This is a genomic window from Pseudomonas sp. URMO17WK12:I7 (assembly GCF_003269045.1).
GTDB lineage: Bacteria > Pseudomonadota > Gammaproteobacteria > Pseudomonadales > Pseudomonadaceae > Aquipseudomonas > Aquipseudomonas putida_J.
In genome coordinates this window covers 7,925-65,077 of record NZ_QLTL01000010.1, presented here as the reverse complement: position 1 = coordinate 65,077, position 57,153 = coordinate 7,925, and the positions used below count along the sequence as shown (strand labels likewise).

Annotated in this window: 49 protein-coding genes, 1 other RNA gene and 2 pseudogenes (1 of these 52 running past the window's edge); 15 read left to right on the top strand and 37 right to left on the bottom strand. The window is 62.3% G+C overall.

Going from position 1 to position 57,153, the window contains the following annotated elements; genetic code table 11:
* From H040_RS15135 to H040_RS15120, 4 genes are all read right to left on the bottom strand, one after another.
* On the bottom strand, positions 1 to 951 hold the 5' portion of the coding sequence (locus tag H040_RS15135) for a polyamine ABC transporter substrate-binding protein (protein ID WP_027920895.1). Its footprint begins 144 nt before the window's first position; only the first 951 of its 1,095 coding nucleotides appear in the window; it begins with the start codon at positions 949 to 951; the stop codon falls past the left edge of the window.
* Positions 952 to 1,125: 174 nt separating this feature from the next.
* A complete protein-coding gene (locus tag H040_RS15130) occupies positions 1,126 to 2,223 on the bottom strand; it encodes a polyamine ABC transporter substrate-binding protein (RefSeq protein ID WP_027920894.1) in 1,098 nt (365 codons plus the stop codon).
* A gap of 170 nt (positions 2,224 to 2,393) precedes the next feature.
* Entirely contained in the window at positions 2,394 to 3,755 is a 1,362-nt protein-coding gene (locus tag H040_RS15125; protein WP_027920893.1) for an aspartate aminotransferase family protein, read from the bottom strand.
* Between the two features lie 50 nt (positions 3,756 to 3,805).
* Complete coding sequence (locus H040_RS15120; RefSeq protein ID WP_027920892.1) at positions 3,806 to 5,164, bottom strand: glutamine synthetase family protein; 1,359 nt, start codon at positions 5,162 to 5,164, stop codon at positions 3,806 to 3,808.
* A 574-nt stretch (positions 5,165 to 5,738) separates the two neighbouring features.
* Here H040_RS15120 and H040_RS15110 point away from each other — a divergent pair.
* Positions 5,739 to 7,115 (top strand): glutamine synthetase family protein, encoded by a 1,377-nt coding sequence (locus tag H040_RS15110; RefSeq protein ID WP_027920891.1) that lies wholly within the window; start codon positions 5,739 to 5,741, stop codon positions 7,113 to 7,115.
* A gap of 57 nt (positions 7,116 to 7,172) precedes the next feature.
* Here H040_RS15110 and argA read toward each other — a convergent pair whose 3' ends face one another.
* Positions 7,173 to 8,471 carry an amino-acid N-acetyltransferase gene (gene argA, locus H040_RS15105; RefSeq protein ID WP_027920890.1) on the bottom strand — a complete coding sequence of 433 codons (1,299 nt, stop codon included), beginning with the start codon at positions 8,469 to 8,471 and terminating at the stop codon, positions 7,173 to 7,175.
* A gap of 125 nt (positions 8,472 to 8,596) precedes the next feature.
* Positions 8,597 to 9,739, bottom strand: a complete 1,143-nt coding sequence (gene argE / locus H040_RS15100) for an acetylornithine deacetylase (RefSeq protein WP_027920889.1) — start codon at positions 9,737 to 9,739, stop codon at positions 8,597 to 8,599.
* A 114-nt stretch (positions 9,740 to 9,853) separates the two neighbouring features.
* On the opposite strand from argE, the gene H040_RS15095 reads away from it, so the two are divergent.
* A complete protein-coding gene (locus tag H040_RS15095; RefSeq protein WP_027920888.1) occupies positions 9,854 to 11,230 on the top strand; it encodes a CYTH domain-containing protein in 1,377 nt (458 codons plus the stop codon).
* Between the two features lie 575 nt (positions 11,231 to 11,805).
* On the opposite strand, the gene H040_RS15090 is transcribed toward H040_RS15095, so the two are convergent.
* Positions 11,806 to 12,276 (bottom strand): Lrp/AsnC family transcriptional regulator, encoded by a 471-nt coding sequence (locus H040_RS15090; protein ID WP_027920887.1) that lies wholly within the window; start codon positions 12,274 to 12,276, stop codon positions 11,806 to 11,808.
* 127 nt (positions 12,277 to 12,403) lie between these two features.
* On the opposite strand from H040_RS15090, the gene H040_RS15085 reads away from it, so the two are divergent.
* The 3 genes from H040_RS15085 (at position 12,404) to H040_RS15075 (ending at position 14,900) form a co-directional block, all read left to right on the top strand.
* Positions 12,404 to 12,721 (top strand): hypothetical protein, encoded by a 318-nt coding sequence (locus H040_RS15085; RefSeq protein ID WP_027920886.1) that lies wholly within the window; start codon positions 12,404 to 12,406, stop codon positions 12,719 to 12,721.
* Positions 12,722 to 12,819: 98 nt separating this feature from the next.
* Positions 12,820 to 14,496: a GspE/PulE family protein gene (locus tag H040_RS15080; protein WP_027920885.1), complete on the top strand. Its 1,677-nt coding sequence runs from the start codon at positions 12,820 to 12,822 to the stop codon at positions 14,494 to 14,496.
* Between the two features lie 89 nt (positions 14,497 to 14,585).
* Entirely contained in the window at positions 14,586 to 14,900 is a 315-nt protein-coding gene (locus H040_RS15075) for a DUF2388 domain-containing protein (RefSeq protein WP_027920884.1), read from the top strand.
* A 115-nt stretch (positions 14,901 to 15,015) separates the two neighbouring features.
* On the opposite strand, the gene gcvP is transcribed toward H040_RS15075, so the two are convergent.
* The 10 genes from gcvP to H040_RS15025 form a co-directional block, all read right to left on the bottom strand.
* Positions 15,016 to 17,889, bottom strand: coding sequence for an aminomethyl-transferring glycine dehydrogenase (gcvP, locus tag H040_RS15070; RefSeq protein WP_027920883.1), 2,874 nt, complete (start codon positions 17,887 to 17,889; stop codon positions 15,016 to 15,018).
* A gap of 197 nt (positions 17,890 to 18,086) precedes the next feature.
* Positions 18,087 to 18,470: a glycine cleavage system protein GcvH gene (gcvH, locus tag H040_RS15065; RefSeq protein ID WP_027920882.1), complete on the bottom strand. Its 384-nt coding sequence runs from the start codon at positions 18,468 to 18,470 to the stop codon at positions 18,087 to 18,089.
* 48 nt (positions 18,471 to 18,518) lie between these two features.
* On the bottom strand, positions 18,519 to 19,601 hold the full coding sequence (gcvT, locus tag H040_RS15060) for a glycine cleavage system aminomethyltransferase GcvT (RefSeq protein ID WP_027920881.1): 1,083 nt from the start codon (positions 19,599 to 19,601) through the stop codon (positions 18,519 to 18,521).
* 123 nt (positions 19,602 to 19,724) lie between these two features.
* The gene (locus H040_RS15055; protein WP_027920880.1) at positions 19,725 to 21,347 is read right to left on the bottom strand and encodes an ABC transporter permease; all 1,623 of its coding nucleotides are present in this window, start codon (positions 21,345 to 21,347) and stop codon (positions 19,725 to 19,727) included.
* A gap of 161 nt (positions 21,348 to 21,508) precedes the next feature.
* Positions 21,509 to 22,510 carry an extracellular solute-binding protein gene (locus H040_RS15050; RefSeq protein ID WP_027920879.1) on the bottom strand — a complete coding sequence of 334 codons (1,002 nt, stop codon included), beginning with the start codon at positions 22,508 to 22,510 and terminating at the stop codon, positions 21,509 to 21,511.
* Positions 22,511 to 22,724: 214 nt separating this feature from the next.
* The gene (locus tag H040_RS15045; RefSeq protein ID WP_177326726.1) at positions 22,725 to 23,942 is read right to left on the bottom strand and encodes a 2-octaprenyl-3-methyl-6-methoxy-1,4-benzoquinol hydroxylase; all 1,218 of its coding nucleotides are present in this window, start codon (positions 23,940 to 23,942) and stop codon (positions 22,725 to 22,727) included.
* Positions 23,943 to 23,951: 9 nt separating this feature from the next.
* Positions 23,952 to 24,434, bottom strand: a complete 483-nt coding sequence (locus tag H040_RS15040) for a DUF4442 domain-containing protein (protein WP_027920877.1) — start codon at positions 24,432 to 24,434, stop codon at positions 23,952 to 23,954.
* Positions 24,431 to 25,630 (bottom strand): 2-octaprenyl-6-methoxyphenyl hydroxylase, encoded by a 1,200-nt coding sequence (gene ubiH, locus H040_RS15035; RefSeq protein WP_027920876.1) that lies wholly within the window; start codon positions 25,628 to 25,630, stop codon positions 24,431 to 24,433. Before ubiH ends, H040_RS15040 begins: the two co-directional genes overlap by 4 nt.
* Positions 25,627 to 26,961: a Xaa-Pro aminopeptidase gene (gene pepP, locus H040_RS15030; protein ID WP_027920875.1), complete on the bottom strand. Its 1,335-nt coding sequence runs from the start codon at positions 26,959 to 26,961 to the stop codon at positions 25,627 to 25,629. Before pepP ends, ubiH begins: the two co-directional genes overlap by 4 nt.
* Positions 26,962 to 26,983: 22 nt before the next feature.
* Positions 26,984 to 27,538 (bottom strand): YecA/YgfB family protein, encoded by a 555-nt coding sequence (locus tag H040_RS15025; protein ID WP_027920874.1) that lies wholly within the window; start codon positions 27,536 to 27,538, stop codon positions 26,984 to 26,986.
* A gap of 182 nt (positions 27,539 to 27,720) precedes the next feature.
* Here H040_RS15025 and H040_RS15020 point away from each other — a divergent pair, with 182 nt between their 5' ends.
* From H040_RS15020 to H040_RS15005, 4 genes are all read left to right on the top strand, one after another.
* Positions 27,721 to 27,903 carry a TIGR02449 family protein gene (locus H040_RS15020; RefSeq protein WP_029886233.1) on the top strand — a complete coding sequence of 61 codons (183 nt, stop codon included), beginning with the start codon at positions 27,721 to 27,723 and terminating at the stop codon, positions 27,901 to 27,903.
* Positions 27,900 to 28,220 (top strand): cell division protein ZapA, encoded by a 321-nt coding sequence (locus tag H040_RS15015; RefSeq protein WP_027920873.1) that lies wholly within the window; start codon positions 27,900 to 27,902, stop codon positions 28,218 to 28,220. Before H040_RS15020 ends, H040_RS15015 begins: the two co-directional genes overlap by 4 nt.
* 17 nt (positions 28,221 to 28,237) lie before the next feature.
* A non-coding RNA gene (gene ssrS / locus H040_RS15010) (6S RNA) lies at positions 28,238 to 28,417 on the top strand.
* Between the two features lie 56 nt (positions 28,418 to 28,473).
* Complete coding sequence (locus H040_RS15005; RefSeq protein ID WP_027920872.1) at positions 28,474 to 29,082, top strand: 5-formyltetrahydrofolate cyclo-ligase; 609 nt, start codon at positions 28,474 to 28,476, stop codon at positions 29,080 to 29,082.
* A gap of 19 nt (positions 29,083 to 29,101) precedes the next feature.
* On the opposite strand, the gene H040_RS27485 is transcribed toward H040_RS15005, so the two are convergent.
* A complete protein-coding gene (locus H040_RS27485; RefSeq protein ID WP_165837333.1) occupies positions 29,102 to 29,251 on the bottom strand; it encodes a hypothetical protein in 150 nt (49 codons plus the stop codon).
* Between the two features lie 178 nt (positions 29,252 to 29,429).
* Here H040_RS27485 and H040_RS15000 point away from each other — a divergent pair, with 178 nt between their 5' ends.
* Positions 29,430 to 29,882, top strand: a complete 453-nt coding sequence (locus tag H040_RS15000; RefSeq protein ID WP_027920871.1) for an EVE domain-containing protein — start codon at positions 29,430 to 29,432, stop codon at positions 29,880 to 29,882.
* Positions 29,883 to 30,034: 152 nt separating this feature from the next.
* Here the strand turns inward: H040_RS15000 and H040_RS14995 are convergent, their stop codons facing one another.
* On the bottom strand, positions 30,035 to 30,439 hold the full coding sequence (locus tag H040_RS14995) for a flagellar basal body-associated protein FliL (protein ID WP_027920870.1): 405 nt from the start codon (positions 30,437 to 30,439) through the stop codon (positions 30,035 to 30,037).
* 169 nt (positions 30,440 to 30,608) lie between these two features.
* Here H040_RS14995 and H040_RS14990 point away from each other — a divergent pair, with 169 nt between their 5' ends.
* Positions 30,609 to 31,586, top strand: a complete 978-nt coding sequence (locus tag H040_RS14990) for an NADPH:quinone oxidoreductase family protein (RefSeq protein ID WP_027920869.1) — start codon at positions 30,609 to 30,611, stop codon at positions 31,584 to 31,586.
* Between the two features lie 108 nt (positions 31,587 to 31,694).
* On the opposite strand, the gene H040_RS14985 is transcribed toward H040_RS14990, so the two are convergent.
* The 5 genes from H040_RS14985 to trxA all read right to left on the bottom strand — a co-directional run bounded on the left by H040_RS14985 (position 31,695) and on the right by trxA (position 36,968).
* On the bottom strand, positions 31,695 to 32,345 hold the full coding sequence (locus tag H040_RS14985; RefSeq protein ID WP_027920868.1) for a gamma-glutamylcyclotransferase: 651 nt from the start codon (positions 32,343 to 32,345) through the stop codon (positions 31,695 to 31,697).
* A gap of 245 nt (positions 32,346 to 32,590) precedes the next feature.
* Positions 32,591 to 33,559 (bottom strand): CDP-6-deoxy-delta-3,4-glucoseen reductase, encoded by a 969-nt coding sequence (locus H040_RS14980; RefSeq protein WP_027920867.1) that lies wholly within the window; start codon positions 33,557 to 33,559, stop codon positions 32,591 to 32,593.
* On the bottom strand, positions 33,559 to 35,025 hold the full coding sequence (ubiD, locus tag H040_RS14975; RefSeq protein ID WP_027920866.1) for a 4-hydroxy-3-polyprenylbenzoate decarboxylase: 1,467 nt from the start codon (positions 35,023 to 35,025) through the stop codon (positions 33,559 to 33,561). Before ubiD ends, H040_RS14980 begins: the two co-directional genes overlap by 1 nt.
* A gap of 122 nt (positions 35,026 to 35,147) precedes the next feature.
* Positions 35,148 to 36,407, bottom strand: a complete 1,260-nt coding sequence (gene rho, locus H040_RS14970; protein ID WP_003253661.1) for a transcription termination factor Rho — start codon at positions 36,405 to 36,407, stop codon at positions 35,148 to 35,150.
* 231 nt (positions 36,408 to 36,638) lie between these two features.
* Positions 36,639 to 36,968, bottom strand: coding sequence for a thioredoxin TrxA (gene trxA / locus H040_RS14965; protein ID WP_027920865.1), 330 nt, complete (start codon positions 36,966 to 36,968; stop codon positions 36,639 to 36,641).
* A gap of 242 nt (positions 36,969 to 37,210) precedes the next feature.
* Here trxA and ppx point away from each other — a divergent pair, with 242 nt between their 5' ends.
* Entirely contained in the window at positions 37,211 to 38,713 is a 1,503-nt protein-coding gene (ppx, locus tag H040_RS14960; protein WP_027920864.1) for an exopolyphosphatase, read from the top strand.
* Here ppx and ppk1 read toward each other — a convergent pair.
* Positions 38,700 to 40,931, bottom strand: a complete 2,232-nt coding sequence (gene ppk1, locus H040_RS14955; RefSeq protein WP_027920863.1) for a polyphosphate kinase 1 — start codon at positions 40,929 to 40,931, stop codon at positions 38,700 to 38,702. The two genes, ppx and ppk1, sit on opposite strands and share 14 nt — an antisense overlap.
* A gap of 213 nt (positions 40,932 to 41,144) precedes the next feature.
* On the opposite strand from ppk1, the gene H040_RS14950 reads away from it, so the two are divergent.
* Positions 41,145 to 41,789 carry a DedA family protein gene (locus tag H040_RS14950; protein ID WP_081784349.1) on the top strand — a complete coding sequence of 215 codons (645 nt, stop codon included), beginning with the start codon at positions 41,145 to 41,147 and terminating at the stop codon, positions 41,787 to 41,789.
* 501 nt (positions 41,790 to 42,290) lie between these two features.
* Here the strand turns inward: H040_RS14950 and H040_RS27790 are convergent.
* Positions 42,291 to 42,917 (bottom strand): annotated as a pseudogene (locus tag H040_RS27790) (sterol desaturase family protein); the annotation flags it as partial.
* A 113-nt stretch (positions 42,918 to 43,030) separates the two neighbouring features.
* Here H040_RS27790 and elbB point away from each other — a divergent pair.
* Positions 43,031 to 43,699 carry an isoprenoid biosynthesis glyoxalase ElbB gene (elbB, locus tag H040_RS14940; protein WP_027920861.1) on the top strand — a complete coding sequence of 223 codons (669 nt, stop codon included), beginning with the start codon at positions 43,031 to 43,033 and terminating at the stop codon, positions 43,697 to 43,699.
* Between the two features lie 126 nt (positions 43,700 to 43,825).
* Here elbB and H040_RS14935 read toward each other — a convergent pair whose 3' ends face one another.
* The 8 genes from H040_RS14935 to H040_RS14890 all read right to left on the bottom strand — a co-directional run bounded on the left by H040_RS14935 (position 43,826) and on the right by H040_RS14890 (position 53,028).
* Positions 43,826 to 44,275: a YaiI/YqxD family protein gene (locus H040_RS14935; protein ID WP_027920860.1), complete on the bottom strand. Its 450-nt coding sequence runs from the start codon at positions 44,273 to 44,275 to the stop codon at positions 43,826 to 43,828.
* 127 nt (positions 44,276 to 44,402) lie between these two features.
* Positions 44,403 to 46,346 carry an FTR1 family protein gene (locus H040_RS14930; RefSeq protein WP_027920859.1) on the bottom strand — a complete coding sequence of 648 codons (1,944 nt, stop codon included), beginning with the start codon at positions 46,344 to 46,346 and terminating at the stop codon, positions 44,403 to 44,405.
* A gap of 637 nt (positions 46,347 to 46,983) precedes the next feature.
* Complete coding sequence (locus tag H040_RS14915) at positions 46,984 to 48,402, bottom strand: efflux transporter outer membrane subunit (protein ID WP_027920858.1); 1,419 nt, start codon at positions 48,400 to 48,402, stop codon at positions 46,984 to 46,986.
* Complete coding sequence (locus tag H040_RS14910; RefSeq protein ID WP_027920857.1) at positions 48,399 to 49,274, bottom strand: efflux RND transporter periplasmic adaptor subunit; 876 nt, start codon at positions 49,272 to 49,274, stop codon at positions 48,399 to 48,401. Before H040_RS14910 ends, H040_RS14915 begins: the two co-directional genes overlap by 4 nt.
* The gene (locus H040_RS14905; protein WP_027920856.1) at positions 49,271 to 49,483 is read right to left on the bottom strand and encodes a DUF1656 domain-containing protein; all 213 of its coding nucleotides are present in this window, start codon (positions 49,481 to 49,483) and stop codon (positions 49,271 to 49,273) included. The genes H040_RS14910 and H040_RS14905 overlap by 4 nt, the downstream gene beginning before the upstream one ends.
* Positions 49,480 to 51,567, bottom strand: coding sequence for an FUSC family protein (locus H040_RS14900; RefSeq protein ID WP_027920855.1), 2,088 nt, complete (start codon positions 51,565 to 51,567; stop codon positions 49,480 to 49,482). Before H040_RS14900 ends, H040_RS14905 begins: the two co-directional genes overlap by 4 nt.
* A complete protein-coding gene (locus tag H040_RS14895; protein WP_027920854.1) occupies positions 51,564 to 52,016 on the bottom strand; it encodes a MarR family winged helix-turn-helix transcriptional regulator in 453 nt (150 codons plus the stop codon). The genes H040_RS14900 and H040_RS14895 overlap by 4 nt, the downstream gene beginning before the upstream one ends.
* A 217-nt stretch (positions 52,017 to 52,233) precedes the next feature.
* Complete coding sequence (locus H040_RS14890; protein ID WP_027920853.1) at positions 52,234 to 53,028, bottom strand: tetratricopeptide repeat protein; 795 nt, start codon at positions 53,026 to 53,028, stop codon at positions 52,234 to 52,236.
* 206 nt (positions 53,029 to 53,234) lie between these two features.
* On the opposite strand from H040_RS14890, the gene H040_RS14885 reads away from it, so the two are divergent.
* A complete protein-coding gene (locus tag H040_RS14885; RefSeq protein ID WP_027920852.1) occupies positions 53,235 to 53,792 on the top strand; it encodes a WYL domain-containing protein in 558 nt (185 codons plus the stop codon).
* A 116-nt stretch (positions 53,793 to 53,908) separates the two neighbouring features.
* Here H040_RS14885 and H040_RS14880 read toward each other — a convergent pair.
* The 3 genes and pseudogenes from H040_RS14880 to H040_RS14860 all read right to left on the bottom strand — a co-directional run.
* Positions 53,909 to 53,998: pseudogene (locus H040_RS14880) on the bottom strand (ABC transporter permease); the annotation flags it as partial.
* A gap of 1,403 nt (positions 53,999 to 55,401) precedes the next feature.
* Positions 55,402 to 56,376 carry a hypothetical protein gene (locus tag H040_RS14865; protein WP_027919401.1) on the bottom strand — a complete coding sequence of 325 codons (975 nt, stop codon included), beginning with the start codon at positions 56,374 to 56,376 and terminating at the stop codon, positions 55,402 to 55,404.
* Positions 56,377 to 56,385: 9 nt separating this feature from the next.
* Complete coding sequence (locus tag H040_RS14860; protein WP_027919400.1) at positions 56,386 to 56,874, bottom strand: Hcp family type VI secretion system effector; 489 nt, start codon at positions 56,872 to 56,874, stop codon at positions 56,386 to 56,388.
* Positions 56,875 to 57,153 lie beyond the last annotated feature (279 nt).

The window sequence follows — 57,153 nt, the reverse complement described above, 5'->3', positions numbered from 1 at the left end:
GTCGCCAGCCTTGGGGTTCGGGTTGGCGTAACCGACGTAATCACTGACCTGGGCGATAACCTCAGGTTTCAGCAAATAGTTGATGAAGGCGTGGGCCTCTTTCACGTTTTTGGCGTCTTTGGGGATCGCCAGTACGTCGAACCAGAGGTTGCCGCCTTCCTTGGGAATGGCGTAAGCCAGGTTCACGCCCTTCTTCGCTTCTTCAGCGCGGGCCTTGGCCTGGAACACATCACCCGAGAAGCCTGCCGCGACGCAGATGTCGCCGTTGGCCAGGTCGGTGATGTACTTGGACGAGTGGAAGTAGGTCACGTACGGGCGTACTGCCAGCAGTTTCTGCTCGGCCTTGGCGTAATCCTTGGGGTCGGTGCTGTTGGGGCTGAGCCCCATGTAGTTGAGCACCGCCGGGAGCATTTCGTCTGCCGAGTCGAGGAAGGCCACACCGCACTTGGAGAGCTTCTTCATGTTCTCGGGTTCGAACAGCACAGCCCAGGAGTCGATGGTGTCCACGCCCAGCGCGGCCTTGACCTTGTCGACGTTGTAACCGATGCCGTTGGTGCCCCACAGGTAAGGCACGGCGTACTGGTTGCCCGGGTCGTTCTTTTCCAGGCGTTTCATCAGCGCCGGGTCGAGATTGGAATAATTGGGCAGCAGATTCTTGTCGAGCTTCTGGAACGCGCCCGCCTTGATCTGCTTGCCAAGGAAATGGTTGGACGGCACCACCACGTCATAGCCGGTGTTGCCGGCCAGCAGTTTGCCTTCCAGGGTTTCGTTGGAATCGAAAACGTCCTGCACGGGTTTGATGCCCGTTTCCTTTTCGAAGTCCGCGAGCGTGTTCGGGCCGATATAGTCCGACCAGTTGTAGAAGTGCACCGTAGGCGCCGCTTGGACGCTGCATGCCAGCGTCAGGCCCGCTCCAGCCATCAAGGCCTTGCGTAATACAGAAATAGACAAGTGGGTGGTCCTCACAATCAGTGCCTTGGTGACGGCGTACTTATTGGCTACAAGCACCGCCGCACACGCAAAACCGGCGCGCAACTTACCTGCGCAGCTTCGATGCCGCAATCATCAATTGCCATTCACTGGCTCTGGGCCGGAAAAACCCGGCCCAGAGGTCACGCATCGGGGTTATTTGCCCGATTTGATCTTGGTCCAGCTACGCGTGATGTCACGCTGGACCTTGGCATCTGGTGCAGCGATCGCGTACAGCTGTTTCTTCACTTCAGCCGGTGGATAAATGCTTGGGTCGCTGGTGATTGCCTTGTCCACGAACTGGGTGGCAGCGGCGTTGCCGTTCGGGAAGCGCACAGCGTTGGTGATTTCGGCCATGACTTCCGGCTGCAGCAGGAAGTTCATGAACTGGTAGGCGGCGTCTTTGTGTTCGGCATCTTTCGGGATGGCGACCATGTCGTAGAAGGTGCCGGCACCTTCTTTCGGAATCACGTAGTCCACTTTGACCTTGTCGCCGGCTTCGTGGGCGCGGGCCTTGGACTGCTCCAGGTCACCCGAATAGCCGACGGCCACGCAGATGTTGCCGTTGGCCATGTCGCCGATGTACTTGGACGAGTGGAAGTAGGTGATCGAAGGACGGATCTTGAGGAACAGATCTTCGGCGGCCTTCAGGTCTTCCTTGCTGGTGCTGTTGGTCGGCTTGCCCAGGTAGTGCAGCGCCGCCGGGATCATCTCGGTCGGGGCATCCAGGAAGCTCACGCCGCAGCTCTTGAGCTTGGCGATGTTCTCAGGCTTGAACACCACGTCCCACGAGTCGATCTTGTCCACGCCCAGCGCGGCCTTGACCTTCTCCGGGTTGTAGCCGATGCCGATCGAGCCCCACATGTATGGGAAGGCGTGCTTGTTGTCCTTGTCGCTGGCGTCGCCGACGGCCTTGAGCAGGTCTTCGTCCAGGTTTTTCCAGTTTGGCAGTTTGGAGCGGTCCAGTTCTTCGTAAACGCCAGCCTTGATCTGCTTGGCCAGGAAGTTGTTGGACGGCACGACGATGTCGTAGCCCGACTTGCCCGCCAGCAGCTTGGCTTCGAGGGTTTCGTTGCTGTCGAAGACGTCGTACTTGACCTTGATGCCGGTCTGCTTCTCGAACTTGGCGATGGTGTCCGGAGCGATGTAGTCCGACCAGTTGTAGACGTTCAGTACCTTGTCTTCAGCCTGTGCAGCAGTGGCCATGGCACCCATCAGGGCGGCGGCCAGCAACGTCTTGCCCATTTTCTTCATGCGTCATGCTCCAGATTTTTTTGATTAGCCATCCGTTCAGCAGCCAGGCCCCGCGCTACACGCGTCGCAGCGACTGAAACAACCGCTAGTCTGGCAAGTTACAAGGCTCTGTTTCAAGGAAAGCAGGGCCTTGTAACCACTTAATGTCACATCGCTAGCCTAGCAAACGCTCAACGGATCGCTTCGAGGGTCAGGTCGAGGCACTTGCGCGCCTTTTCCACGAGCTCGTCGACCTCCTCGCGGCTGATCACCAACGGTGGCGCGATGATCATGGTGTCGCCCACCGCGCGCATGATCAGGCCGTTTTCAAAGCAGAAGTTGCGGCACACCATGCCCACGCCCTTGCCTTCGTAACGGCTGCGGGTGGCTTTGTCCTTGACCAGCTCGATTGCACCGAGCAGGCCCAGGCCGCGTACCTCGCCCACCAGCGGGTGGTCCTGCAGCTCGCGCAGACGTTTTTGCAAGTAGGGTGCCACTTCCGTGCGCGCCTTCTCGACAATCTTCTCGTCGCGCAGGATGCGCAGGTTTTCCAGGCCCACTGCGGCCGCCACCGGGTGGCCTGAATAGGTGAAGCCGTGGTTGAAGTCGCCACCTTCGCTGATCACCTTGGCCACCTTGTCACGCACGATCACACCGCCCATGGGGATGTATCCGGAGGTAAGGCCCTTGGCGATGGTCATCAGGTCGGGCTTGAGGTCGTAGTAGTCGGAGCCGAACCACTCACCGGTGCGGCCGAAGCCACAGATCACTTCGTCGGCGACAAACAGGATGTCGTACTTCGCCAGGATCTCCTTGACCTTCGGCCAGTAGGTCTCTGGCGGAATGATCACGCCGCCGGCGCCCTGGATCGGCTCGGCAATGAAGGCGGCGACGTTGTCTTCGCCGACTTCCAGAATTTTCTTCTCCAGCTGCTCGGCTGCCCACACGCCGAACTCGTCGGGGCTCATGTCGCCGCCCTCACCGAACCAGTACGGCTGCGGGATGTGCACGATGCCCGGGATCGGCAGGCCGCCCTGCTCGTGCATGCCGCTCATGCCGCCCAGGCACGCACCCGCGAAAGTGGAGCCGTGGTAACCGTTGATGCGGCCGATGATGGTCTGCTTGTGCGGCTTGCCCTTCAGCGCCCAGTAGTGGCGAACCATGCGCAGCACGGTGTCATTGCCTTCGGAACCGGAGCCGGTGAAGAACACATGAGTCATGCCCTCGGGCGCCACGTCGGTGATGGCCTTGGCCAGCTCCAGTGCAGGCGGATGGGCAGTCTGGAAGAACAGGTTGTAGTACGGCAGCTCGCGCATCTGCTTCTCGGCAGCCTGCACCAGCTCTTCACGCCCATAACCGACCGCCACGCACCACAGGCCAGCCATGCCGTCGAGGATCTTGTTCCCCTCGCTGTCCCACAAATGCACGCCCTGCGCCTTGGTGATGATGCGCGGCCCCTTCTCCTTCAGCTGCTTGTAGTCACTGAAAGGTGCAAGGTGGTGCTCGCCGCTCAGGGTTTGCCATTCACGGGTTTGCGGGTTTTTGACGCTCATGTGCTTCTCCATGTTCCGCAGGCCGCCGGCGGGCGGCCTCAGGGGGTTGATCACACAGCAAACAGCAGGAACTCACGCTCCCAGGAGCTGATGACACGCTTGAAGTTCTCATGCTCGGCGCGTTTGGTGGCGACGTAGCCGGTGATGAATTTCTTGCCCAGGTACTGCACCAGCGCACGGCTGATTTCCATGCGTTCGAGGGCGTCCTCGATGGTCAGCGGCAGGCGCAGGTTGCGGCGCTCGTAGCCACGGCCCTGAACCGGTGCGCTGGCTTCGATGCCCTCGACCATGCCGATATAGCCGCACAACAGGCTGGCCGCGATGGCCAGGTAAGGGTTGGCATCGGCGCCCGGCAGGCGGTTCTCGACACGGCGGTTCTGCGGGCCGGCATCCGGTACGCGCAGGCCTACGGTGCGGTTCTCCTCACCCCACTCGACGTTCACGGGTGCCGAGGTGTCGGGCAGGAAGCGGCGGAACGAGTTGACGTTGGGGGCGAACAGCGGCAGCGCTTCGGGGATGAACTTCTGCAAGCCACCGATGTGGTGCAGGAACAGTTCGCTCATGCTGCCGTCTTCATTACTGAAGATGTTCTTGCCAGTGGCCACGTCGACCACGCTCTGGTGCAGGTGCATGGCACTGCCCGGCTCGCCGGTCATCGGCTTGGCCATGAAGGTGGCGGCGACGTTGTGCTTGAGCGCGGCCTCGCGCATGGTGCGCTTGAACACCAGAATCTGGTCGGCCAGGTGAAGGGCATCGCCGTGACGGAAGTTGATTTCCATCTGCGCCGTGCCGTCTTCGTGGATCAGCGTGTCAAGGTCCAGGCGCTGCAATTCGCACCAGTCGTAGACGTCTTCGAACAGCGGGTCGAATTCGTTGGCGGCCTCGATCGAGAACGACTGGCGGCCGGTTTCCGGGCGGCCAGAGCGGCCAACCGGCGGCTGCAGCGGGAAGTCCGGGTCTTCGCTGCGCTTGGTCAGGTAGAACTCCATCTCCGGCGCGACGATCGGCTGCCAGCCCTTGTCGGCATACAGCTTGAGGACCTTCTTCAGCACGTTGCGCGGCGACAGTTCGACCGGGTTGCCCTTCTTGTCGTAGGTGTCGTGGATTACCTGGGCGGTCGGCTCGATGGCCCACGGCACCAGGAACACGGCATCCTGGTCGGGGCGGCAGATCATGTCGATGTCGGCCGGGTCGAGCAGGTCATAATAGATGTCATCGTCGACATAGTCGCCGGTCACGGTCTGCAGCAGCACGCTCTCGGGCAGGCGCATGCCTTTTTCGGCGATGAACTTGTTGGTCGGCGAGATCTTGCCGCGGGTGATGCCGGTCAGGTCGCTGATCAGGCATTCGACTTCGGTGATCTTGTGCTCTTTCAACCAATCGGTGAGCTGGTCGAGGTTGTTACTCATAAATACCTCAGGAGGTAAGGTGGTCCGCGCTCTGATTCTGGATGGAGTAGATTGCTAAAGCAAAAACCCACGCGCAGCCGCACTGTGGATACACTGAAACCAAGCGTGTCCGTAGCGGGATCAAAGGGCAGGAATACGAGAAGAGCAACGAAAAAGCGTTACGAGGTATCGCCCAGGTGCGCAAAGCGTCAATTATTGCGGCCATGCAGGCCACAGCTCGACCGATGCGTGCGGGAACGGCAGGGATACCCGACTGCACTGCGCAGGCAGCGCGTTCAGGTCGCGACAAGCGGACCATGTGACCCTCGTATTATTGTGTTCTGGGTTGAGTCCGAGCTTAGCCTTGTTAATTTTTTTACACAACACCTCCGTAAAAAATAAAACACGGCAGGTTGGAGATAGCCCTTTGCGAAGGAAATAGCGGATAATGGCATGCCCCGATATGCAGCAAATCTGCCGTCGATGTGCCGTTTCAGGGCATCATGGGGTTGGCTTGACATCAGTTTGTCTTTTCGATTGACTGGTCCTGCAAGCCCCCCTTGATTGATATTTTTAACAACAAAGGTGTTGCATCATGTCGGTACCCCCGCGTGCCGTTCAGCTTAACGAAGCGAACGCGTTCCTTAAGGAACATCCTGAGGTTCTCTACGTTGACCTTTTGATTGCAGATATGAATGGTGTGGTGCGCGGCAAGCGCATTGAGCGCACCAGCCTCCACAAGGTTTACGAGAAAGGCATCAACCTGCCTGCCTCCCTCTTCGCCCTGGACATCAACGGTTCCACCGTCGAAAGCACCGGGCTGGGCCTGGACATCGGCGATGCTGACCGCATCTGCTATCCAATCCCCGATACGCTCTGCAATGAGCCGTGGCAAAAGCGTCCTACCGCCCAACTGCTGATGACCATGCACGAACTGGAAGGCGAGCCATTCTTCGCTGACCCGCGCGAAGTGCTGCGTCAGGTGGTGAGCAAGTTCACCGACATGGGCCTGACCATCTGCGCCGCGTTCGAGTTGGAGTTCTACCTCATCGACCAGGAGAACGTGAACGGCCGTCCGCAGCCGCCACGCTCGCCAATTTCGGGCAAGCGCCCGCAGTCGACCCAGGTGTACCTGATCGACGACCTCGACGAATATGCCGACTGCCTGCAGGACATCCTGGAAGGCGCGAAAGAGCAAGGCATCCCGGCCGACGCCATCGTCAAGGAAAGCGCCCCGGCGCAGTTCGAAGTCAACCTGCACCACGTTGCCGACCCGCTCAAGGCCTGCGACTACGCGGTACTGCTCAAGCGGTTGATCAAGAACATCGCCTACGACCATGAAATGGACACCACCTTCATGGCCAAGCCCTACCCGGGCCAGGCTGGCAACGGCCTGCATGTACACATCTCCGTGCTGGACAAAGATGGCAACAACATCTTCACCAGCGAGGATCCCGAGCAGAACGCCGCGCTACGTCACGCTGTCGGCGGTGTGCTCGAGACCCTGCCTGCGTCCATGGCGTTCCTCTGCCCGAACGTCAACTCCTACCGCCGCTTCGGCGCGCAGTTCTACGTGCCGAATGCGCCGAGCTGGGGCCTGGACAACCGTACCGTGGCCCTGCGTGTGCCGACTGGCTCTGCAGATGCCGTGCGTATCGAGCACCGCGTAGCTGGCGCCGACGCCAACCCGTACCTGATGATGGCTGCCGTGCTGGCAGGCGTGCACCACGGCCTGACCAACAAGATCGAGCCAGGCACGCCAATTGAAGGCAACTCGTACGAGCAGTTGGAGCAGAGCCTGCCGAACAACCTGCGCGATGCCCTGCGCGAGCTGGACGACAGCGAGATCCTGAACAAGTACATCGATCCGAAGTACATCGACATCTTCGTCGCGTGCAAGGAGAGCGAGCTGGAGGAGTTCGAGCACTCGATCTCCGACCTCGAGTACAACTGGTATCTACACACCGTGTAAACAAAAACGCCGCCCATCAGGGCGGCGTTTTTCATTGATCTCCAGGCGCTTCGGCTCCTACAGGGATTTCTCGAAGATCTTCGAATTGCGCTGGTAGTTGTACAGTGACGCCCGCGCCGCCGGCAGCCGCTCGACACCGCTGGGCGCAAACCCGCGTTCACGGAACCAATGCGCCGTACGGGTGGTAAGCACGAACAAGGTATTCAACCCCATCTGCCGCGCCCGCCCTTCGATCCGCTCAAGCAGCTCATCCCCGCGCCCGCCATGGCGGTATTCCGGGTTCACCGCCAGGCACGCCAGTTCACCCGCCTGCGAATCGGCAATCGGGTACAGCGCCGCGCAGGCAATGATCATCCCTTCACGCTCGACCACGCTGAACTGTTCGATCTCGCGCTCCAGCACCTCGCGTGAGCGACGCACCAGGATGCCCTGCTCTTCCAGCGGGCTGATCAGCTCCAGCAGGCCACCGACATCATCGATGGTCGCCTCACGCACGACCTCGAACTGCTCCTGCGACACCAGCGTACCGCCACCTTCACGGGTGAACAGCTCGGTCAGCAGCGCACCGTCTTCGGCATAACTGACGATATGGCTGCGCGCCACACCGCCTTTGCAGGCCTCGGCGGCGGCATCCAGCAACTCGCCCTGGTAATCGCTGCCCAGGCGCGCCAGGTGCGGGGCGATCTGTTGCGGACGCAGTTCACGCACCAGCTTGCCGTTTTCGTCCAGCAGGCCAGGTTCGGCGCCGAACAGCAGCAGCTTGTCGGCACCCAGCTCGATGGCCGCGCGAGTGGCGACGTCTTCGCAAGCCAGGTTGAAGATTTCACCGGTGGGCGAGTAGCCCAGCGGCGACAGCAGCACGATGGAGCGCTCGTCGAGCAGGCGGCTGATGCCCTTGCGATCGACCCGGCGCACCTCGCCGGTGTGGTGGTAGTCCACCCCTTCGAGCACGCCGATCGGCCGTGCAGTGACCAGGTTGCCGGAGGCCACGCGCAGGCGCGAGCCCTGCATCGGCGAGGCGGCGATATCCATCGACAGGCGCGCCTCGATGGCCAGGCGCAGGGCACCCACGGCATCGATCACGCAGTCCAGGGTGGCGGCATCGGTAATGCGCATGCCCCGGTGGTAGTGCGGGGTCAGGCCGCGATCAGAGAGACGGCTTTCGATCTGCGGGCGCGACCCATGCACCAGCACCAGGCGCACACCCAAGCTGTGCAGCAGTACCAGGTCGTGGACGATGTTGCCGAAGTTCGGGTGTTCAACCCCATCGCCGGGGAGCATGACCACGAAGGTGCAGTCGCGATGGGCATTGATGTACGGGGAGGCATGACGTAGCCAGTTGACGTATTCGGGCATGACAGGGCCTGTGGATAAAGTGGACGGAGAACGGTGAGTCACACGGCGTTCAGGATCATCGTCGGAACAGGCTTGCGGTCACGCGCGGTCTCCTCTAGGCAAGAACGAATCAACAGGGTGGACGTTTAATTCAGGCAGTAGTGCCGGATCAGGTCACGCAATAGACGCACGGTAGGCTCGATTCGTGACATTTCCAGGTATTCGCCGGGCTGGTGAGCGCAGGCGATATCGCCGGGGCCCAGCACGATGGTCTGGCAACCCAGCTGCTGAAGATAAGGCGCTTCGGTACCGAACGCCACCGCTTCGGCGCGATGGCCGGTGAGGCGTTCGGCCACTTGCACCAGTTCGGCGTCGGCGGCCTGCTCGAAGGGCGGCACTTCCGGGAACAGCGGCGCATAGTCGATACGCACCTCATGGCGCTCGGCCACCGGCTTGAGCTTGCCGCGAATGGCGGCGCGCAGCTGTTCGACATCCATGCCAGGCAGCGGGCGCAGGTCGAACTCCAGGGCGCACTGGCCACAGATGCGATTGGGGTTGTCCCCCCCATGAATGCAGCCGAAGTTCATGGTTGGCGTAGGCACGGTAAATTGCGGATTGCGGAAGGTTTCCTGCCACTGCCGGCGCAGGCCCATCAGTTCACCCATCACCTCATGCATGGCCTCCATCGCGCTGTGGCCCAGGCTCGGGTCGGACGAATGGCCGCTGCGCCCGAGGATGTCGATGCGGTCCATGAGGATGCCCTTGTGCATGCGGATCGGCCGCAGGCCCGTGGGCTCGCCGATCACCGCTGCGCGGCCGAGTGGCTGGCCGGCGGCTGCCAGGGCGCGGGCGCCGGACATCGAGCTTTCTTCATCACAGGTGGCGAGGATCAGCAGTGGTTGCTTGAAATCGTGCTCAAGCAGCGGAATCACCGCTTCGATGACCAAGGCGAAAAAGCCTTTCATGTCGCAACTGCCCAGGCCGACCCATCGGCCATCGACCTCGGTCAGCTTGAGCGGGTCGCTGGACCACAGCTGTTCGTCGTAGGGCACCGTGTCGCTATGGCCGGCCAACACCAGGCCACCGGGGCCGGTGCCACGGCTGGCCAGCAGGTTGAACTTGCCCGGGCTGACCTGGCGGATGTCACAACTGAACCCCAGATCGCCCAGCCAGCCGGCCAGCAGGTCGATGACCTGGCGGTTGGACTGGTCCAGTGCAGGCTGGGTGCAACTGACCGAGGGCGCGGCAATCAAGGCGGCAAACTGGTCTTTCAGCGTTGGCAACGGCATGCGCGTACTCCTCGGAAGCGTTGCCCATCATAGGGCCATCCGGCGCAAGGAATAAACCGTTGCCGGCCCAGTCCTGTAGACTGCACGGCAATCACGCCCTCCTTCGAGCCTGCGATGCACAAAGAAACCGAACTCAAGCTCCGCGCCAGTCGCGAGACCCTGGCTGCCCTGCGCGAGCACCCCCTGCTGAAAAAGCGCAACAAGTCCGGCTGGCAGACCCGCGAGCTGCTCAACCAGTACTTCGACACCCCTGCGCGCGACCTCTGCGCGGCCCGTGTCGCCCTGCGCCTGCGCCGCGACGGCGAGGTGATCATCCAGACCCTGAAGTGCCGTGGCCAGAGCGTCGCCGGGCTGTCCGAGCGCAATGAATACGAATGGCACCTGGACAAGGTCAAGCTCGACCTGAAAAAGCTCGACGCCACCTGCTGGCCAGAGCCACTGGCCGAGCTGGACAAGAAAACCATCAAGCCGTTGTTCACCACCGATTTCACCCGCGAGTTCGCCGAAATCGCCTGGGGCCGTGGTAAGAGCAAGGTGGTCATCGAGGCCGCGCTGGACCAAGGCTTCGTGATCGCCGGCAAGCAGAAGGAAGAGATCTGCGAGCTCGAACTGGAGTTGCGCGAAGGCGCCCCTGAAGCGCTGCTGGAGCTGGCTGCCGAGCTGGCCGCCAGCCTGCCGCTGATGCCATGCGACATCAGCAAGGCCGAGCGCGGCTACCGCCTGCTGGAGCCGGACAGCTACGAGCTGGGCCTGCCAACCACCGAGCTGGACGCCGAAATGGCCGTGGACGACGCCTTCGCAGCCCTCGCCTGGCAATTGCTGGGCAGCAGCCAGCGCCTGGCCGAGCAGTATCGCCACAATGGCCACTGGCGCCTGCTGCAGGACTGGGTGCAGTGCCTGGCCGAGTTGCGCGCACTGGTTGCCAGCCTGGGCCAGGCTGCGCCACGCGCGACTACCCGCGAGCTGCGCGCCAGCCTCGATGCGCTACTGGAAGACTGGCGCCCGCTGGTGCAGGCCGGTAATGACGACGAAGACATCCGCCGTGCCGCGCCCGAGCAGTTCATCCAAGAGCTCGAAGACGTACGCTGGGGCCAGTTCTCCCTGGAAACCTCGCGCTGGCTGCTGGCCCGCGCCTGGACCGTGGAGCGCAAGGGCCGTGGCGAGCGCCAAGGCAAGGCGCAGCTGGCCAGCTGGCTGGCGCACCTGCTGGGTGAGGAAGGCCGCTCGCTGAAGCTGACGCTGTACACCCAGCGCCCGGAAGACCTGGCCGAACAGCTGCCGCGTATCGAACAGCTGCTGGCCTGGCTGCACCATGCTCGCCAGGTGCTCGAAGCACCCCAGATGGACCGCCTGTACGGCGACCTGAAAAAGCTGCATGAACTGGCTGAGCTGCCCTTGGGCGAAGAGCCTGGCGAACTGCTGGAAGCGCGTATCGAGCAAGCTCGGGCGGTCGACCAGAGCCGTGGCTGGAAGCACCTGCTCAAGGCTTGAGACCGCCTCTGGAGGCTAACGAGGCTTTGTAGGAGCGGCCTTGTGTCGCGAAAGGGGTGCGAAGCGCCCCCAGGATTTGTGCAGTAGGCTGAATTTGCAGGGTCCGCTTTGCGGCCCTTCGCGACACGAGGCCGCTCCTACTGAAAAGCGCGTATCGAGCAGGCTCGGGCGGTCGATCAGAACCGTTTGCTCAAGGCTTTATACCGCTCCTGAAGGCTAACAAGGCTTTGCAGGAGCGGCCTTGTGTCGCGAAAGGGGTGCGAAGCGCCCCCAGGATTTTTGCAGTAGGCTGATTTTGCCGGGTCCGATTTGTGGCCCTTTCGCGACACGAGGCCGCTCCTACGGAAAAGCGCGTATCGAGCAGGCTCGGGCGGTCGATCAGAACCGTTTGCTCAAGGCTTTATACCGCTCCTGAAGGCTAACAAGGCTTTGCAGGAGCGGCCTTGTGTCGCGAAAGGGGTGCGAAGCGCCCCCAGGATTTTTGCAGTAGGCTGATTTTGCAGGGTCCGATTTGTGGCCCTTTCGCGACACGAGGCCGCTCCTACAGGGGCCGCATCAGCGGGTCTGAAGCGGCCTCACCTCGACAGTGGCAGGCTGGTGGTGGACTTGATCTCCGACAGCGCCACAATCGAGTTCACTTCCTGAATACCCGGCACGTTCGAGAGCTTTTCGAAAAAGAAGCGCTCATAAGCCTCGATATCCGAGGTAACGATGCGCAACAGAAAATCCACCGCCCCCATCAGCACATAACACTCCAGCACTTCCGGAAAGCCGCGGATCGCCTCGGTGAATTCGGTGAAGTTGGAGCGGCCGTGGGCGTTGAGTTTCACCTCAGCAAAAATCTGCGTGTTCAGGCCGACTTTCTTGCGATCCAGCAGGGTCACCTGCCCACGGATCACACCTTCGTCTTTCAGCCGCTGAATCCTGCGCCAGCAGGGTGATTGTGACAGCCCCACACGCTCGGCGATCTGCGCACTGGACAGCGATGCGTCCTCTTGCAGGAGCTCGAGAATGCGTCGGTCATAGGCATCCAGTTCGCCTTGCATTAATAATCCCCAAAAAAGTACTTATTCGAATTAATCAATCTGCAGCACTAGGCATTCGATGGAATCATAGCGAAAAAATACCCGCCTCGACGTGCAAGAATTTCTCCCACATTCGCGGAGACCCAGCATGAACGCACTCGAACGCCCCTTGGCCCGCAGCGATGCCTGGGCCGCCAACACCAGCCACAGCACCGTACGATATCGCCTGCAGGCCGAAGCCGAGCCGGATACCCTTTGCCGGGTGCTCAACCTGTTTGCCCTGCAGTTCCTGACACCGCACAGCGTGCAGGTCAACCAGCAGGAAGACTGGCTCGACATCGAGGTTGGCGTCGGCGGGCTGAGCTGGCATCGGGCGCAAGTGATTGCACAAAAACTGCGCAACCTGGTGTGTGTCGGGGAAGTGAGCCTGGAAAACCTGGCGCGCCTGGAGCTGGCGGTGGTCTGAAGCCCGGCGGCGCAAAATCCCGAAATCCTTTCCCAAACCCGTTCCGCCAGGCACGGCTAGCCTTGACCAAGGTCTCCCCCAAGGCACGGACGCCGCCGATGTTCACACCCAACGAGCAAGCCCTCGACCTCAAAAGCCTGCTGGACGCCTTGCAAGCCGACCAGCACCTGACTGCCAACGATTCATGCCAGGTTCGCGAACAAGCATCCCGCTACAGTGCTCACCACCCGCTTGAGGCCATCGCTGCCGTGGGCCTGGAAGATCGCAGCCAGCCCGGCAAACTGCTGAATCTGGACACCCTCTGCCAATGGCTGGCGCAAAAAGTCGGTCAGCCCTACCTGCGTATCGACCCCATGCAACTCGACCTGGCCCGGGTCAATGGCCTTATCTCCCCTGCCTTCGCGCAGCGCCACGGCATCTTGGTCGTGGCCAACGACGCCGATGCCATCACTGTGGCCAGTGCCGAACCTTATCAACAGTTGTGGCAGGCCGACCTCGCGCGCAGCCTGGGCAAGCCGATCCGCCGGGTGCTGGCCAGCCCGCTGCAGATCCGCCAACTGGGCCAGTCGCTGTTTCGCCTGGCCCACTCGGTACAAGGTGCGCAGCACCAGCAAGCGACCAGCCTGGGCGAGCTCGAACACTTGCTTGAGCTTGGCAAGCGCCAGGTGGAGGCCACCGCCGATGATGCGCACATCGTGCATATCGTCGACTGGCTGCTGCAGTACGCCATCGAGCAGCGCGCCAGTGATATCCATCTGGAGCCACGCCGCGACCAGGGCCACCTGCGCTACCGCATCGACGGGCTGCTACACACGGTCTACGCCTTCCCGGCCAGCGTCACGCTGGCCGTGGTCAGCCGCCTGAAACACCTGGGGCGCATGGACGTAGCGGAAAAGCGCCGCCCACAGGATGGCAGGGTGAAGAGCAGCCTGCCAGGCGGCAGCGAAGTGGAGCTGCGCCTCTCGACGCTGCCGACACCCTTTGGTGAAAAACTGGTGCTGCGCTTGTTCGACCCACGCCAGTTGCAGGAAGACTTCGACCAGCTGGGCCTGGAGGGCGAGCAGTTGAGCCAGTGGCAAACGCTATTGCAGCGTCGCCAGGGCATCCTGCTGGTCACCGGGCCAACTGGCTCCGGCAAGACCAGCACGCTTTACGCCAGCCTCAAGTTGCTGGCCACACCGCAGGTCAACCTGTGCACCATCGAAGACCCGATCGAGCGCCTGGAACCTTCGTTCAACCAGTTACAGGTGCAGCCTGCCCTGGGCCTGGGTTTTGCCGATGGCGTGCGCGCCCTGCTGCGCCAGGACCCGGACATCATCATGATCGGCGAGATCCGCGACCGCGAGACCGCAATGGTGGCCGTTCAGGCTGCCCTCACCGGGCACCTGGTGCTTTCCACCCTGCACACCAATGACACCTGCAGCGCCATTACCCGCCTGCTTGAGCTGGGCGTTGCCGATTACCTGATCCGGGCGACCCTGGGCGGGGTCATGGCCCAACGCCTGGTGCGCGTGCTTTGCAACACATGCCACGGCCGCCCATCCAGCGATCCGTGCCAAGTCTGCCGGGGCACCGGCTATCGTGGCCGGACGGGTTTGTTCGAACTGCTGATCCCGAGTGAAAGCCTGCGTGCACGGATAGGCGCCAGCACCGATCTGGCCGAACTGCAACGGCAGGCTCTAGCTGAAGGGTTACAGGATCTGCGCAGCTGTGGCCAGGCGAAAGTGAACCGCGGGCTGACCCGCCTGGAGGAGGTGCTGCGGGTCTGTTCTTGAGCAAAAAACCCTTGTATTCAAGGAACTTGCGGCCATTTCGCTGGATCAAACCGGCCATCTCCAACCCTCACCCTTCGAGGTGTTTCATCATGCGTCTCAAAACCGCCATCGCAGCTGCTGCCCTGCTTTCGCTGCCTGTTGGCTCCGCCATGGCCGATACCTTCTGGCGTAACGTAATGACCTCTGGCGCCACCACGGCGTCGAGCTACATCACCTCGCACGACCACAAGCGGGTACTCGCGGCGCAGGATGACGCCGGCAGCTTCGTCGCCAGTGAGGGGGCAATTCGCGGGCCGTTCCTGGAGCAGGCGCTGCAACAGGTGCGTGCCGAGAACCCCGGGATGCAAGCCTCGGACATGGAACTGGCGAACGCCATCCTGGCCAAGAACGCGGTAACCAACTAAGGCTTTGGGGGCGCTATGCGCCCCTTTTCGCGACACAAGGCCGCTCCTACAGCAGATCACGAAACCTTGCAGGAGCGAACTTGTGTCGCGATGGGCCGCAAAGCGGCCCGAGATTTCAGCGGTAAGCCTCCACCGGCACGCAAGCACAGAACAGATTCCTGTCCCCATACACATTGTCGACCCGGTTCACCGCTGGCCAGTACTTGTGCAGCCGCACGTGGGCACTGGGCGCAACCGCCTGCTCCAGGCTGTAAGGCCGGGCCCACGGCGCCAGCACATCGGCCAGGGTATGCGGCGCATGCTTGAGCGGGTTGTCCTCCGCCGGCCAGTTACCTTCCTGCACCTGGGCAATTTCCGCCCGAATTGCCAGCATCGCTTCGACGAAGCGGTCCAGCTCGGCCTTCGACTCACTTTCAGTGGGTTCGATCATCAGCGTTCCTGGTACCGGGAACGACATGGTCGGGGCATGGAAGCCATAGTCCATCAGGCGCTTGGCCACGTCCTCCTCGGTAATGCCGGTCTGCGCCTTGAGCGGCCGCAGGTCGAGGATGCACTCATGCGCCACCCGCTGGTTGCGCCCGCGGTACAACACCGGGAACGCGCCGCCGAGCTGGCTGGCCAGGTAGTTGGCCGAAAGGATCGCCACTTCGCTCGCATCAGCCAGCTGAGGGCCCATCATCGCGATGTACATCCAGCTGATCGGCAGGATGCTCGCACTGCCCCAAGGCGCGGCGCTGACGGCGCTGTTGTTCGGGTCCAGGCCCGGCACGGGCACTACCGGGTGGCTGGCGACGAACGGCTTCAGATGAGCACGGATGCCGATCGGCCCCATGCCCGGGCCGCCACCGCCGTGAGGGATACAAAAGGTCTTGTGCAGGTTCATGTGTGAAACGTCGGCGCCAATGTCCGCTGGCCGCGCCAGGCCGACCTGGGCGTTGAGGTTGGCACCGTCCATGTACACCTGGCCACCGTGCTGGTGGACCACCTCGCAGATCTCGCGGATACCTTCTTCGTACACGCCATGGGTCGAGGGGTAGGTGACCATCAGGCACGACAGCGTGTCGCCGGCGGCATGGGCCTTGGCCTTGAGGTCTTCGAGGTCGACGTTGCCAGCATCGTCACAATCGACGATCACCACCTCCATGCCAGCCATCTGCGCGGAGGCCGGGTTGGTGCCGTGAGCCGACGACGGAATCAGGCACAGCGTGCGCTGGGGCTGATGACGGCTGCGGTGATAGCGGGTGATGGCCATGAGCCCGGCATATTCACCCTGGGCACCGGAGTTGGGCTGCATGCAGATGGCGTCGAAGCCGGTAATGGCGCACAACCAGCTTTCCAGCTCGTCGATCATCGCCTTGTAACCGGTGACCTGTGCCGCCGGTGCAAAGGGATGAAGCTGGGCGAAAGCGGGCCAGGTGATGGGGATCATCTCGCTGGTGGCATTGAGCTTCATGGTGCAGGAGCCCAGCGGAATCATCGACTGGTTCAGCGCCAGGTCCTTGTTCTCCAGCTGCTTGAGGTAGCGCAGCATCTCGGTTTCGCTGTGGTGTAGGTTGAATACCGGGTGGCTGAGGAACGGCGTGCGTCGCACCAGCGCAGCGGGGATGCCCTCCGGTAACGCGTGCTGGTCGAGGGTAGCGATATCCAGGCCGTGATCGACACCCAGGAAAATATCCAGCAGGCGCAGCACGGTGGCTTCGCTACAGGTCTCGTCCAGGCTCACGCCCAGATGGCCGCGGCCCAGGATACGCAGGTTGATGCGGGCGGCTTCGGCACTTTCAATGATCGCTGCCTGGGCGCCGCCGACATCCAGGGTCAAGGTGTCGAAAAAGTGCTGGTTGAGGCGCTTGATGCCTTTGGCCTCAAGGCCTGCCGCCAGCACGAAGGTCAGCCGGTGCACGCGCTGGGCAATACGCTGCAGGCCTTCGGGGCCGTGATACACCGCATAGAACCCGGCCATGTTGGCCAACAGCACCTGGGCTGTGCAGATGTTGGAGTTGGCTTTTTCGCGGCGGATATGTTGCTCACGCGTCTGCAGGGCCATGCGTAGCGCAGTATTGCCACGGGCATCGCGGGACACACCGATGATGCGCCCGGGCATCGCCCGCTTGTAATCGTCACGGCACGCAAAATAGGCCGCATGCGGGCCACCATAGCCCATAGGTACGCCGAAGCGCTGAGTCGAACCCAGCACCACGTCGGCTCCCAGCTCGCCGGGCGGGGTCAGCACCACCAGGCTGAGCAGGTCGGCAGCCACACAGGCCAGGGCCTGCTGGCTGTGCAACTGGTCGATGAACGGGCGCAGGTCGCGCACCTCGCCGTGGGTATCCGGATATTGCAGCAAGGCACCGAAGACCTGGTGCTGGGCGAGGTTATCCACAGCGTCGACGATCAACTGGAAACCGAACCCTTCCGCACGGGTTTTCAGCACCGACAAGGTCTGTGGATGGCAATGCTCGTCGGCAAAGAAGGCGTTGCTCTTGTTGCGCGCCACACGCTTGGCCAGGGCCATGGCTTCGGCAGCCGCCGTGGCTTCGTCGAGCAATGACGCGTTGGCCAGCGCCAGGCCGGTGAGGTCGATGACCATCTGCTGGAAGTTCAGCAGCGCCTCCAGACGACCTTGGGCGATTTCGGGCTGATAGGGCGTGTAGGCGGTGTACCAGCCGGGGTTTTCCAGCACGTTGCGCAAGATGACGGTGGGCGTGACGGTGCCGTGGTAGCCCATGCCGATGAGGCTGGTCCACACCTGGTTCTGCTCGGCGAAGCCTGCAAGCTTGGCCAACGCAGCCTGTTCATCCAGGGCCGGCGGCAGGTCGAGGGCACGGTTGAAGCGGATGCCTGGCGGCACAGTTTGCTCGATCAGTTCGCTGCGGCTGTTGAGGCCGAGGGCAGTGAGCATTGCCTGCTGCTCCGAGGCATCGGGCCCCAGGTGGCGGCGCAGGAAAGGGTTGAGCTCTTGCAGTTGATGCAGGGATGGCGACTGGGACATGTCGACGCTCTCTTCCTAGACCAGGTCTCATGGAGACTTATAAGTCTAGGAAGGGATCGCCGGTACTGCGGGAAAACTTGTTTCTGCAGGTTCGGCCTCTTCGCGGCTAAAGCCGCTCCTACAAGGCATTGCACAGGCCTCGAGCGCGGCGCTGTGCCTGTAGGAGCGGCTTTAGCCGCGAAGCAGGCGACGCGGTCTTACTCGCCGATAGCGGCTGCGTAACCTGCAGCATCCAGCAGCTTGTCCAGCTCGGCCGGGTTGCTTGGCTTGAGCTTGAAGATCCACGACGCGTAAGGCTCTTCGTTGAGCAGCTCCGGGCTGTCGGCCAGCTCTTCGTTGACGGCGATCACTTCACCGGAAACAGGAGCGTAGATGTCGGAAGCAGCCTTGACCGACTCGACCACGCCCGCAGTGTCGCCAGCGCCGAACACCTTGCCGACTTCGGCCAGCTCGACGAACACCACGTCACCCAGCGCTTGCTGGGCGTGGTCGCTGATACCTACGGTGACGCTGCCATCAGCTTCCAGGCGTGCCCATTCGTGGCTTTCGGCGAAACGCAGATCGGCGGGGATATTGCTCATGTGTTGAATTCCTCGTTTGGGTCAGCGGTTCGGCCCGCCGTTGATTGTTCAGATCAGAATCTTGCCGTGGCGCACGAAGGTCGGTCTGACCACCCGCACCGGGTACCATTTGCCGCGGATCTCGACCTCGGCGCGGTCACCGGTAGCCATGGGCACGCGTGCCAGGGCAATGGATTTGCTCAGCGTAGGTGAGAAACTACCACTGGTGATCTCCCCTTCGCCAATCCCGGCTACACGAACCACTTGGTGGGCACGCAGCACGCCGCGCTCTTCCAGCACCAAGCCAACCAGTTTTTCCTGCACACCTCGGTCGATTTCCGCCAACAGGCCAGCACGGCCGACGAAGTTGCGTTCAGCTGGCTCCCAGGCGACACACCAACCCAGGTTGGAGGTCAGCGGGGTGTGGCTCTCATCGATGTCCTGGCCATACAGGTTCATGCCGGCTTCCAGGCGCAGGGTATCGCGCGCGCCCAGGCCGCTCGGCGCGATGCCGGCGCCAACCAGGTCGTTGAAGAACGCTACGGCCTCATCACCCGGCAGAATGATTTCCAGCCCGTCTTCACCGGTGTAGCCGGTACGGGCGATGAACCAGTCACCTTCGGCAAGACCTTCGAACGGGTGCAGTTCGCGGATCAGCGCGGCGCGAGCAGGGCTCAGCAGTGCGGCGACTTTGTCGCGGGCATAAGGGCCTTGAATGGCGAGGATGGCCAGGTCGGGGCGAACCTCGAACGAGACGCTGAAACCTGCACTTTGCAGCTGCAGCCAATTGATGACCTTCGCCCGCGTGGCCGCGTTGGTGACCAGGCGGTAGCCGCCCTGGGTGCGGTAGACGATCAGGTCGTCGATGACCCCGCCGTCCTCATTGAGCAAGGGGCTGTACAGCGCCTTGCCGGTGCCGTCGAGACGGGCCACGTCGTTGGCCAGCAGACGTTGCAGCCAAGGTGTGGCTTGTTCGCCAGCAATGTCGATGACCGTCATGTGGGAAACATCGAAGACACCGCAGTCGCTGCGCACCTGATGGTGCTCCTCGACCTGCGAGCCATAATGCAGCGGCATGTCCCAGCCACCGAAATCGACCGTCTTGGCGCCAAGTGCCAGGTGCAAGTCGTACAAAAGCGTGCGCTGTCCCATGGGTTTCTCCTTCCGGGCGTGGCGAAGCGGCGGCGGTCGATGACGTTTAATCGTCAGCTCTTCTTGTAGGCCCCGCCGCGCGAATGCCGCGCATTGTAGCCGCAAGGGCGCAAGCTGGCATCCTCAGTGACTGTGACCAGGGCGACGAGCGGAACGGCGGATCAGCCCGATGACCGGCAACAGCCCTACCAGCACCAAGGTCAGCGCCGGCAGCGAGGCGCGCGCCCATTCGCCTTCGCTGGTCATCTCGAACACCCTTACCGCCAGGGTGTCCCAGCCGAACGGGCGCATCAGCAAGGTGGCGGGCATTTCCTTGAGCACATCGACGAACACCAGCAACGCGGCACTCAGGGCTCCTGGCACCAGCAACGGCAGATACACCTTGAAAAACAAACCCAGGCCACCGACGCCAAGGCTGCGCGAAGCCTCCGGCAATGAGGGGCGAATGCGCTCCAGGCTGCTTTCCAATGGGCTGTAAGCGACGGCGATGAAGCGCACCAGGTAGGCCAGCAGCAAGGCGGCAAGGCTGCCCAACAGCAGTGGCTTGCCTGCGCCGCCCAACCAGGCCGACAGCGGAATGACCAGCTGATTATCCAGGTAGCTGAAAGCCAGCATGATCGACACCGCCAGCACCGAGCCGGGCAATGCGTAGCCCAGGTTGGCCAGGCCGACGCCCGCACGGATACCGGCTGTCGGCGCCTGACGGCGGGCGAAGGCCAGCATCAGCGCCACGCAAACAGTGATCAACGCGGCCATGCCGCCCAGGTACAACGTATGCAGCACCAGGCCGACATACCGCTCGTCCAGATCATGCCGGCCGCGCTGCCAGAACCACGCCAGCAACTGCAGCAGTGGAATGACGAATGCGCAGGCGAACACCAGCAGGCACCAGCCACTGGCCAGCAGCGCCTTGAACCCACGCAAGTGGTAAAGCGCCTGGCCGCGCGGGCGCTCATTGCCACTGCGGGTCGCACCACGGGCGCGGCGCTCGCCGTACAGCACCAGCATCACCGCCAGCAGCAGCAGGCTGGCAAGTTGGGCCGCGCTGGAAAGGCTGAAAAAGCCGTACCAGGTCTTGTAGATGGCCGTGGTGAAGGTATCGAAGTTGAACACGGCCACCGCGCCGAAATCGGCCAGGGTCTCCATCAGCGCCAGAGCAATACCTGCACCAATCGCTGGCCGCGCCATCGGCAAGGCTACCCGCCAGAAGGCTTGCAGGGGTGACAGGCCAAGTACGCGGGCAGCCTCCATCAAGCCCTTGCCCTGGGCCAGGAACGCCGTGCGCGCCAGCAGGTAGACATAGGGGTAGAACACCAGCACCAGCACGATAATCACCCCACCCGTGGAGCGTACTCGTGGCAGGCGCATGGGCCCGAACACCTCGCGCAGGGCGCTTTGCACCGGGCCGGCAAAGTCGAGCAAGCCGACGAACACGAAGGCCAGCACGTAGGCGGGGATCGCGAACGGCAGCATCAACGCCCAATCGAGCCAGCGCCGGCCAGGGAACTCACACAGGCTGGTGAGCCAGGCCAGGCTGACGCCGAGCAGGGTGACGCCGGTACCGACGCCGACCACCAGGGTTGCGGTATTGCCCAGCAGGCGGCCCATCTGGGTGTCGAGCAGGTGCGACCAGATCTGCAGGTCGACCGACTGCCAGGACAGCAGCAGCACACTCAAGGGCAGGAGGACCAGGGTGGCGGTCAAAGTGACCGGGAGGTACCAGCGGCTTTGTGGGGTGTGCGGCAAGGTTGAATTCTCGGTTGCAATAGCGACCGCTGCGCGGTCGTTCGCGGGTAAACCCGCTCCTACAGGGTTTAGCGCCATCCTGAAGTGCGATGGTGTTCCTGTGGGAGCGGGTTTACCCGCGAAAGGGCCCTGACATACCCCGGAAGAGTAAAGCCTGGTGCTTAATTCCAGCCAGCCCGATCCATCAGGCGAATGGCATCGGCCTGGCGCTTGCCAGCCACTTCCACCGGAAGGCTGTCGGCCTTGAAGCTGCCCCAGGCCGCCACTTCTTCCGACGGCTTGACCTTCGGGTTGGCCGGGAACTCCTGGTTGATGTCGGCGAACAGCTTCTGCGCCTCTTCGCCAGTCATCCACTCGACCAGCTTTTTGGCAGCTTCCGGGTGCGGGGCATGCTTGGTCAGGCCGATACCCGACAGATTAACGTGCACGCCCCGGTCACCCTGGTTGGGCCAGAAGATCTTCACCGGCAGTTTCGGGTTCTGGGCGTGCATGCGGCCGTAGTAATAGGTGTTGACCACACCCACATCGCACTGGCCGGCTTCGATGGCCTGGATCACGGCGTTGTCGTCGGAGAACACGTCGGTGGACAGGTTGCTGACCCAGCCTTTGACGATCTGCTCGGCCTTGGCTTCACCGTGGTTCTCGATCAGCGTGGCCGTCAGCGACTGGTTGTATACCTTCTTCGCCGTGCGCAGGCACAGGCGGCCTTCCCAGTGTTTGTCAGCGAGGGCTTCATAAGTGGTCAGCTCGGCCGGTTTGACCCGCTCGGTGGAGTAGACGATGGTCCGTGCGCGCAGGCTCAGGCCGGTCCAGTCATGGGACGAAGCGCGGTACTGCGGTGGGATGTTCTGGTCGATGATGTCCGACTTGATCGGCTGCAAAATGCCCATCTGCTCGGCCTGCCAGAGGTTGCCGGCATCGACGGTGAGCAGCAGGTCGGCCACACCGTTCTCGCCCTCGGCCTTGATGCGCTGCATCAGCGGCGCTTCCTTGTCGGTGATGAACTTGACCTTGACCCCGGTCTTGGCGGTATAGGCGTCGAACACCGGCTTGATCAGCTCGTCGATGCGCGAGGAGTACACCACCACTTCGTCCGCCGCTTGGGCGGTGCCGCCCAACAGGGTCAGGGCCAGGGCGGCCAATAGGGGCTTGCGTGGCAACATGGAAAGCACTCCTCGGATCGTATGAGAGGCGCAAATGGTAGTGAATCCCATTTTCCAGCTCATCTACCGAGCAGTTACCGGATGTTGCAAGGGCCGCTTTGCGACCCGCTCGCGACACAAGGCCGCTCCTACAGGAGACCGCAGCTCCGTGTAGGAGCGGCCTTACCGGGGTGCCGGACCGGTCGGAAAGGGCTGCAGAGCAGCCCCAGCCCTCTCAAGCCTTCGCCAGTTCCGGCAGGTCTCCGGTCAACCCCAAGGCCTGGCGCACGAACATCGCCTTGGCTTCCGGCATCTGTTCCACCAGCTTCAAGCCGCTGTTTCGCAGCCAGCGCAACGGCAACGGATTGGCCTGGAACAACCGCTCGAAGCCTTCCATTGCCGCCATCAACGCCAGGTTGTGCGGCATGCGCCTGCGCTCATAACGGCTGAGCACTTTCACATCCGCCAACCGCTCACCGCGCGCGCAGGCCTTCTCCAGCACCTCGGCCAGCACCGCAGCATCAAGGAAGCCCAGGTTGACACCCTGCCCGGCCAACGGGTGAATGGTGTGCGCGGCATCGCCGATCAACACCAACCCTTCGTCCACGTAGCGCTTGGCGTGGCGCTGGCGCAACGGCACGCAGACGCGGGGGTCGGCTTCCAGCACATCGCCCAAACGCCCCTCAAAAGCGCGCTCAAGGGCCTTGAGGAAGGCCTGTTCATCCAACGCCATGATCTGCTCGGCCTGCTCCGGAGTCGTCGACCAGACAATCGAGCACTCGTCCTGCTTGCCGTCACGGGACAGCGGCAGGAACGCCAGCGGCCCCTCATCGGTGAAGCGCTGCCAGGCGGTGGCCTGATGTGCGGCACTGCAGCGCACGCTGGTGACGATCGCGTGGTGCAGGTAATCCCATTCGCGGGTCTCGCAGCCGGCCAGGCGGCGCACCGCCGAATTGGCGCCGTCTGCGGCCACTACCAGCGGCGTACGCAGTTGGCGGCCATCGGCCAGGGTCAGCAGCCATTCGTCACCGGAGCGGCGCAGCTGTTCCAGACGGGCATTGGGCAGCAGGCCGATGTCGCTGTCGTGCAGGCGCTCCAGCAAACCATCCTGGACCACCCGGTTCTCGACAATATGGCCGAGTACCTGGGCATGCACGCTGGCTGCCGAGAAATGTACATGACCGGTACCGCTGCCATCCCATACATGCATGTCGGAATACGGCGACACACGCCGACTGGCGATGCCGTCCCAGGCGCCGAGGCGTTCGAGGATGCGCTGGCTGGCCGCCGACAAGGCACTGACCCGTGGCTCGAACGGTGCAGCGCCGTCGAACGGTTTGACCGACAGCGGGCCGCCATCGAGCAGGAGAATTTCCAGGCCACTGTGGCGAAGCGCCAGGGCCAGGGCGCTGCCGACCATACCGGCACCGACAATCAACAGATCTGCGCGCATTTCCATGCCTTACGCCTGCCTCGCTTGCGGCTTGAGCCGCACGTATAGGGTTTTATCGACCCGTGCCACCAGCTCGCCGGCTTCGTCACGGATATCGACCTGCACACGCGGCAGGTACTTCTTGCCACTGGCGGTCTGCCGGCGGATTTCGTCCAGCAGCGCGTCATCGACGTAAAATTCGGCGTACACCGTGCTCTTGCCCGGGGCGATGAAATCGATGCTGGCGGCTTTGTCCCAGACGATGTACTCGCGGCCCAGCTGCTCGATCAGCAACAGCATGTAGAACGGGTCGACCATCGAGTACAGGCTGCCGCCAAACTGGGTGCCAACATAGTTGCGGTTCCAGCGGGTCAGTTTCATGCGTACCTTGATGTTGCGCATGTCCGGGCTGATGTGCTGGATGCGGATGCCGGCACCGATGTATGGCGGGTAGAAGTTCAGCAGCCAGCGCAACATGCGCGCCCGGCGCGCCAGCCTGCGCGGGTTGCTCATGCCTGGCCCCGCGGATCGGGGCGGGTACCGAGGCCCATGGCCTGGCGGGCAAACCAGCTTTTTGCCGGTGGTAGCAGGTCAAGCCCGAGCAGGCCGATATTGCGCCCGGCAGCCAGCAACGGCTGGTTGCTGCCGAACAAGCGGGTGACCTGGTCGGAGAAGCCGATGGTCAGGGCCTGGTCGAGACGCTGGCGCTGGCGATAGGCCTGCAGACTGGCCAGGTCGCCTGGCTGTTGCGGGCCTGCCAGCAGCGCATCGGCCAGCGATTGCACATCACGCAGCGAGAGGTTGAAGCCTTGGCCGGCGATCGGGTGCAGGCTGTGCGCCGCGTTGCCCAGTACCACCAAGTGTGGCCGCACTTGCTCTTCGGCCTCGATCAGCGCGAGCGGGTAGAGATGCCGGGCACCCACCTGACGCAGGGCGCCGAGGCGGTAGCCAAAGGCATCCTGCAACTCGCTCAGGAAGCTGCGCTCGTCGATTTCGGCCAGGCGCCGGGCGTCCATCCCCTGCCGCGTCCAGACCAGCGCGCAGCGGTTTTCCGGCAACGGCAGCAAGGCCATCGGGCCTTGCTCGGTGAAGCGCTCGAAGGCTTGGCCACAGTGGGCCTCCCCCGGGGTGATGTTGGCGATCAGTGCGCTCTGTTCGTACGGAGTACGGCGCACATGAATGCCCAACTGCTGGCGCAGACCAGAACGGCCACCATCGGCCAGCACTGCAAGGTCGCACTCCAGGCTGGTGTCGTCGTCCAGCAGCAGGCGGTAGCCACCCTCGATGGCCTGCATCGCCTTCACTTCGGCCGGGCAACGCCAGCTCACCACATCACGGTCCAGCCCCTGCCACAGGCATTGGCCGAGCCAGGCATTCTCCACCACGTAACCCAAGGCCGGCACGCCCTCTTCCATGGCATCCAGCCGGGTAGCGCCGAAACGGCCGCGGTCAGAGACCTGAATCTGCCGAATCGGCTCGGCGCGCGGGCTGATGGTTTGCCACAGGCCAAGGTGCTGGTAGATCTGCCGGGTGCCGAACGACAAAGCCGAGGAGCGTGCATCGTAGCTCGGCTGGAAGCTGTCGCCGGGAGCGAACGGCTCGATCAGCAGGATGTTCCAGCCACGCGCCTTGGCACCGGCCTGCAGGGCCAGGGCCAGGCTCGCGCCGACCAGACCGCCGCCAATGATCGCCAGGTTGACCCGACTCATGCCGCGTCCTTGCGTGCAGCCTGCATCAGCGCCTCGATCTCGGCGACTGTGCGGGGGACACCCGAAGTCAGAATTTCACAACCTTGCTTGGTCACTACCACGTCATCCTCGATCCTGATGCCGATGCCGCGCCATTTCTTCGCGACCTCTTGGTTGTCAGCGGCAATGTAGATGCCCGGCTCGACCGTCAGCGCCATGCCGGGCTCCAGCACCCGCCACTCGCCGCCGACCTTGTATTCGCCGACATCGTGCACATCCATGCCCAGCCAGTGCCCGGCGCGGTGCATGTAGAACGCCCGGTAGGCCTCGCTGTCGATCAACGCCTGCACCTCACCCTTGAGCAAGCCAAGCGCCACCAGGCCTTCAGTGATGACCTGCACGGTCGCCTCGTGGGCGTGGTTCCAGTGCTTGCCCGGGGCGATCTCGGCAAAGGCTGCAGCCTGGGCCTTGAGCACCAGCTCGTAGATGGCCTTCTGCTCGGGTGAAAAGCGCCCGCTGACCGGGAAGGTACGGGTGATGTCGCTGGCGTAGCAGTCGATCTCGCAACCGGCATCGATCAGCACCAGGTCACCGTCCTTGAGCAGGGCATCGTTCTGCTGATAGTGCAGGATGCAGCCATTGCGCCCGGCGGCGACGATCGAACCATAGGCCGGCATCTTTGCCCCGCCCTTGCGGAACTCATAGTCCAGCTCGGCTTCCAGGCTGTATTCATGCAACCCGGCCCGGCAGGCCTGCATGGCCCGCACATGGGCGCGCGCAGAGATATCTGCGGCAGCACGCATCACCTTCACTTCCGCTGCCGATTTATACAGGCGCATGTCGTGCAGCAGATGATCCAGCGCAACGAACTCGTTCGGCGGCTGAGCGCCGAGGCGTGCCTTGGAGCGGATCACATTGATCCAGTCCATCAGCCGGCGGTCGAACTCGGGGTTGCTGCCCATGGCGCTGTAGACCCGCTCGCGGCCTTCGATCAGGCCAGGCAGGATCTCATCGATATCGGTGATCGGGAACGCATCGTCCGCGCCGAAGTCACGCACAGCACCTTCCTGGCCGGCACGCAGCCCGTCCCACTGCTCACGCTCTGGGTTGCGCTCGCGGCAGAACAGCACGTACTCGCCATGCTCGCGCCCGGGGATCAGCGCAATCACCGCCTCAGGCTCCGGGAAGCCGCTGAGGTACTGGAAATCGCTGTCCTGGCGGTACACGTGCTCGACGTCACGGTTGCGAATGGCAACTGCGGCAGCCGGCAGGATGGCAATACTGTTGGGGACCATCTGCGCCATCAGCGCCTTGCGCCGACGGGCATACTCGGCCTTGGGTATGTGGCTCATGGGCAGAACTACCCCCGGTTGATCAGTGCAGCGAAGGTTTTGGCGCGGGTGCGGCAGGCGCGGCCAGCTCCGTGTACAGCAGCAGCGGTGCGACGCGCAGGTACTCCATGACCTCCATGTAGTCGCTCTCGCCGTCTTCGGATTCTTCGAGGGCTTCCTGGACCTGGGAAATGGCCACCAGGTCCTGCAGCACTTCCTTGGCTTCGGTAGACAGGTCCTTGCCACCTGCGTTCAGGCCGAAGCCGGTGATGAAGCCCTGGCACCACTGGCCCAGTGCCTCGGCGCGGTCGGCGAGTGCGGCATCGTCGCTTGGCAGCAGCAGGACGATGGCCATGTCTTCGCTGTTCAGTTCGCCCTTGACCATCTCTTGCAGGCCGATCAGGGCGTTGCGCACGGTGTCACCAGGTTCGGTTTCCAGCAGCTGGGCGGCATCGGCCAGCCAGGCCTCGGCATCGAAGCCTGCACCGGCACAGCTGCGCCCGATCAGCAGGCCGTGCAGCTCGGCAGGGGTTACAGGGTGGCCGTTGCTCGAAAGGAGCATGGCGAAGGCAACATAAGGCGATTGAGTATTAGGCATGGTCGGCTAGGCGCCAGACGGCGCATTTGACTAGAATGAAGACCTTGTATCCTAGCACCGGCAGGCGCGCCAAGACCATCGGCACTGGCCGCCGCTGCGCAGGGAGAGGCATCATCGCAGGGTGATTCAACGACGGAGCGAATCGAGTGCAACCCACGCAAGAGAACGACCTGCAAGCGCTGATGAGCCGGTTCGAGTTGCTGATTGAACGCGTCGAGCAACTTAAACGGCAAAATGCACTCCTAGTAGCTCAGGAAAAATCCTGGCGCGAGGAGCGCGCCCACCTCATCGAAAAGAACGAGATCGCCAAGCGCAAGGTCGAGTCGATGATTTTACGCCTGAAGGCCCTGGAGCAAGACTCATGAGTTCAAGCAATAGCGTCACCGTGCAGATCCTCGACAAGGAGTACTCGATCATCTGCCCGCCGGAAGAGCGCAACAACCTGGTCAGCGCGGCGCGCTACCTGGATGGCAAGATGCGCGAGATCCGCAGCAGCGGCAAGGTGATCGGTGCCGACCGCATTGCAGTCATGGCAGCGTTGAACATCACGCACGAAATGCTCCACCGCCAGGAAGATCGCACCGACGCGCCGGTGAGTGGCACCAGCCGTGAGCAGGTGCGTGACCTGCTGGAGCGGGTCGATCAGGCTTTGTCCGACGATGCGGGTACCAAAAACGGCTGAGATTGGTATACTGGCGCCACTCCCTGGGGGATGCGCCAGTCGGTTATGTCCCTGAGCCGATACGCACAACCACGGGGGTTGCACGCTGGGGCAGGTGTGCATGTCCGCCCGACGGAAAGCCTTAACGCCCCCTGCAATCTCCACCTTGAACTTTCGGGTTCAAGGGCTACACCGATAGCGGTCTTATCGGGGAGCCTGATTCTTCCTGCCCAGCGCTCAGCTGGGCAATCCGACACCTGGGATAGCCAGTGCCATGACCGAAACTGCGCCGCTCACCCGCCCCCAGCTTCGTCGCCTGCTTCGCAATGCCCGCCGCGCCCTTACGCCCGCCCAGCAACTCCAGGCCTCACGAGGCCTGTACCGCCAGTTGGCACAGCACCCCTTGTTCCGCCGCGCCCGGCATATCGCTTTGTACCTGCCCAATGACGGTGAAATCGACCCGCGCTTTCTGCTGCGCGAGGCCCAGCGCCGAGGCAAGCGCACCTACCTGCCGGTGCTGCACGCCTGGCCGCGCACGCGCATGGTGTTCCAGCGTTTCGAACAGGGTGAAAAACTCAAGCGCAACCGCTTCCGTATTCCCGAGCCGTTGACCGATCGCCGGCGTCAGCGCCCAGCCTGGTCGCTGGACCTGATCCTGTTGCCGCTGGTCGGTTTCGATGAAGTCGGTGGGCGACTAGGCATGGGCGGGGGGTTCTACGACCGCAGCCTGGCCTACCAGGCACGCCGCAAAACCTGGAAGAAACCGCTGTTGCTTGGGCTGGCACATGAATGCCAGAAGGTCGAGCGCCTGGCGCAGGCCAGTTGGGATGTACCACTGCAGGGCACGGTCAGCGACCGTGGCTGGTACCTGGCGCCGAACTGAGCGGCGTCAGCGAGGGGGCTTAGCGTTGCTGCGGGTTGGCGTCGACCGGAGTCTGATAGGCGGTGTCGAGCTTGCGCTCCCAGATACCCTGGGCATAACCGGTAGTGACCACACCAAGGCCAAAGATGAAGACCAGAATCCACAGTAGATCCGGTTTACGTTGATTCATCGAAGAATGCCCCCCTAGGCATACGTTCAGGCTCGGCGACCTTCTAGGTGCCGCCGGAGCGTCTAGCTTTAAAATCGGCGCATTTTCCGACAACCTGAGTCCACACGCAAACGTTGACGCCAACCGGCTGTCGGTTTCGTGCAACAGGTTATTTCAAACCTTTTCAGGAGCAGTATCCATGGCTTATTGGCTGATGAAATCCGAGCCCGACGAGCTCTCGATCGAATGCCTGGGCCGCCTGGGCGAGGCGCGCTGGGATGGCGTACGCAACTACCAGGCGCGCAACTTCATGCGGGCCATGAGCGTAGGCGACGAGTTCTTCTTTTACCACTCCAGCTGCCCGCAACCTGGCATCGCCGGCATCGCCCGTATCACCGCAGCAGCCTACCCGGACCCGACGGCACTGGACCCGGAAAGCCACTACTTCGACGCCAAGGCCAATGCCGAGAAGAACCCGTGGAGCGCAGTGGACGTGGCCCACGTGAAGACATTCCGGCAAGTGCTGGGGCTGGGTTTGCTGAAGCAGCAGAGTGCGCTGGCAGAGTTGCCGCTGGTGCAGAAAGGCACGCGGTTGTCGGTGATGCCGGTCACTGAAGAGCAGTGGGCGGCGATCATTGCGCTGGCGCGCTGAATTGCTTGCCGACTGTGGGAGCGGCCTTGTGTCGCGATAGGGCCGCAACGCGGCCCCCAGGGTCTGTGACTCACCGGTAATTGCCGGGGCTGCTGCGCAGGCCTTTCGCGACACGAGGCCGCTCCTACAGGACTCAACCTGGGTATGTTGAGCTACTGCACAATCAGGTTGTTGAACAGCAGATCCTCGACAATCGGCTTGCCCTCTTCCGATTCCATCACCTGCTGCACCTGTTTCAACGCTTCCTGACGCAGTTTTTCCTTGGCGTCGACATTGCTCATGCTATCCACAGTCTGCTGGGTGAACAGTGCCACCAGCTGGTTGCGGATCAGCGGCTCCTGGTGCTTGACCGCAGCCGCCGCGGCGTCGCCGGTCACGCGCAGGGCCACATCGGCCTTGTACACGCGCAGCTTGGGGCTGCCATCGAGGGCATAGTTGCCAACGAAGGGCGGGCTCAGGGTGATGTAGGAAACCTTCGGCTCCCCTTCCTTGGCTTCCTCGGCCATGGCCGCCGCTGGCAGCATCAGCGCCAGTACCATCAAGATCCACGCTTTCACGAATTCGCTCCTAGAAACAGTTGGCGCCAGCTTACCCAGCATGTCGCTCAAACCCAAGCCCGGGCTTGTGCCGGCACTTATGCCCGCACATCAAGGTGGGCCATGCTCGTTGACCCGGCAATCGACACTCCTACACTTATCGGCCACTACACGCAAAGGAATAGCCCCGATGAAAGCTGTGTTGTGCAAAACCCTGGGCCCGGCTCGCGACCTGGTACTGGAGGACGTGGCCAGCCCTGTGCCGAAGAAGAACGAGATCCTGCTCGATGTGCAGGCCGCGGGGGTCAATTTCCCCGACACGCTGATCATCGAAGGCAAGTACCAGTTCCAGCCACCCCTGCCATTCTCGCCGGGTGGCGAGGCTGCAGGCGTGGTCGCGGCCGTCGGCGAACGGGCCGGCACCTTCAAGGTGGGCGACCGGGTAATGGCCCTGACTGGCTGGGGGGCGTTCGCCGAGCAGGTGGCGGTACCGTTCTACAACGTGATGCCCATCCCCGAGCACATGGACTTTGCCACTGCCGCCGCGTTCGGCATGACCTATGGCACCTCCATGCATGCACTCAAGCAACGCGGCCAGCTGCAGGCCGGCGAAACGCTGCTGGTACTCGGTGCGTCCGGTGGTGTTGGCCTGGCAGCGGTGGAAATCGGCAAAGCCATGGGGGCAAGGGTGATCGCCGCAGCCAGCAGCGCCGAGAAGCTCGCAGTTGCCAAGGCTGCAGGTGCTGACGAATTGATCGACTACAGCCAGGCCAACCTCAAGGAAGAGATCAAACGCCTGACCGGTGGCCAGGGCGTGGATGTGATCTACGACCCGGTGGGCGGCGAGCTGTTCGACCAAGCCGTGCGCGGCCTGGCGTGGCAGGGCCGGCTGTTGGTGGTGGGGTTTGCCAGCGGAGCGATCCCGCAGATGGCAGCGAACCTGGTGCTGCTCAAGGGCGCTGCAGTGCTTGGGGTGTTCTGGGGCGCGTTTGCCCAGCGCCAACCAGAGGACAATGCCGCGAACTTCCGGCAATTGTTTGCCTGGCATGCCGAGGGGAAGCTGAAGCCGTTGGTTTCGAAGACTTATCCACTGGCTGAAGCCGGAGCTGCAATTGAAGAGCTTGGGCAGCGCCGGGCTGTGGGTAAGTTGGTAGTGCTGGCCAGGTAAGGCCAGCTTCTAATAGAAGACAGTCGCTCCCACAGGTTCACCAAGGGCTCGAACAGCATGGTTCTCCTGTGGGAGCGGGCTTGCCCGCGAAGAGGCCGGTGCAGGTACTTACAACTCGCGCAGATTATGGCAACGCCTGAACCGGGCTTCGAGGTTGCGATCCGGCATCTGATGGCTGCGCAGTGCATTCAGGGTCTGCTCGACATAATCCCGCGTCGTGCCATAACGGCCCTTGGCACTGGCCAGAATCTGGCTGAGCAAGGTATCCGGCAAGTTGCCCGCATAGCACGGCAGGTGCCGCTCCAGCACGAACCCCAGTGCCTGCACCTTGCTGCCATCACCCAGCCGGCAGCTGAGCCAGTGCGGCCGATAGGCCGGATAAGGCATTTCCCGCTGCCACAGGGCCATCAGCGAATCGTCGAGGTTGCTTTCATCAAGACGATAGGCAAAACCGCTGCAGGAGCCGCCACGATCCAGGCCAAACACCAGGCCTGGCGTTTCCGGCGTGCCCCTGTGCTCGTGCGACCACAGGTACAAGCCGCGGTGATAACCATGCACGCGCGCGCGCTGGCGTTCCACGGAATTACATTCCGGGCGCCAGATCAACGAACCATAGGCAAATAACCAGACCGGGCCACCTTCATGGCGAGACATGGTCGTTTGCATGGAATTGAGCAATTGCTCACGGGTCAGTTGCTGACCGAAGTCGAGCGTCGGAGGATAAGCAACTTCCCAGGACAAACTTTCAAGTGCCGACATAACTGCCGCCATTAATCCCCGTGTACTACCAATGTAGCGAGAGTCTTGTGCCATGCGGCCTGCGCCGCCGCGCGATGGGCGCTTGCAGTAACCATAGGATAGAAACCGGGCAATGCTCAAGGCCTGGCGCACAAGTTTCACGCACAGTTCCGACGACTGGGAATTATTGTTCCGAAGGCGGTGAAAGTTAGTGGCTCAGGCGGTAAGAATTACCGCCTTATACCCGCTAGTTGAAACTTCGGTTATTAACCGCGTGGTGCGTAGGCAAACACATCGGCGCGCATGCGGTGCGCATCCATGCCGGCCTCGACCAGGGCGTCGAGCGTGGCGTAGACCATGTTCGGCGAGCCGCTGGCATACACATGCACGGTGTTGAGGTCGTTCACGTCCTCGCACACAGCCTCGTGCAGCATGCCGCAGCGCCCTTCCCAGCCACACAGGTCACTGACCACCTTGTGCAGGAACAGGTTTGGCAAGCGCTCCCATTCGGCCCAGTGTTCGATGGTGTAGAAATCCTCTGGGCGACGAACACCCCAGTACAGGTGCACCGGGTGCTTGAAGCCCTGTGCCCGGCAATGTTCGACCAGGCTGTGCATCTGGCCCATGCCGGTACCGGCGGCAATCAGAACCAGTGGCCCGTCAGGCAACTCAGCCAGGTGGGTATCGCCGAACGGCATCTCGATCCGCGCCACGCGGTCACGCTGCAGCTGCGCCAGCAACTGCAACGAGCTGGCTTCGCGGGCCAGCACATGCAGCTCGAGATCCCGCCCGGAATGCGGCGCAGAGGCCAGCGAGAACGCCGCCGGCTTGCCGCCTTCGCGCTCGATCATCAGGTACTGCCCGGCATGGTAGCGCGCCGGTTTGCCGGCAGGCGCACGCAAGCGCACGCGCCAGACGTCGCCACCGACCTCGACGCATTCGCTCACACTGCACGCCAGCTTGCGCACTGGCAGCTCACCCAGGGCGAGCACACCATCCCAGAGCAACACACAATCCTCCAGCGGTTCGGCAATGCAGGTGAACAACTCGCCATGGTCACGGACCTCGCCGTCCTGACGCACGCTTCCTTCGACCAACAACGCGGCGCAGACATGGCAATTGCCATTGCGGCAGCTGTTCGGGCAGTCATAGCCCAGCCGCCGCGCTCCATCCAGGATCCGTTCCCCGGGTTCGAGCGCCAGCACCGCCCCGGACGGCTGCAACGTTACCTGCATCAATCTATTCCCAACTGATCCCACAGCTCATCGATACGGCGGGTGACGGCCTCGTCCTTGACGATGACCCGGCCCCATTCGCGTGTAGTCTCGCCCGGCCACTTGTGCGTGGCGTCCAGGCCCATCTTCGACCCCAGCCCCGACACCGGCGACGCGAAGTCCAGGTAGTCGATCGGCGTGTTGTCGATCATCACCGTATCACGCTTGGGGTCCATGCGTGTGGTGATGGCCCAGATCACATCGTTCCAGTCGCGGGCGTTGATGTCGTCGTCAGTGACGATAACGAACTTGGTGTACATGAACTGTCGCAGGAACGACCACACACCCAGCATCACGCGCTTGGCGTGGCCCGGGTACTGCTTCTTCATGGTCACCACCGCCATGCGGTACGAGCAGCCTTCCGGCGGCAGGTAGAAGTCGACGATCTCCGGGAACTGCTTTTGCAGGATCGGCACGAACACTTCGTTCAGCGCCACACCAAGAATAGCCGGCTCATCCGGCGGCCGGCCGGTGTAAGTACTGTGGTAGATCGGTTTCTGCCGGTGCGTGATGCGTTCGACGGTGAACACCGGGAAGCTGTCCACTTCGTTGTAATAGCCGGTGTGGTCGCCATATGGACCTTCTGGGGCCATTTCACCCGGGTGGATCACACCTTCGAGGATGATCTCGGCGGTGGCCGGCACCTGCAGGTTGCTGCCACGGCACTTGACCAGTTCGGTGCGGTTACCGCGCAGCAGGCCGGCGAAGGCGTATTCGGAAAGGGTGTCCGGTACTGGCGTCACGGCGCCAAGGATGGTGGCCGGGTCAGCACCCAAGGCCACGGCCACCGGGAACGGCTGGCCCGGGTTCTTCTCGCACCACTCGCGATAATCCAGCGCGCCGCCACGGTGGCTCAGCCAACGCATGATCACTTTGTTCCGGCCGATCACCTGCTGGCGGTAGATGCCCAGGTTCTGGCGGTCCTTGTTCGGGCCACGGGTCACGGTCAGGCCCCAGGTAATCAGCGGCGCCACGTCGCCCGGCCAGCAGTGCTGGATCGGCAGCTGGCCGAGGTCGACGTCATCGCCCTCGATGACCACTTCCTGGCACACCGCGTCCTTGACCACCTTCGGCGCCATCGACACGACCTTCTTGAAGATCGGCAGCTTGGACCAGGCGTCTTTCAGGCCTTTCGGCGGCTCAGGCTCCTTGAGGAAGGCCAGCAGCTTGCCGATCTCACGCAGTTCGTCGACCGACTCGGCCCCCATGCCCATGGCCACGCGCTCTGGCGTGCCGAACAGGTTGCCCAGTACCGGGATGTCGAAGCCGGTGGGCTTTTCGAACAACAAGGCCGGACCCTTGGCGCGCAGGGTGCGGTCGCAGACCTCGGTCATTTCCAGGACTGGGGAAATCGGAACCTGGATGCGCTTGAGTTCACCGCGCTGCTCCAGGCCACGGATGAAGTCGCGCAAATCGCGATACTGCATGCATGAGCCTCGTGTTGGCCGTATCGGTCGGGGTGCAGAGTGTAGCGCCGATAGGGCCGCAATAGCCAAAATACAGATAGCAAAAAGCCGGGTTTCCCCGGCTTTTGCGTGGTACGACGATCTTACTTGCGCTTCATCGACAGGAAGAACTCGTCGTTGGTCTTGGTCTGCTTGAGCTTGTCGACCAGGAACTCGATGGCGGCGATTTCGTCCATCGGGTGCAGCAGCTTGCGCAGGATCCACATGCGCTGCAGTTCGTCGTCGGCAGTCAGCAGCTCTTCGCGGCGGGTACCGGAACGGTTGATGTTGATGGCCGGGAATACGCGCTTCTCGGCGATACGACGGTCCAGGGGCAGTTCCATGTTGCCGGTACCCTTGAACTCTTCGTAGATCACTTCGTCCATCTTCGAGCCGGTTTCGACCAGCGCGGTGGCGATGATGGTCAGCGAACCGCCTTCCTCGATGTTACGTGCAGCGCCGAAGAAGCGCTTTGGCTTCTCCAGGGCGTGGGCGTCGACACCACCGGTCAGTACCTTGCCGGAGCTCGGGATCACGGTGTTGTAGGCACGCGCCAGACGGGTGATGGAGTCCAGCAGGATGACCACATCCTTCTTGTGCTCGACCAGGCGCTTGGCCTTCTCGATGACCATCTCGGCAACCTGCACGTGGCGGGTTGGCGGCTCGTCGAAGGTCGAGGCGACCACTTCGCCGCGCACGGTGCGCTGCATTTCGGTCACTTCTTCCGGGCGCTCGTCGATCAGCAGGACGATCAGGTGGCACTCGGGATTGTTACGGGTGATGTTCGCCGCGATGTTCTGCAGCATGATCGTCTTACCCGCTTTTGGCGGAGCGACGATCAGGCCACGCTGGCCTTTGCCGATCGGGGCGCACAGATCGATGACACGACCGGTGAGGTCTTCGGTGGAGCCGTTACCGGCTTCCATCTTCAGGCGCTTGTTGGGGAACAGTGGCGTCAGGTTTTCGAAGAGGATCTTGTTCTTCGCGTTTTCCGGGCGGTCGAAGTTGATGGTGTCGACCTTCAGCAGGGCGAAGTAACGCTCCCCTTCCTTCGGCGGGCGGATCTTGCCGACGATGGTGTCGCCGGTACGCAGGTTGAAACGGCGGATCTGGCTTGGCGAGACGTAGATGTCGTCGGGGCCGGCCAGGTAGGACGCATCAGCCGAACGCAGGAAACCGAAACCATCCTGGAGAATCTCCAGCACGCCGTCACCCGAGATCTCTTCGCCGCTTTTCGCGTGCTTCTTCAGCAGGGCGAAAATCACGTCCTGTTTGCGCGAACGGGCCATGTTTTCGATGCCCATCTGTTCGGCCATTTCCAAAAGATCGGTAATCGGCTTTTGCTTGAGTTCAGTCAGGTTCATAAGGGGAGTGACGTAATCATGTAAGAAGGGAGAATTAAGCTTTGGCTTAATGAGGCCGCGCCGCTAGATGGCGACAGGATCGCGTACTGATTCGAATTAGGGATGCTTCGGCGACGGCGTGCAGAGGGCACTGGAGAAGCAGTGCGAGGCCGAATGTAACACTTGCTTTTTTCTGCGTCTAGTGCTCTGAAAAAGAAAAAACCCCGCATTTGCGGGGTTTTTTGCTTCACGTCACAGGTGGGCGTCGAGGAACGCGGCCAGCTGGGATTTGGACAGGGCGCCGACCTTGGTGGCTTCGACGTTGCCGTTCTTGAACAGCATCAGGGTCGGGATGCCACGCACGCCGTGCTTGGCCGGGGTTTCCTGGTTGTCGTCGATGTTCAGCTTGGCGACGGTCAGTTTGCCGGCGTAGGTGGAAGCGATGTCGTCCAGAACCGGAGCGATCATCTTGCATGGACCGCACCATTCAGCCCAGTAGTCGACCAGTACCGCGCCTTCGGCCTTCAGGACTTCGGCTTCGAAGGTAGCGTCGGTGACGTGTTTGATCAGATCGCTGCTCATGGATATCTCCAGGGTCGTAAGCAAAAAAACGTGGCCCATGATAGCCGCACCCAGGCCCTACAGGAAGTCACGGACGATTGAGTGTAACTATAGTTGTGCAAGACGCCGCGAATCGAAACTGTCACATAAGTGTCATAGCATGGAATGGCACATTGCCTTGCATCAAGGCCCGGTGTGGTGCGCGTTGGCGTCAGCCAAGGATCGTGGCACGATTGCCGGGTTACCGACCGAGAACACACAGAATGCCGCATACCTCCGCGAAGAACCTGTCCCTGATCGCCGCCATCGACCTGGGCTCCAACAGCTTCCACATGGTCGTGGCCAAGGCGCACCACACCGAGATCCGCATTCTCGAACGGCTCGGCGAAAAGGTTCAGCTGGCCGCCGGCATCGACGAAGAGCGCAAGCTCAGCGAAGAAGCCATGGAGCGAGGCCTGGAATGCCTCAAGCGTTTTGCCCAACTGATCAACGGCATGCCCGCAGGCTCCGTGCGCATCGTGGGCACCAACGCCCTGCGCGAAGCGCGTAACCGCAACGAATTCATCCAGCGTGCCGAAGCCATCCTCGGCCACCCGGTGGAAGTCATCTCCGGCCGTGAAGAGGCGCGCCTGATCTACCTCGGCGTCTCGCACACCCTGGCCGATACCCCCGGCAAGCGCCTGGTCGCCGACATCGGCGGCGGCAGTACCGAGTTCATCATCGGCCAGCGTTTCGAGCCACTGCTGCGCGAGAGCCTGCAGATGGGCTGCGTGAGCTTCACCCAGCGCTACTTCCGCGACGGCAAGATCACCCCGGCGCGCTACGCCCAGGCCTACACCGCCGCGCGCCTGGAGCTGATGAGCATCGAAAATGCCCTGCATCGCCTGACCTGGGACGAGGCCATCGGTTCGTCCGGTACCATTCGCGCCATTGGCGCCGCGATCAAGGCCGGCGGCCTGGGTAATGGCGAAGTCAATGCCGAGGGCCTGGCCTGGGTCAAGCGCAAGCTGTTCAAGCTGGGCGAGGTCGACAAGATCGACTTCGAAGGGATCAAACCCGACCGGCGCACCATCTTCCCGGCCGGCCTGGCGATTCTCGAGGCGATCTTCGACGCGTTGGAGCTGCAGCGCATGGATCACTGCGACGGGGCCCTGCGCGAAGGCGTGCTGTTCGACCTGCTCGGCCGTCATCACCACGAGGATGTGCGCGAGCGCACCCTCAACTCGCTGATGGAGCGCTATCACGTCGATCAGGGGCAGGCAGCGCGTGTTGAGCGCAAGGCGCTGCACGCCTTCGACCAAGTGGCCGAGACGTGGGGAATGAAAGACGGCAATTGGCGCGATCTTCTGGCATGGGCGGCAAAAATCCATGAAATCGGCCTGGATATCGCTCACTACCACTACCACAAGCACGGCGCTTACCTGATCGAGCACTCCGACCTTGCCGGGTTCTCGCGGGAAGAGCAGCAGATGATGGCCCTGTTGGTGCGCGGCCATCGCCGCAACATCCCGAAGGACAGGTTCACAGAGTTCGGCGACGACGCCGTGCAACTGATCCGCCTATGCGTGCTGCTGCGCTTCGCCATCCTGTTCCACCACATTCGTGGCAACCAGCAGATGCCCAAGGTAGAACTGCAGGCCGGCGAAGACAGCCTTGAAGTGGTGTTCCCGTACGGTTGGCTGGAGCACAACCAGCTGACCCAGGCCGACTTCGCCAACGAGGCGGAGTGGCTGGCCCGGGTCGGCTTCGTCCTCAGCGTACGTTGAGCAGCGGGTTGCTCAGGCGCTCCAGCAAGGTCGCCTGAGCACTGCGTGGGTTCTGGTTGCCGGTCGGGGAGCTACGCACGTAGCGCCCGTCTGGCTGCAGCGTCCAGGCGTGGGTGTTGTCGGTCAGGTAGCCTTCCAGCTCCTTCTTCACCCGCAGCAACAGCTTCTTGCCCTCTACCGGGAAGCACGTCTCGACACGCTTGTCGAGGTTGCGCTCCATCCAGTCGGCGCTGGACAAGTAGATCTGCTCTTCGCCGCCATTGAGGAAGTAGAACACCCGCGTGTGCTCCAGGAAGCGGCCGATGATCGAACGCACCTGGATGTTGTGCGAAACCCCCGCAATGCCTGGGCGCAGGCAGCACATGCCACGCACCACAAGGTCGATCTTTACGCCCGACTGGCTGGCCTTGTACAACGCCTTGATGACCTTGGCGTCGGTCAGCGAGTTGAACTTGGCGATGATGTGCGCGGGCTTGCCTTCCAGGGCAAACTGAGTTTCCCGGGCGATCATGTCGAGCATGCCCTTCTTCAGGGTGAACGGCGCGTGCAGCAGCTTTTTCATGCGCAAGGTCTTGCCCATGCCGATCAGCTGGCTGAACAGTTTGCCCACGTCCTCGGTGAGGGCGTCGTCAGAGGTCAGCAGGCTGTAGTCGGTGTACAGGCGTGCGTTACCGGCGTGGTAGTTGCCGGTACCCAGGTGCGCGTAACGCACGATCTCGCCCTGTTCGCGGCGCAAGATCAGCATCATCTTGGCGTGGGTCTTGAAGCCGACCACGCCGTAGATCACCACCGCACCGGCTGCCTGTAGGCGGCTGGCCATCTGCAGGTTGGACTCTTCGTCGAAGCGCGCGCGCAGCTCGATCACCGCGGTGACCTCCTTGCCGTTACGCGCCGCATCCACCAGGGCGTCGACGATCTCCGAGTTGGCCCCCGAACGGTACAGGGTCTGGCGCACCGCGAGCACGTGCGGGTCCTTGGCGGCCTGGCGCAGCAGGTCGATCACCGGGGTGAAGGACTCGAACGGGTGCATCAGCAGGATGTCCTGCTTGCCGATCACGCTGAAGATGTTGTCGGCGTTCTGCAGCAGCTTGGGGATGGCCGGGGTGAACGGCGTGTACTGCAGCTCCGGGTGGCTGTCGAGGCCGGTGATGCTGAACAGGCGGGTCAGGTTGACCGGGCCGTTGACCTGGTAAAGCTCGCTCTCGCTCAGGCTAAACTGCTTGAGCAGGTAGTCCGACAGGTGTTTCGGGCAGGTGTCGGCCACTTCCAGGCGCACGGCATCGCCGTAGCGGCGCGAGAACAGCTCACCGCGCAGGGCGCGAGCGAGGTCGTCGACTTCTTCGGAGTCCAGCGCCAGGTCGGCGTTACGGGTCAGGCGGAACTGGTAGCAACCCTTGACCTTCATGCCCTGGAACAGGTCATCGGCGTGGGCGTGGATCATCGACGACAGGAAGACATAGTTGTCGCCCGGGCCGCCAACGTCTTCCGGCACGCGGATGACGCGTGGCAGCAGGCGTGGTGCCGGGATGATCGCCAGACCGGAGTCGCGGCCAAAGGCGTCGACACCTTCCAGCTCGACGATGAAGTTCAGGCTCTTGTTCACCAGCAGCGGGAACGGGTGTGTCGGATCCAGACCGATCGGGGTGATGATCGGCGCGATCTCGTCGCGGAAGTAGCGGCGCACCCAGGTCTTGAGCTTGGGCGTCCAGTAGCGGCGACGGATGAAGCGAATGGCGTGCTTTTCCAGCTCTGGCAGCAGCACGTCGTTGAGGATCGCATACTGGCGCTCCACTTCGATGTGCACCAGCTCACTGATGCGCGCCAATGCCTGGTGCGGCTGCAGGCCGTCGGCGCCGGCAAGCTCGCGGGCGAAATTGATCTGCTTCTTCAGGCCGGCGACGCGGATCTCGAAGAACTCATCGAGGTTGCTGGAGAAAATCAGCAGGAATTTGAGGCGTTCGAGCAGCGGGTACGATTCGTCCAGCGCCTGCTCCAGCACGCGGATATTGAATTGCAGCTGCGAAAGTTCGCGATGAATGTACAGGCTGCTGTCGTCCAGGCTCGGGACGGTAATGGCCGGCGTCGGCGCAGGGGCCGGGGCTGCGGCTTCGACCACAGGCTCGGCAACCTCGGGCAGGTCCGGCGGGGTCTGTACCATCTCTTCGGGGACTGCCTGGGCATCCTTGATCGCGACAGGGGTTAGCACTTCATTATTCATCTGACGTTCCTGAGGACGTTAACGCCCTATGATCAATTGAGCGGCAAGATAAGCGTCCATTATGACGACTGTGTTACAGCTTCGCGCAAGGTGCGACTTGAGGGTGCCGGTATTGTCCGCGTAGGAATTGTTCACGTCGAGACACATTTGGACACTTTCACGAATGCGCGCGAAGGGGTAGGCTGCGCGTTCATTTCGCCAGCACCTCAGAAAATGCTCCAACAATTCCTGCAGGATTTCGGCTACTTTGCCCTTTTTCTAGGCACCTTCTTCGAAGGCGAGACCATTCTGGTACTTGCGGGTTTCCTTGCGTTCCGCGAATACATGGACATCAAGCTGGTGGTCCTGGTGGCCTTCTGCGGCAGCTACGCCGGCGACCAGCTGTGGTACTTCATGGGCCGGCGGCACGGGCGCAAGATCCTCGCGCGCAAGCCGCGGTGGCAGGCCATGGGTGACAGGGCGCTGGAGCATATTCGCCGTCACCCGGATATCTGGGTGCTAAGTTTCCGCTTCGTCTACGGCCTGCGCACGGTGATGCCGGTGGCCATCGGCCTGTCCGGTTACCCGCCGCGCCGCTATCTGCTGCTCAACGGCATTGGTGCCGCCGTTTGGGCCCTGGCGCTGGGCCTGGCGGCCTACCACTTCGGCGCCATCCTCGAAGGCATGCTGGGCAGCATCAAGAAGTACGAGCTATGGGTGCTCGGCGGCCTGCTGCTGCTGGGTGCCCTGCTTTGGCTGCGCAGGCGCTTCCGCACCATCCGCGCCGAGCGCCGCGCGGCGACAGAAGAGCAAGCCGCCAACGCTGAGCAGCAGGTAAAAACCGAGAAGCAGCCAGAACACGGGCACGACCACCGCTAAGCCCAATGTGCCGGCCAGATACAGCGCCGGCACCAGCGTCAGCAGGCGCGCCATTTCCAGGCGCACCGCCCACGGCCGGTTTTCCAGGGCCGCTCCCAACACGAACAAGCCAAACGCCATCAGCGACCAGCCCAGCACCAGGGCGGCGCTCGGCACACGTTCGGCGACGTCCATCAGATAACTGCCCAACGCGATGTAGACGACGAACTGCGCCGCCACGTACGCCTGCCAGGCCCGGCCCAGGGTAATTTCGAACTTGCGGAACAACGCCAGGTTCTGCTTCGCCTGTGGGTAAGCCGCTGCGACGTCGGCCGGACGCCAGCCGGTAGGCATGAACCAGATGCGCAGCTTGTCCTTCCAGCTACGGGTGCGGCGGGCATCGCTGCACAGCTGGGCGTAGAACTGCAGGTTGGCCCACAGCGGGTTCCAACTGGCCAAGGGTGTGGTCACACCGAACACCACCGGCTCGGCCGGGTCCTCTTCCTTGAACGTGCCGAACAGACGGTCCCAGATAATGAACACACCGCCGTAGTTGCGATCCAAGTAAGCAGGATTTTGCGCATGGTGGACACGATGGTTGGATGGCGTGATCAGTACCCACTCGAGCCGGCCCAGTTTGGGAATGTGCCGGGTATGCACCCAGAACTGGTACAGCAGGTTCAGCGACGCCACGGTGATGAATACCACCGGCGGCACGCCGATCAGCGCCAGCGGCAAGTAGAAGATCCACGAGAAGATGAAGCCGCTGCTGGTCTGCCGCAGCGCGGTGGTGAGGTTGTACTCTTCGCTCTGGTGATGCACCGAATGTGCCGCCCACAGCACATTGCGCTCGTGCCCCAGACGGTGCAGCCAGTAGTAGCACAGGTCATACAGCACGAAGGCCAGCAGCCAGACCCACACGGCGCCCTGCGGCAGGCGCAACAGCGCCAGGTGCTCCCAGGCCAGTGCATAAGTCAGCAGCCCAACCCCTTTGGTCAGCAGGCCGGTGCTGGTGGACAGCGCGCCGGTGCTGAGGCTGTTGATCGAATCGGCCAGGGTGAAGTTGCGCTGGCCACGCACGCGGTCGGCGACCAGTTCCACCGCGATCAGCACGAAGAAGAACGGCACGGCCAGCAGAATCAAGTCCATGGGCAACGCTCTCGAAGGTTATCCACAGAGATTAGGATGCGCCCGCAGTAATCCCTATGGCCACATCTGCCAAACTAGAGGACATTTAGCGCCTCGAAAATGGAGTAATGAGCATGACCAAGAAAGTAGCGGTGATTCTTTCCGGCTGTGGCGTGTACGACGGTGCCGAAATCCACGAAAGCGTGATCACCCTGCTGCGCCTCGACCAGCGCGGTGCACAGGTGCAGTGCTTTGCACCGAACATCGCGCAGATGCACGTGATCGATCACCTGACCGGCCAGGAAATGCCCGAGTCGCGCAATGTGCTGACCGAGTCGGCACGTATCGCTCGCGGCGAGGTGAAGGATATCCGCGAAGCCAAGGCCGAGGATTTCGACGCGCTGATCGTGCCAGGTGGCTTCGGCGCGGCGAAGAACCTGTCCAACTTTGCCGTGGAAGGCACCGAGTGCACGGTAAACCCGGATGTACTGGCACTGGCCGAAGCCTTTGCCGAGGCCTGCAAGCCGGTCGGCCTGATCTGCATCTCGCCAGCGCTGGCGGCGAAGATCTATGGCCCGGGCGTGGTCTGCACCATCGGCAACGATGCGGATACCGCGTCAGCCGTAGAGAAAATGGGTGGCAAGCATGAAGAGTGCGATGTGCATGACATCGTCGAAGATACCCAGCGCAAGCTGGTGACGACCCCGGCCTACATGGTCGCCAAGTCGATCAGTGAAGCGGCCAGCGGCATCAACAAGCTGGTGGACCGGGTACTGGAACTGACCCACGAAGGTGAACAATAAGGGCCTGCTGCGCAGGCCATTACTAGTAAGCGCGGTTCCCACAAGGATTGTGCAAGGCTTGAGCAGAATACGGTCGGTGTGTGAGCCGCGCTTGCCGGCGATAGGCTGCTAGGCAGCCCCCGGCCATCACTTGGTCAAGCGGGTGAGGATACGGTCCAGGGCATTGGCGAACGCCTGCTTCTCGCGTTCGCCATAGGGCGCTTGCCCTCCCCCGACCTGGCCCTGTTCGCGCAGCTCGGTGAACAGGTTGCGCACCGCCAGGCGCTCGCCCATGTTGCGCTCGTCGAATTCGCGGCCACGTGGGTCCAGGGCCGCCACGCCCTTCTTGATCAGGCGGTCGGCCAGCGGCACATCGCTACAGATCACCAGTTCGCCGGGCATGGCGTGCTCGACCAGGTAATCGTCGGCCGCATCCATGCCGCTGGGTACCACGATCAGACGGACGATCGCAAAGGCCGGCTTGGCTACGGCCTGGCCGGCCACCATGACTACCTCGAGCTGGCGCTTGAGGGCGAATTTGACGATCAAGTCCTTGGCTGCCTTGGGGCAGGCGTCGGCGTCGATCCAGATGCGCATTGCATTTATCCTCAAAAAAGCTGGGAGGGCTTTGCCCTCCTTTCGCGACGCAAGGCCGCTCCTACGGGAAACGCGATCGTTTGTAGGAGCGGCCTTGCGTCGCGATGGGCCGCGCAGCGGCCCCCAATCAGTTAGCTGTTGCCCGGTGCTTCTCGACCAGGCGACTACGGCCATACAACACCAGAATGGCCAGCAACGCCACCGCTTGGGCGCTCAGCGAGTACACATCAGGGTGAATCCCCAGCCAGTCGAACTCGAAGAACGCCACTGGCCGCGTGCCCAGCACGCCCGCCTCTTGCAGCGCCTTCACGCCATGCCCGGCGAACACCACCGACAGCGCGCACAGCAGCCCTGCGTTGATGCTGAAGAACAGCGACAGTGGCAGCTTTGCCGACCCGCGCAGGATCACCCAGGCCAAGCCAACCAGCAGCACCAGCGCCGTAGCGCCACCGGTCAGCACGGCCTGATGGCCGGCTGGGCCAGCTTGCAGCCACAGGGTTTCGTAGAACAGGATCACTTCGAACAGCTCACGGTACACCGAGAAGAACGCCAGCACGGCAAACCCGAAGCGCCCGCCGCCGCTGACCAGGCTGCTCTTGATGTAGTCCTGCCAGGCGGCGGCGTGACGGCGGTCGTGCATCCACACGCCCAGCCATAGCACCATGACACTGGCGAACAACGCAGTGCTGCCTTCCAGAAGCTCACGCTGGGCACCGCCGACGTCGATCACATAGGCCGCCACGGCCCAGGTAGCAAAGCCCGCGACCAGCGCCAGGCCCCAGCCGATGTTGACGCTGCGCATGGCCGACTGCTGGCCGGTATTGCGCAGGAAGGCCAGGATTGCGGCCAGAACCAGGATCGCCTCCAGGCCCTCACGCAGCAGGATCAGCAGGCCGGAAATGAAGCTTAGCGACCAACTCAGGCCATCACTGCCCAGCCGCTTGGCAGCCTGGTCGAGCTTGGTTTTCGCTTCGGCCAGGCGCTGTTCAACCTGGGCGACTGGCAGGCCGTCCTGCAATGACTGACGGTAGGCCATCAGGGCTTTTTCAGTGGTCTTTCGCGCTTCGGTGTCGATGTTGTCCAGCGAGCTTTCTACCAGTTCGAAGCCTTCAAGGTAGGCCGCCACCGACAGGTCGTAGGCCTGATCGTGGTCGCCTGCGCGGTAGGCTGCGAGGCTCTTGTCCAGGGTGCTGGCGGTGTATTCGAGCAACTGCGCAGGGCCACGCTTGACCTGCGGCGGCTGGGCGCGCTGGGCGCGGAACGCCTCGACCGATGCGGCGCCTTCAGTGGCGGCGACTTCCGCCGGGGTCTGGCGGGCCAGGTCGGCGATGTTCCAGGTCTTTTCACGCTTGGCTGCTTCAGGCTTGGCGGTGAAGCTGGCGACGTAGGCAGCCACGTCCCAACGCTGGCGCTCATCCAGCTGGTCGGCGAAGGACGGCATCTCGGTGCCATCGATACCCAGGGCCAACGTGTTGTAGAGGTCGAACAGGCTCAGCTGATCAAGCCGTGCGGTGTTGCGCAGGTTGGCCGGCGCTGGCTCCAGGCCCACGCCCGCCGGGCCGTCACCGGCACCGGTATCGCCGTGGCAGATCGAGCAATTCTGTGCGTACAGAGAGGCGCCACGGGCCGGGTCCGGGGTGATCACCGGGGCCTGGCTGACTTCGTACGCCACGGCCAGGCGTGCGCCCAGCTGGCGCGCCTGCTTGGCTACCGCTGCGCCGTCCTGGCGCTGGTCGATGGCCTGACGCAGCGCTTGCACACCTTGCTGCAGGCCGGCTTGCTCGGCATTGGTCGGCAGGCCTTTGACCAGGTCGGCGAGCACGGTGCTGAACTCCTGCTGCTCGCGGTATTCGCCGTCGTCGATCACCTTGCCGTTTTCCACGGTCGGCGGGTAGTCGGCACCAATGTAGTCCAGCAAATGCAAGGCTTTGGCGGCCTCGGCGGGTGCTTCGGCCTGCACCAGGGTGCTGCACAGCGCCAGCACCGGGCCAAGCATTGCAGCCGGCAACCAGGCGAGCAGACGGGAACGGGTTTTCATGGCCAGTCTCGGAGGGAATGCGAAAGAGAACATTGTTCACTTCCACTTTGCTTCTCTCAAGGGTTGTCGCTGGATTTCATGAAAAATCTTGAGACAAATCAGATGAAATGGATTGCCTTAGAGATGGGCTGCGTTGCAGCCCCCTGTTCCTGAAGTCTATTGACGAACCTTGTTCAGGCCCAGCTCCATATCGTCGATCAGTGCCTTGGCCCGGGTGCCCCACGCCCGATCGCCTTGCGAGGCGACCCAGGGACAGTAGTCCGGGAGCACTTCCCAGCCAAGACAGCACCTTCCGACAGGTGCCGTAGGATAATTCGACATGGAGTCGGAACTGAAGCAGTTGGTTTCAGGTTCGGAAATGCCTGACAGCGGGGGGCTTGCCGTGAGAAGTGGTGACGGCTGACAGGTGCCAGCCAACAGATTTGCAGCGCCTATGAGATCGAGCGCCGCCCGCGCGGCGCATCGCGGATGAATCCGCTCCTACATCTGTTTCGGGCCAGTTATTCCGCGCCATTGGCGCGCGCACCCTTGGCGCATAGGCGGACAGCGGTGACCTCACAGGAGGGACTGGCCTGAAACAGACGTAGGAGCGGATTCATCCACGATGCGCCGCGCGGGCGGCGCTCGATCCCACAGGCGCTGAAGATATCGCGTCCTACACCCCGCCACCTCACTGCTTCCCAACCTCCTTCCACCCCCCACCGAGCGCCAGGAACACACCAATCTGCCCCAACGCCACCTGGCTGTTGGCCGCCGCCAGCTGCGACCGCATGTCGGTATAGGTCCGCGTCGCCTGCAAATCCGCCAGGAACGACTCTCGCCCGGCCTGGTAATACCGGTGCGTCTGGTCCGCCGCTTCCTTCGCCGACTGCTCCGCCTCAGCCAGCGCATCACGCCGGTCGAGCAAGGCGCTGTATTGGGCCAGACGGGTCTGGGTCTCGCGGATGGCGTTCAGCACCACCCCGTCGAAATGCGCCAAGGCCGCCTGGGTCGAGGCTTCGGCCATGCGAATGCGGGCTCGGGTACCGTTGGTCGGGATGCTCCAGCTGATCTGCGGGCCGACGCCCCAGCGGTTGGTTGACGGATCACCGAGGTCTTCAAGGATGCCAATGGTGCCAACCTGGGCACCGATGCTGATGTCCGGATAGAGCGCACCGGTGGCCACACCGATCTCGGCGGTGGCTGCTGCCAGTTGGCGTTCGGCCTGGCGCACATCGGGGCGGCGCTTGAGCAGGGCCGCGCCGTCACCTACCGGGACCAGCTGGTTCAGCTGCGGCAACTCGGCACAGTCAGCGGTGCCGGCGGGCAACTTATCCACAGGCTTGGCCAGCAGCGCCGCCAAGGTGTACATGCCCGTTTCGCGTTCAGCCTTGAAACGCGGCAGTTCGGCGCGCAACGACTTGAACTGGGTCTGCGAGCGGGTGACCTGGGTTTGATCGCCGCGGCCCGCATCGCGCAGGCGCTGGTTGAGCTTCACGCTCTGCTCCTGCAGGTCGAGCGACTCGCGGGCGATGTGGTATTCCTCGTTGGCCGAGCACACCTGGGTGTAGGCCTTGACCACGTCGGCCACCAGGGTGATGCGCGCGGTGTCGGCGGCGGCCTGCACCGCGTCGGCATTGGCCTTGGCGGCCTCGGTGCCACGCTTGAAGGTGCCCCACAGGTCGAACTGGTACGAGGCGCTGATGATCGCCTCGCCGATATTGGCCACCGGCACTTTCTCGGGCAGCAGGAAGGCTTGGCCGGACTCCTGCAGGCGCTGGGCGCCGGCCTTGATGCCGCCGTTGAAGCCGCCCTGGGACTCGGCCACTTCGACCTGGGCACGGGCCTTGGCGATGTTGGCCGCAGCCACGCGCAACTCGGTGTTGGCACTCAACGCCTGGCGCACCAGTTCGTTGAGGCGTTGATCCTGATACAGCTGCCACCAGTCCTCGGGCACCGGGGCCGACACCACACTGTCAGCATCCTGGCGCAACGGGCCGTTGAGGTCGCTGCGCTGTACCGCCGCGTCCTTCGGCACTTCATAGTCGGGGCCGACCATCATGCAGGCCCCCAGGGACAGGCAGAACCCCGCCAGGATCAGCTGTTTCATGGGCGCTGGCCCTCGAGAATCGACACGGTGGCGGTACGCCCGGCGATCATGCGGAAGTCTTCCGGCACTTCGTCGAAGGCGATGCGCACCGGAATGCGCTGGGCCAGGCGCACCCAGCTGAACGCCGGGTTGACGTTGGGCAGCAGGTTGGCGCCGCTGCTGCGGTCACGGTCTTCGATGCCGGCAGCAAAGCTCTGCACATGGCCGCGCAGGCGGGTGTTGTCGCCCATCACGCGGATGTCCACGGCATCGCCGATGTGGATGCCGCCGAGCTTGGTCTCTTCGAAATAGCCATCGACGTGGTACGAGGCACTGTCGACCACCGACAGCACCGGGCGGCCGGCGCTGACGAATTCATGGTCGCGCGGGGCGCGGTCGTTGAGGTAACCCTCTACCGGGCTGCGCACCACCGAGCGGTCAAGGTTGAGCTGGGCGGTGTCGACCGCAACCTGAGCCTCGCTGACTGCCGAGCGGGCACGGGCTTCGCGGGACTGGCTTTCTTCCAGCTGCTCGGCCGCCACCAGGTTGCCCAGCTTGCGATTACGCTGCGCTTCGCGGGACGCCTGGGCCAGGGTTTCCTGGCGCTCGCCGAGGGTCGCCTTGGCCTGGCGCAAGGCCAGGGTGAAGCGGTCCTGGTCGATGGTGAACAGCACGTCACCGCGCTTGACGGTCTGGTTGTCGCGCACTTCGACCTTCTGGATCAGGCCGGACACGTCCGGGGCGATCTGGATCACGTCGGCGCGGATGTGGCCGTCGCGGGTCCAGGGGGCGAACATGTAGTACACCACCATCTGCCACACGAGCACGGCGGCGAAGGTCACTACCAGCAAGGTCAGGACCACACGGCCCAAGGTCAGCAAAGGTTTTTTCATGGCAGCATCAGGCTTCGGCAAAAATGGTCGACCGCGCCCAGCAGCACGGCATACAGGGCAACATTGAAAAGCGCCCGGTGCCAGACCAGGCGGTAGAAATGCAGGCGCACCAGCACCGCGTGCACCCCCAGGAACAGCAGGTAGGTGCCAAGCATCATCACCAGCAGCGTGGGCAGGAACACCCCGCTGATATCCAGTTCACCGATCACAGGGGCGCTCCGTCGAGGCCGGGGGGCAGTTGCGGTTGTTCGGCAGGCTCGAGCATCACCTCGACACCCGGCAGCAATGCCAGGCGCAGGCCGCTCAGGGCATGCAGCAGGTGGGTGCGGGCATCGCCGCGTTCGTACAGTTCATCCAGGTTCAGCGCCAGGCGCGCACGTTCCATGTTGCGCAATAGCGCGGCCGGCGCGTGCAGGCGCTCGCCGGCGCGCAGGCAGGCGGCGTAGTGCGCGCCAACTTCCTCGATCACCGTACCCAGGCGCTCGCGGGCCTGCTGACCGGCACGTGGCAGGTAGGCCAGCAGGTCGAGCAGGTTCAGCCCCACACGCAGGTCGCGTAGCGCCACACCGCTATCCTGCCCGGTTTGCGACAGGCGCGGCAGGTGCTGCATCAGGCGGTCGAGCATCTGCACACCGACATGGCGGTGCTCAGCCAGGGTTGCCGGCTCGGTCATTTCGACGATGTCGCGCCAGGCGAAGCGGGTCATGCGCTTGGCCGCAAGCTCCACACCGAACGGGCGCATCACCAAGGTCCAGATGAAGGCAAACAAAAGGCCCACGGGGCCGGCCAGGTTGGAGTTGAGGAAGGTGAAAAAGTCGGCGTCGTAGGCACCTTGGATGCTGATGAAGGTCGACGTGTTGACGATGGTCAGCAAGGTGCCGAGGTAGAAGCGCGGCTGCACGGTCAAGGTGCCGACACAGATGAACGGGATGGCGAAGGCCAGCACCAGCATCGGGAAGTCGTGCAGGTTGGGCAGCACCAGGAACAGGTACAGGCTGGAGAAGATTACCGACATCAAGGTCCAGAAGAAGAACCGGTAGATCTGCGGCGCCGGGTCGTCCATGGCGGCGAAGAAGCTGCACGACACGGCGGCGAGAATCACCGCACTGGCGCCGTCGTTCCAGCCCAGGCCGATCCACAGGGCGCAGGCGACAACGATCGCCAGCACCGTGGAGACCACCGAGTACAGCATCAGCCCGCGGTCGAAGAACGCGGTCAGGCGGCCCAGGCGCCAGTGCCGGTAGACCGCGCGCCAGGGCTTGGGGTCGTCGGTGCGCAAGGCATGCTGCAGGGAGCAGCAGTCCTGCCACAGGTCAGCCCATTCGGTCAGCCGGTACAAGGCGTTGGACAGCAGCAGCTCGGCGCGCTGGTCGAGGGCGGCAGCGCCAGGCTGCAGACGCTCGATCTGCTCGTGCAGGGCGGTCCAGCGGGCTACCGAGGCACTGTCGGCGGTGCCTTTGAGCCACTCGCGCGCGGCTTCCAGCACTGGCTGGAGCTGGGCAAAATGAGCCGGGGCGCGGCCTTCGAGGGCGATCAGGGCGTCATCGAGGGCATCGATCACCGGCAGCAGGTGGATCATCCGCCCGCGCAGCTCGCGGGCGTTCTTCACCGTGTGCGGGCCGGCGCCTTCATGGCCGAGCTGGCCGATCATCAGCTCCAGCGAGTTGAACGTGGCGACCATCGCCCCGCGCATGCCGCCGACCTTGTCGGCGCTGGCTTCGCGGGCCAGGTAAGTATCGCTGTAGCGGATCGCTTCGGTGAACCAGCTTCCGGTGGCTCCCACCACCACCGGCGCCAGCCGCCGTGGCCAGAAGATCGCGCCAACCACCGCCGCGCAGACGATACCGAGGCAGATTTCCTGGGCCCGGGACGACGCGACGTCGAACACCGCCAGGGGGTTGTCGACCACTGCCAGGGCAATCATCGGCAAGGTGTAACCGGCCAGCATCAGCACGTAGTTGTTGGCCGTGCGCAGGTTCAGCGAGAGGAACAGCAAGGTGCCGGTCCACAGGGCGATAGCGATGCTCAGCAGCAACGGCGACTGCACCAGCGGCGGCACGAAGAAGATCGCCCCGGCAGCCCCGAGCAGCGTACCCACGGCGCGATACAGGGCCTTGGAGCTGGTTGGGCCGACGAACGGGCTGGAGACGATGTACACAGTGGCCATCGCCCAATACGGTCGCGGCAACTGCAGCAGCAGGGCGATGTACAGGGCAATCATCGACGCGGCGAAGGTGCGCACGCCGTAGAACCAGTCGCGGGCTGGCGGTACCGAACTGAAGAAGCCGTTCATGCCACCCCGCCTGCAGTGCCCAAGCCAGCGGCTTCGAAAGCACGCAACACGCGCAGCGCAGCCTGCAGGTCGGCCTCGTCGATGTCCTGCAGCACGTCATGGCGCACACGCACCAGTTCGGCTTCGATGGCTTCGGCCAGGCGCCGGCCTTCAGCAGTCAGGCTCAAGGCTTTGGCACGGCGGTCCAGCGGGTCCTCGCTACGGCAGACCAAGCCAGCCTTGCACAGCTGGTCGAGCAGGCGTACCAGCGACGGGCTTTCCAGGCCGGCAGCCTGGGCCACGGCCACCTGGTGTACACCATCGCCCAGGCGCACGATCATCAGCAACGGTGCGGCGCAGGCCTCGGAGATACCGTAGCCGATCAGGGCGTTGTGGCAGATGCGCCGCCAGTGGCGAGCGGCAACCACCATGCCGCTGCTGACTTGCAGGCGCAGGGAGTCAATGGACATGTGGGGAACCAAGGATATTCATAGTTTGCTAACTATCAATATACGCCTGTGCCTCCCCCTGTCGTCAACCGTGGGCGACGGGGGGCCAAGATGAAATTCTTGTTCACCTGCACGGCCTCTTCGCGGGCAAGCCCGCTCCCACAGGGACCCTATAAGTCTTGAATGCCGGGATATTTCTGTGGAAGCGGGCTTGCCCGAGAAGAAAGCAGCACAACACTCAGGGCTGAATCTGGTCTTCCAGCTTCATGGTCAGGGCCAAGGTGCTGCCCATCTGCACCGCCCGGTCACGCCAGCACTGGTAACGCGCTTCATCGCGGCTGCTGAAATGCACCGCCAACTCCTCGGCCGCCTGCATCACCCCGGTTGCCGCCGCCAGTTCCAGCCAATACAGCGCGGCTTTGGTATCAGCATCCACGTACAAGCCATGCAGCAGACGGTAGCCCACTTCGAACCGGCAACGCGCCTCACCCCGCTCCGCTCCGCGCAAAAACCATTGGTAAGCCAGGCCGGGGTCCACCTGCCACGCCGGCGCGGTGTCGCAGACTTCTTCTTCGTACAGGTCACCCAGCGCCGCGGCGGCATGCAGCAGGCCCCGTTCGAAGGCCTGTTGATAACACTCCGCAGCCTGCGCATAGGAGGTTTCGATACCCTTGCCAAAGTAGTGCTGCTGCCCCAGGTTGAACCACGCCGCCGCATTGCCCTGCAGGGCCGCCATGCGCAGCAGGTGCCTGGCCAGCGCGGTGTCGGCCCGCCAGTACTTGCCATTGAGCCAGATCCAGCCTAGGTCGTTGAGTGCTGCCACATTGCCGGCCAGCGCCTGCTGGCGCAGGTCGGCGTACACCGCCTGCAGGTCGTGCGCCTCGTCCAGACGGTTGACCAGCAGCGCGCGCTGGCTGGGCAGCCCTACCCCGGCGAACAGCCGCTGTCGCCTGCCGGCGTGTGTCGGTGGGCAAATGACCTGCTCAGGCAAAAGGCGGGCGAGCAGCGAATGGATATTGCTGACAGCAGACATGTTCATCCTCATTGAACGACCCACAGGCCCGACCGCGGCTGTGATGAGGCGTGATTCTGCGCGACGTCACGTCAAAACCTGTCGCGAACGATTCGAGGCAAGGCAACCAATTGCGCATTCCTTGATCTGAACGAGTTATGGCTAATTGCCATGAGCTGTTCCAGCCGCCATCCTGTTGCGGCAAGCCTAGACAAGGACGTTACCTTTTGCCGTTCGCTACCACCCGCGCCACCCTCAGCCGTCAATGGGCGCTGCTGCGCCAGTTACCTAGCCGCTCCCCAGGCATCACCAGCGCCGAACTGGTGTGGCGCCTGCGCGATGTGGGCTTCAATGTCAGCAAACGCACCGTGGAACGGGACCTTAACGAGCTGTCGCTGATCTTTCCGCTGGATCGCAATGACAAGAGCATTCCGTTTGGTTGGCACTGGTCGGCGAACATTGCAGGCGAGTTGCGAGGGAATTTCGATCTGCAGGGATATTTGCGCGGTGATTCGCTGCAGCCGGCGCAGGGTGAAGGCTTCGAGATACAGGCCTGGGTCAGCGACCCATTGGCCAAGCAGTTGCGTGAAGCGCCGTTGAGCATGGACATGCAATTGACGGCACTGGACCAGGGGCATCGATTGCGGGCCACCGTGGAAGATGGCGGGCCGTTACGCTGGTGGGTGTTGAGCCAAGGGGAAGGCCTGGTGGTCGAAGAGCCGCAGTCACTGCGCGAAGAGATCGCCAGAACTTTGAGTAATGCGGCAGCACAGTACATGAATTAGTCGCCTGTGCTGGCCTCTTCGCGGGTAAACCCGCTCCCACAGGGCTGCACAGTCTTCACGACCTGTGAAAATCCTGTGGGAGCGGGTTTACCCGCGAAGAGGCCGGCACAGGAAAATCACCGCTGCATGCCCCACCGCCGAACGGTCAACCGTTCCAGGGTATTGAACACTACCCCCTCGACCAGCAGACCGATCAGGATCACCACCACTCTAAAAAGATCCGAGCATCAGGAATATCATTGAAGAAATACACATCGTGCATCAAGCTCCGACTATAATCCTTTTCATCGAATTTGAAAAATCTCGCAATTGAGCCACATCAACCAATCCTCTGCGTGCAAATAAGCACGGCATAGTCAAAAGCTTTGATATGGTACAGATACGCATAATTTTACCGAGAAGCCCTGCGCGCAAATAAAGCATCCTATTCCCCCATACAAAATCGCTTTTCGACAGCAGCTCTTCAACCTCATCAAGATGTCTTATGGCGACATACATCTGCACTAAAAATGCGAGCGCCGCCAAGAAAAAAACACATCGAAACCAAATTAATCTCAAATTTACTCACGACTTACTCTTCACGTAAGTGATCACAAACCGCCGCCGCAGTACTTACTTAGCAATCAGCCTCGTAAAACACCTACCCATATACAGAAGGATGCCAACGATGCAAATAAAAACAAGTGCACGAGCCACAGTATAATCAGCAGCCTCTTGATGCGATCAGGTACTGCTCGTAAATCTCCAGCGTCAATCAAACCCTTTCGAACGCAAAACTGGCTCACGGATAGCATCGCGGAAATCCCCCCACACGCAAAACCTTCCCCAAAAGCCCGGCACCGGACAAATTACCCCTATTACCGACAACAATTTTGCTATTCTTTAATAAAAATTCAACATAATCAAGATAACGACAAGCGACAAAAATCCATGCCGCAAACATGAGTACGGGCGAAGCAAACAAGCAAACACCGAGCACGGCTATCTGCATATTTGTCATTGTGCGGTCTCATACAAGACCTGATTCAGTATCTCTCCGAACATAGCTCATAGCGCCCCACCTGCAATTTCACCGTTCCCAACCTATCTCGCCAGCCGCTCACCTTCCCCACACGCCCCAGCGACCACCCCCAAATCTGTAGCCCCCTGACCGCTGCTGAACCCGAACACCAGCTAGGGAGCGGCAAAATCAGGATATACATTGAGATGAAACATGAGTGCTCACATATTCAACCAGGCAAGCTTAATAATTTCAAAACATTATGAGCAACAACAAATATCACCGCAGAAGCCACTAAGCCCCCCCAAGAAACTAGCAACCTAACTCTCATCGCCCTTGGAAATCGCAATATTTCTGAAGCATCCGCAACGCCTCTGCGAACAAAGATCCCGGGCATCATAAGCATGTTTGCGGCTAGGCAGGCACGCATCACTCTACCCAACAATCCCGCCGGTGAAAAGTTCAACCGATTATCACGAATATAGCTGCACCCTGATAGCTCAGACTCAATCACATCAAGATATCGGCATGCTAGATAAACCATGAGGCCTAGGCTAACAGTCATCCAGACTATCAGCACAGACATCATTACCACTGCAGCTGTCGAGTTCATTCGAGCGTCCTTTCATACACTACCTCTCCGAGCGCCCCAACCCACTTTCTCCCTAAATCACCACCATATTTACCACCTACAGCACCTCCGACAACAGCACATGCAATACCGGCACTACCAGCAGAGGGAATACTGAGTGCTACACATATGGCACTTACCATAGCACCGCCTATGACCCCCCCAGTAACACTGCCAGATATACTGCCTGTCAAGCCGCTCAACTCGACGTATTTAGCCTTCCTGCATTCTTCCTCACGACCTAGGGTGCATGCATTTTGAATAGACAGCCCTGTCGCTGCCACATCTAATGCGACTCCAATGTAGGCCCCTTTCTTGATCAGGCTCGCAGCCCTCGCCACTCCCGTTACCTTCTCGGCATACCCGGTAATTTCCCCGGTACTCAGATAGCGTTTAGTGGAAAGCTTCAGCATCCGCTTGATCGACCCCTGATTTCGTAGACCAGAGCCATAGGCGGAAGTCTTCCCCAGCTGCTCATCCAACACCCTGAACAGCGTCGCACGCTTGGCATAGAACTCTTCCCGCGCCCTGAACGTGCCACCACTCATGTGCTCGCGATGCAATTGCTCAATCTGCTCCAGCGTCTTCTTGATGGAACCCAAATGCCTGGCCCAGCCATCGCTTGCGGCCCCGGCCCCCGTCGCAGCGTGTGCCAGCAGACTCTGCAGCATCTCAAAGTTATCCAGCATGAACCTATCGACACCCCCGCCGTTGAATACGATATCGCGGTGAATACCTGCCGCCTTGCCCATGAGAAAGGCTTCATGGCTGGTACAGGAAGGCGTGGAGGGATCACCGACAATCACCAGTTCGCCAGCAAAGACGACCGTGTTGACGATATGCGCATTGAGCACATCGAACTTGGCCTGCTGATTGGCGTTCATCGGCGTGCTGTTCTTCAGGGTCGCGTAGTTCTGCGCCTTGGGATTTATAAAGCTGCGTGCCTCGGACATGGTCGTTCCTCACGCAAACTTCTTGTTGGCAATCCGGTCCCAGCCACCGGTGACACTGCCGCCAGCACCACCATCGGTACGCTGCTGCCGGGTGTACGTGGTCTTGATGCGGCCGTAGTTGAGCTGGATGATTTCAGTCGGCACGCCGGCATGCACGCTATGTAGATAGTCGGCAATGATCACTTCTTCGAGCACCACTTCGTAGTACTTCAGCTTGTCGCCACCGGCGCGGCAGACGACCAGCCTGACGTCCTTCAGATGCTGCCCGGCGCAACTGGCTTCAAGCAATTTGCAGCTGGCATTGTCCAGGTATTTGGTGAAGGTCAGGTTGCTCAAAGTGGTACGCCCGGCGGTGGCGCCCCCTGCGGAACTCGCGGTAGCAGAGGTGCTTTGGCTGGTGCCGAACGTGTAGCCGAGGATCTCGATCCAGTGCTTGTATTGCTCGTCTTGCGATTCGCCAGCGATTTCCGCGATTTGAATGAAAGCGTCGAAAGCCATGTTTACTGTTCCTTGTAAACGAATGAGCGGAACAGGCTAGGCGTGAGGAAAGATAACCGCAACGATTCTATGGAGATCGATACTTAATTCAGAATTTTCGTACAAGTTTTCCGACAAATTAGCTTTCCGGATGTATGAAAGTTTTTCAGAGCAAGGGCCATGGCCCACAGCATATGTATGGGTGGCCTGTGCTGGCCTCTTCGCGGGTAAACCCGCTCCCACAGGGACTGCACAGTCTTCACGGCCTGTGAAAATCCTGTGGGAGCGGGTTTACCCGCG

Coding starts and splice junctions, on each gene's coding strand:
- ubiD (WP_027920866.1), bottom strand. CDS start 35,025: ATGCAGTATCGCGATTTGCGCGACTTCATCCGTGGCCTGGAGCAGCGC.
- H040_RS15020 (WP_029886233.1), top strand. CDS start 27,721: ATGAGCCGGTTCGAGTTGCTGATTGAACGCGTCGAGCAACTTAAACGG.
- H040_RS14935 (WP_027920860.1), bottom strand. CDS start 44,275: ATGCGCATCTGGATCGACGCCGACGCCTGCCCCAAGGCAGCCAAGGAC.
- H040_RS14890 (WP_027920853.1), bottom strand. CDS start 53,028: ATGTCTGCTGTCAGCAATATCCATTCGCTGCTCGCCCGCCTTTTGCCT.
- H040_RS27485 (WP_165837333.1), bottom strand. CDS start 29,251: ATGAATCAACGTAAACCGGATCTACTGTGGATTCTGGTCTTCATCTTT.
- trxA (WP_027920865.1), bottom strand. CDS start 36,968: ATGAGCAGCGATCTGATCAAACACGTCACCGACGCTACCTTCGAAGCC.
- H040_RS15085 (WP_027920886.1), top strand. CDS start 12,404: ATGAACGCACTCGAACGCCCCTTGGCCCGCAGCGATGCCTGGGCCGCC.
- H040_RS14985 (WP_027920868.1), bottom strand. CDS start 32,345: ATGTCGGCACTTGAAAGTTTGTCCTGGGAAGTTGCTTATCCTCCGACG.
- H040_RS15090 (WP_027920887.1), bottom strand. CDS start 12,276: ATGCAAGGCGAACTGGATGCCTATGACCGACGCATTCTCGAGCTCCTG.
- H040_RS14900 (WP_027920855.1), bottom strand. CDS start 51,567: ATGAACGGCTTCTTCAGTTCGGTACCGCCAGCCCGCGACTGGTTCTAC.
- H040_RS15120 (WP_027920892.1), bottom strand. CDS start 5,164: ATGAGTAACAACCTCGACCAGCTCACCGATTGGTTGAAAGAGCACAAG.
- H040_RS14865 (WP_027919401.1), bottom strand. CDS start 56,376: ATGTCCGAGGCACGCAGCTTTATAAATCCCAAGGCGCAGAACTACGCG.
- H040_RS15130 (WP_027920894.1), bottom strand. CDS start 2,223: ATGAAGAAAATGGGCAAGACGTTGCTGGCCGCCGCCCTGATGGGTGCC.
- pepP (WP_027920875.1), bottom strand. CDS start 26,961: ATGAGCCACATACCCAAGGCCGAGTATGCCCGTCGGCGCAAGGCGCTG.
- H040_RS15000 (WP_027920871.1), top strand. CDS start 29,430: ATGGCTTATTGGCTGATGAAATCCGAGCCCGACGAGCTCTCGATCGAA.
- H040_RS14860 (WP_027919400.1), bottom strand. CDS start 56,874: ATGGCTTTCGACGCTTTCATTCAAATCGCGGAAATCGCTGGCGAATCG.
- ppk1 (WP_027920863.1), bottom strand. CDS start 40,931: ATGAATAATGAAGTGCTAACCCCTGTCGCGATCAAGGATGCCCAGGCA.
- H040_RS15005 (WP_027920872.1), top strand. CDS start 28,474: ATGACCGAAACTGCGCCGCTCACCCGCCCCCAGCTTCGTCGCCTGCTT.
- H040_RS14980 (WP_027920867.1), bottom strand. CDS start 33,559: ATGCAGGTAACGTTGCAGCCGTCCGGGGCGGTGCTGGCGCTCGAACCC.
- H040_RS14895 (WP_027920854.1), bottom strand. CDS start 52,016: ATGTCCATTGACTCCCTGCGCCTGCAAGTCAGCAGCGGCATGGTGGTT.
- H040_RS14930 (WP_027920859.1), bottom strand. CDS start 46,346: ATGTTCTCTTTCGCATTCCCTCCGAGACTGGCCATGAAAACCCGTTCC.
- gcvP (WP_027920883.1), bottom strand. CDS start 17,889: ATGTCCCAGTCGCCATCCCTGCATCAACTGCAAGAGCTCAACCCTTTC.
- H040_RS15015 (WP_027920873.1), top strand. CDS start 27,900: ATGAGTTCAAGCAATAGCGTCACCGTGCAGATCCTCGACAAGGAGTAC.
- H040_RS15025 (WP_027920874.1), bottom strand. CDS start 27,538: ATGCCTAATACTCAATCGCCTTATGTTGCCTTCGCCATGCTCCTTTCG.
- H040_RS15050 (WP_027920879.1), bottom strand. CDS start 22,510: ATGTTGCCACGCAAGCCCCTATTGGCCGCCCTGGCCCTGACCCTGTTG.
- H040_RS14990 (WP_027920869.1), top strand. CDS start 30,609: ATGAAAGCTGTGTTGTGCAAAACCCTGGGCCCGGCTCGCGACCTGGTA.
- H040_RS15125 (WP_027920893.1), bottom strand. CDS start 3,755: ATGAGCGTCAAAAACCCGCAAACCCGTGAATGGCAAACCCTGAGCGGC.
- H040_RS14915 (WP_027920858.1), bottom strand. CDS start 48,402: ATGAAACAGCTGATCCTGGCGGGGTTCTGCCTGTCCCTGGGGGCCTGC.
- H040_RS15040 (WP_027920877.1), bottom strand. CDS start 24,434: ATGAGCAACCCGCGCAGGCTGGCGCGCCGGGCGCGCATGTTGCGCTGG.
- H040_RS15075 (WP_027920884.1), top strand. CDS start 14,586: ATGCGTCTCAAAACCGCCATCGCAGCTGCTGCCCTGCTTTCGCTGCCT.
- ubiH (WP_027920876.1), bottom strand. CDS start 25,630: ATGAGTCGGGTCAACCTGGCGATCATTGGCGGCGGTCTGGTCGGCGCG.
- gcvT (WP_027920881.1), bottom strand. CDS start 19,601: ATGGGACAGCGCACGCTTTTGTACGACTTGCACCTGGCACTTGGCGCC.
- H040_RS14950 (WP_081784349.1), top strand. CDS start 41,145: ATGCTCCAACAATTCCTGCAGGATTTCGGCTACTTTGCCCTTTTTCTA.
- argA (WP_027920890.1), bottom strand. CDS start 8,471: ATGCCCGAATACGTCAACTGGCTACGTCATGCCTCCCCGTACATCAAT.
- rho (WP_003253661.1), bottom strand. CDS start 36,407: ATGAACCTGACTGAACTCAAGCAAAAGCCGATTACCGATCTTTTGGAA.
- elbB (WP_027920861.1), top strand. CDS start 43,031: ATGACCAAGAAAGTAGCGGTGATTCTTTCCGGCTGTGGCGTGTACGAC.
- gcvH (WP_027920882.1), bottom strand. CDS start 18,470: ATGAGCAATATCCCCGCCGATCTGCGTTTCGCCGAAAGCCACGAATGG.
- H040_RS15080 (WP_027920885.1), top strand. CDS start 12,820: ATGTTCACACCCAACGAGCAAGCCCTCGACCTCAAAAGCCTGCTGGAC.
- H040_RS14910 (WP_027920857.1), bottom strand. CDS start 49,274: ATGAAAAAACCTTTGCTGACCTTGGGCCGTGTGGTCCTGACCTTGCTG.
- ppx (WP_027920864.1), top strand. CDS start 37,211: ATGCCGCATACCTCCGCGAAGAACCTGTCCCTGATCGCCGCCATCGAC.
- H040_RS15095 (WP_027920888.1), top strand. CDS start 9,854: ATGCACAAAGAAACCGAACTCAAGCTCCGCGCCAGTCGCGAGACCCTG.
- H040_RS15110 (WP_027920891.1), top strand. CDS start 5,739: ATGTCGGTACCCCCGCGTGCCGTTCAGCTTAACGAAGCGAACGCGTTC.
- H040_RS15045 (WP_177326726.1), bottom strand. CDS start 23,942: ATGCGCGCAGATCTGTTGATTGTCGGTGCCGGTATGGTCGGCAGCGCC.
- argE (WP_027920889.1), bottom strand. CDS start 9,739: ATGCCGTTGCCAACGCTGAAAGACCAGTTTGCCGCCTTGATTGCCGCG.